At 49.3% G+C, this 47,111-nt stretch carries 42 protein-coding genes; 27 read left to right on the top strand and 15 right to left on the bottom strand.

Annotation, left to right across the window (positions count from 1 at the left end):
* From R3B84_22100 to R3B84_22090, 3 genes are all read left to right on the top strand, one after another.
* On the top strand, positions 1-2,197 hold a 2,197-nt coding region (locus R3B84_22100; GenBank protein MEZ6143268.1), incomplete at its 5' end, for a DUF1549 and DUF1553 domain-containing protein.
* Positions 2,198-2,218: 21 nt separating this feature from the next.
* The gene (locus tag R3B84_22095; GenBank protein ID MEZ6143267.1) at positions 2,219-3,646 is read left to right on the top strand and encodes a DUF1501 domain-containing protein; all 1,428 of its coding nucleotides are present in this window, start codon (positions 2,219-2,221) and stop codon (positions 3,644-3,646) included.
* Between the two features lie 72 nt (positions 3,647-3,718).
* A complete protein-coding gene (locus R3B84_22090) occupies positions 3,719-4,591 on the top strand; it encodes a DUF58 domain-containing protein (GenBank protein MEZ6143266.1) in 873 nt (290 codons plus the stop codon).
* Positions 4,592-4,606: 15 nt separating this feature from the next.
* Here R3B84_22090 and R3B84_22085 read toward each other — a convergent pair whose 3' ends face one another.
* A complete protein-coding gene (locus R3B84_22085; GenBank protein ID MEZ6143265.1) occupies positions 4,607-5,326 on the bottom strand; it encodes a hypothetical protein in 720 nt (239 codons plus the stop codon).
* A 169-nt stretch (positions 5,327-5,495) separates the two neighbouring features.
* Between R3B84_22085 and R3B84_22080 the strand changes: the two genes are divergently transcribed.
* The gene (locus R3B84_22080) at positions 5,496-5,903 is read left to right on the top strand and encodes a cytochrome c (protein MEZ6143264.1); all 408 of its coding nucleotides are present in this window, start codon (positions 5,496-5,498) and stop codon (positions 5,901-5,903) included.
* A 79-nt stretch (positions 5,904-5,982) separates the two neighbouring features.
* Here the strand turns inward: R3B84_22080 and R3B84_22075 are convergent, their stop codons facing one another.
* Positions 5,983-7,125: a cellulase family glycosylhydrolase gene (locus tag R3B84_22075; GenBank protein MEZ6143263.1), complete on the bottom strand. Its 1,143-nt coding sequence runs from the start codon at positions 7,123-7,125 to the stop codon at positions 5,983-5,985.
* A gap of 76 nt (positions 7,126-7,201) precedes the next feature.
* A complete protein-coding gene (locus tag R3B84_22070) occupies positions 7,202-8,353 on the bottom strand; it encodes an acyltransferase (protein MEZ6143262.1) in 1,152 nt (383 codons plus the stop codon).
* A gap of 330 nt (positions 8,354-8,683) precedes the next feature.
* Here R3B84_22070 and R3B84_22065 point away from each other — a divergent pair, with 330 nt between their 5' ends.
* Genes R3B84_22065 through R3B84_22055 form a run of 3 tightly spaced genes read left to right on the top strand, consistent with a single transcriptional unit; the run spans position 8,684 to position 11,004 of the window.
* Entirely contained in the window at positions 8,684-9,112 is a 429-nt protein-coding gene (locus R3B84_22065; GenBank protein MEZ6143261.1) for a hypothetical protein, read from the top strand.
* The gene (locus R3B84_22060) at positions 9,109-10,143 is read left to right on the top strand and encodes a CoA-transferase (GenBank protein ID MEZ6143260.1); all 1,035 of its coding nucleotides are present in this window, start codon (positions 9,109-9,111) and stop codon (positions 10,141-10,143) included. The genes R3B84_22065 and R3B84_22060 overlap by 4 nt, the downstream gene beginning before the upstream one ends.
* Positions 10,144-10,173: 30 nt before the next feature.
* Complete coding sequence (locus tag R3B84_22055) at positions 10,174-11,004, top strand: phytanoyl-CoA dioxygenase family protein (GenBank protein MEZ6143259.1); 831 nt, start codon at positions 10,174-10,176, stop codon at positions 11,002-11,004.
* Positions 11,005-11,026: 22 nt separating this feature from the next.
* On the opposite strand, the gene R3B84_22050 is transcribed toward R3B84_22055, so the two are convergent.
* The 4 genes from R3B84_22050 to R3B84_22035 all read right to left on the bottom strand — a co-directional run bounded on the left by R3B84_22050 (position 11,027) and on the right by R3B84_22035 (position 14,381).
* Positions 11,027-11,410 carry a hypothetical protein gene (locus tag R3B84_22050; protein MEZ6143258.1) on the bottom strand — a complete coding sequence of 128 codons (384 nt, stop codon included), beginning with the start codon at positions 11,408-11,410 and terminating at the stop codon, positions 11,027-11,029.
* 42 nt (positions 11,411-11,452) lie between these two features.
* Positions 11,453-12,748, bottom strand: a complete 1,296-nt coding sequence (locus tag R3B84_22045; protein ID MEZ6143257.1) for an MFS transporter — start codon at positions 12,746-12,748, stop codon at positions 11,453-11,455.
* Positions 12,749-12,861: 113 nt separating this feature from the next.
* Positions 12,862-13,341, bottom strand: coding sequence for a hypothetical protein (locus R3B84_22040; GenBank protein MEZ6143256.1), 480 nt, complete (start codon positions 13,339-13,341; stop codon positions 12,862-12,864).
* Between the two features lie 53 nt (positions 13,342-13,394).
* Complete coding sequence (locus tag R3B84_22035; GenBank protein ID MEZ6143255.1) at positions 13,395-14,381, bottom strand: DUF1559 domain-containing protein; 987 nt, start codon at positions 14,379-14,381, stop codon at positions 13,395-13,397.
* 311 nt (positions 14,382-14,692) lie between these two features.
* Here R3B84_22035 and R3B84_22030 point away from each other — a divergent pair, with 311 nt between their 5' ends.
* The 3 genes from R3B84_22030 to R3B84_22020 all read left to right on the top strand — a co-directional run bounded on the left by R3B84_22030 (position 14,693) and on the right by R3B84_22020 (position 16,439).
* The gene (locus R3B84_22030) at positions 14,693-15,211 is read left to right on the top strand and encodes a type 1 glutamine amidotransferase domain-containing protein (protein MEZ6143254.1); all 519 of its coding nucleotides are present in this window, start codon (positions 14,693-14,695) and stop codon (positions 15,209-15,211) included.
* A gap of 143 nt (positions 15,212-15,354) precedes the next feature.
* Entirely contained in the window at positions 15,355-16,059 is a 705-nt protein-coding gene (locus R3B84_22025; GenBank protein MEZ6143253.1) for a glycosyltransferase family 2 protein, read from the top strand.
* Positions 16,056-16,439 carry a DUF2304 domain-containing protein gene (locus R3B84_22020; protein ID MEZ6143252.1) on the top strand — a complete coding sequence of 128 codons (384 nt, stop codon included), beginning with the start codon at positions 16,056-16,058 and terminating at the stop codon, positions 16,437-16,439. The genes R3B84_22025 and R3B84_22020 overlap by 4 nt, the downstream gene beginning before the upstream one ends.
* Here the strand turns inward: R3B84_22020 and R3B84_22015 are convergent.
* The 3 genes from R3B84_22015 to R3B84_22005 form a co-directional block, all read right to left on the bottom strand.
* Complete coding sequence (locus R3B84_22015; protein MEZ6143251.1) at positions 16,405-17,310, bottom strand: glycosyltransferase family 2 protein; 906 nt, start codon at positions 17,308-17,310, stop codon at positions 16,405-16,407. The two genes, R3B84_22020 and R3B84_22015, sit on opposite strands and share 35 nt — an antisense overlap.
* The gene (locus R3B84_22010; GenBank protein ID MEZ6143250.1) at positions 17,307-18,287 is read right to left on the bottom strand and encodes a class I SAM-dependent methyltransferase; all 981 of its coding nucleotides are present in this window, start codon (positions 18,285-18,287) and stop codon (positions 17,307-17,309) included. The genes R3B84_22015 and R3B84_22010 overlap by 4 nt, the downstream gene beginning before the upstream one ends.
* Positions 18,288-18,410: 123 nt before the next feature.
* On the bottom strand, positions 18,411-19,415 hold the full coding sequence (locus R3B84_22005) for a DUF1559 domain-containing protein (protein MEZ6143249.1): 1,005 nt from the start codon (positions 19,413-19,415) through the stop codon (positions 18,411-18,413).
* A gap of 316 nt (positions 19,416-19,731) precedes the next feature.
* Between R3B84_22005 and R3B84_22000 the strand changes: the two genes are divergently transcribed.
* From R3B84_22000 to R3B84_21985, 4 genes are all read left to right on the top strand, one after another.
* The gene (locus R3B84_22000) at positions 19,732-20,859 is read left to right on the top strand and encodes an ADP-ribosylglycohydrolase family protein (protein ID MEZ6143248.1); all 1,128 of its coding nucleotides are present in this window, start codon (positions 19,732-19,734) and stop codon (positions 20,857-20,859) included.
* A gap of 184 nt (positions 20,860-21,043) precedes the next feature.
* Complete coding sequence (locus tag R3B84_21995; protein ID MEZ6143247.1) at positions 21,044-22,675, top strand: serine/threonine-protein kinase; 1,632 nt, start codon at positions 21,044-21,046, stop codon at positions 22,673-22,675.
* Between the two features lie 26 nt (positions 22,676-22,701).
* Complete coding sequence (locus tag R3B84_21990; GenBank protein ID MEZ6143246.1) at positions 22,702-24,249, top strand: serine/threonine-protein kinase; 1,548 nt, start codon at positions 22,702-22,704, stop codon at positions 24,247-24,249.
* Positions 24,250-24,346: 97 nt separating this feature from the next.
* The gene (locus tag R3B84_21985; GenBank protein ID MEZ6143245.1) at positions 24,347-26,995 is read left to right on the top strand and encodes a bifunctional YncE family protein/alkaline phosphatase family protein; all 2,649 of its coding nucleotides are present in this window, start codon (positions 24,347-24,349) and stop codon (positions 26,993-26,995) included.
* A 9-nt stretch (positions 26,996-27,004) separates the two neighbouring features.
* Here R3B84_21985 and R3B84_21980 read toward each other — a convergent pair whose 3' ends face one another.
* Genes R3B84_21980 through queF form a run of 3 tightly spaced genes read right to left on the bottom strand, consistent with a single transcriptional unit; the run spans position 27,005 to position 29,147 of the window.
* On the bottom strand, positions 27,005-27,640 hold the full coding sequence (locus R3B84_21980) for a hypothetical protein (protein ID MEZ6143244.1): 636 nt from the start codon (positions 27,638-27,640) through the stop codon (positions 27,005-27,007).
* Positions 27,640-28,770 (bottom strand): hypothetical protein, encoded by a 1,131-nt coding sequence (locus R3B84_21975; protein MEZ6143243.1) that lies wholly within the window; start codon positions 28,768-28,770, stop codon positions 27,640-27,642. The genes R3B84_21980 and R3B84_21975 overlap by 1 nt, the downstream gene beginning before the upstream one ends.
* Before the next feature lie 2 nt (positions 28,771-28,772).
* Positions 28,773-29,147 (bottom strand): preQ(1) synthase, encoded by a 375-nt coding sequence (queF, locus tag R3B84_21970; protein MEZ6143242.1) that lies wholly within the window; start codon positions 29,145-29,147, stop codon positions 28,773-28,775.
* Between the two features lie 649 nt (positions 29,148-29,796).
* Here queF and R3B84_21965 point away from each other — a divergent pair.
* From R3B84_21965 to R3B84_21935, 7 genes are all read left to right on the top strand, one after another.
* Entirely contained in the window at positions 29,797-31,164 is a 1,368-nt protein-coding gene (locus tag R3B84_21965) for an ATP-binding protein (protein MEZ6143241.1), read from the top strand.
* Positions 31,161-32,528, top strand: coding sequence for a sigma-54 dependent transcriptional regulator (locus R3B84_21960; protein ID MEZ6143240.1), 1,368 nt, complete (start codon positions 31,161-31,163; stop codon positions 32,526-32,528). Before R3B84_21965 ends, R3B84_21960 begins: the two co-directional genes overlap by 4 nt.
* 113 nt (positions 32,529-32,641) lie before the next feature.
* Positions 32,642-34,072: a DUF1501 domain-containing protein gene (locus R3B84_21955; GenBank protein MEZ6143239.1), complete on the top strand. Its 1,431-nt coding sequence runs from the start codon at positions 32,642-32,644 to the stop codon at positions 34,070-34,072.
* A gap of 46 nt (positions 34,073-34,118) precedes the next feature.
* Positions 34,119-34,634, top strand: a complete 516-nt coding sequence (locus R3B84_21950; protein MEZ6143238.1) for a hypothetical protein — start codon at positions 34,119-34,121, stop codon at positions 34,632-34,634.
* Positions 34,634-36,079, top strand: a complete 1,446-nt coding sequence (locus R3B84_21945) for an IS66 family transposase (GenBank protein ID MEZ6143237.1) — start codon at positions 34,634-34,636, stop codon at positions 36,077-36,079. Before R3B84_21950 ends, R3B84_21945 begins: the two co-directional genes overlap by 1 nt.
* A gap of 51 nt (positions 36,080-36,130) precedes the next feature.
* Positions 36,131-36,640 (top strand): hypothetical protein, encoded by a 510-nt coding sequence (locus tag R3B84_21940; GenBank protein ID MEZ6143236.1) that lies wholly within the window; start codon positions 36,131-36,133, stop codon positions 36,638-36,640.
* A gap of 190 nt (positions 36,641-36,830) precedes the next feature.
* Positions 36,831-37,988, top strand: a complete 1,158-nt coding sequence (locus R3B84_21935; GenBank protein MEZ6143235.1) for a glycosyltransferase family 4 protein — start codon at positions 36,831-36,833, stop codon at positions 37,986-37,988.
* Positions 37,989-38,005: 17 nt separating this feature from the next.
* On the opposite strand, the gene R3B84_21930 is transcribed toward R3B84_21935, so the two are convergent.
* A complete protein-coding gene (locus R3B84_21930) occupies positions 38,006-38,995 on the bottom strand; it encodes a class I SAM-dependent methyltransferase (GenBank protein ID MEZ6143234.1) in 990 nt (329 codons plus the stop codon).
* A 234-nt stretch (positions 38,996-39,229) separates the two neighbouring features.
* On the opposite strand from R3B84_21930, the gene R3B84_21925 reads away from it, so the two are divergent.
* The 5 genes from R3B84_21925 (at position 39,230) to R3B84_21905 (ending at position 43,831) form a co-directional block, all read left to right on the top strand.
* Positions 39,230-40,222, top strand: a complete 993-nt coding sequence (locus R3B84_21925; protein ID MEZ6143233.1) for a DUF1559 domain-containing protein — start codon at positions 39,230-39,232, stop codon at positions 40,220-40,222.
* A gap of 37 nt (positions 40,223-40,259) precedes the next feature.
* Positions 40,260-40,700, top strand: a complete 441-nt coding sequence (locus R3B84_21920) for a carboxypeptidase-like regulatory domain-containing protein (GenBank protein MEZ6143232.1) — start codon at positions 40,260-40,262, stop codon at positions 40,698-40,700.
* A 168-nt stretch (positions 40,701-40,868) separates the two neighbouring features.
* The gene (locus tag R3B84_21915) at positions 40,869-41,699 is read left to right on the top strand and encodes a DUF1559 domain-containing protein (GenBank protein MEZ6143231.1); all 831 of its coding nucleotides are present in this window, start codon (positions 40,869-40,871) and stop codon (positions 41,697-41,699) included.
* Between the two features lie 8 nt (positions 41,700-41,707).
* Positions 41,708-42,361: a DUF2306 domain-containing protein gene (locus R3B84_21910; GenBank protein MEZ6143230.1), complete on the top strand. Its 654-nt coding sequence runs from the start codon at positions 41,708-41,710 to the stop codon at positions 42,359-42,361.
* 120 nt (positions 42,362-42,481) lie between these two features.
* Entirely contained in the window at positions 42,482-43,831 is a 1,350-nt protein-coding gene (locus R3B84_21905; GenBank protein ID MEZ6143229.1) for a PQQ-binding-like beta-propeller repeat protein, read from the top strand.
* 477 nt (positions 43,832-44,308) lie between these two features.
* Here R3B84_21905 and R3B84_21900 read toward each other — a convergent pair whose 3' ends face one another.
* Positions 44,309-45,325: a peptidylprolyl isomerase gene (locus R3B84_21900; protein ID MEZ6143228.1), complete on the bottom strand. Its 1,017-nt coding sequence runs from the start codon at positions 45,323-45,325 to the stop codon at positions 44,309-44,311.
* Positions 45,326-45,499: 174 nt separating this feature from the next.
* On the opposite strand from R3B84_21900, the gene R3B84_21895 reads away from it, so the two are divergent.
* Positions 45,500-46,831, top strand: coding sequence for a sulfatase-like hydrolase/transferase (locus R3B84_21895; protein ID MEZ6143227.1), 1,332 nt, complete (start codon positions 45,500-45,502; stop codon positions 46,829-46,831).
* Positions 46,832-47,111: the final 280 nt, after the last annotated feature.

Raw genomic sequence — 47,111 nt, 5'->3', positions numbered from 1 at the left:
CACAGTGGAAACCTGGATTGCCGAAGGTGCCAAAGGCCCCGCACAGGCCGAAGTGGATACCGCAATTGCGAATCGCAGTAATCACTGGTCATTCCAGCCGATTCGCAATCCCCAGCCGCCGGTGGTTGCCAATGCTCAGTGGGTAAAGAATCCGATTGATCAATTTGTTCTGCACAGGCTGGAACAGGAAAAGATTGCACCGTCGCCCGCAGCAGACAAAGTAACTTTGCTCCGTCGCGTAACGCTGGACCTGACTGGCCTGCCACCGACACCAGAAGAAGTGGCTGCGTTTGTGCAGGACAACAGACCCGATGCGTACCAGCGTGTGGTGGATCGCTTGTTGAAGTCGCCCCACTATGGCGAGATGCAGGCACGCTATTGGCTGGATGCGGCACGCTATGCCGATTCCAATGGCTTTTCGATTGATAGTGCCCGCACGATGTGGAAGTATCGCGATTGGGTGATTGATGCATTCAACCGCGATATGCCATTCAGCCAGTTTACCATCGAACAACTGGCTGGGGACTTATTACCGAATGCAACGCAAAGTCAGTTGATTGCCACCGGTTTTCATCGCAATACTCTTCGCAACGAAGAAGGTGGTGTCGACCAGGAACAGTTTCGCGTGGAAGCAATTGTGGATCGGGTGAACACCACCGGTACTGTCTGGCTGGGGCTGACGATTGGCTGCTGTCAGTGCCACGATCATAAGTTCGATCCGATTTCCCAACGGGAATATTACCAGTTCTATGCATTCTTCAACCAGTGCGATGAACCAAACCTGGCAGTAGAAACCGCGGAAACGCGTGCAGCCAAGAAGAAAATCCAAACTGCTATCCAGGCACTGGAACACGAATTGAAATATCTGGACAGCACCACATTGGATCGCGTGGAACAGTGGCGTGGGGAAATCGCCGACGAAGATCGTGATCGGCTGCCCAAAAACTTAATGCAACTGTTATTACTGCCGCCAAATGGCCGCACACCTAAACAGGAAGCCACCTTACTGGCCAGTTACCGCCAGAACGAACAACTCCGTTACATCCTGGGCAATACCAATGGCTGGTCGGCTTTAACCAATATTTCTCTGCTGCAAATACGCACCAGCATGTATGCGGAACTGGCAAGGCTGGAGAAGTTGAAACCACAGACGATCAACGCCTTGATCATGAAGGAACGTACCACACCAAGAAAGACCACCGTGCTGATTGGTGGGGATTTCACCCGCCCTGGCGTTGAAGTGGGAACTGGTTTTCCGAAAGTGTTGCCCGCTGGGAAAGAGAACAACAATCGCCTCGATCTGGCAAAATGGATTGTCGATCCGGCAAACCCACTGACGGCCCGCGTGGTGGTGAACCGGTACTGGCAGCAATTCTTTGGCCTGGGGCTGGTCGAAACGGAAAACGATTTTGGCACCCAGGGAACATTGCCATCCCACCCGGAACTTCTGGATTGGCTGGCTACCAGCTTTAAGCAGAATAACTGGTCGGTGAAGCAGATTCATCGCTTGATTGTTACTTCAGCCACCTATCAGCAATCCTCTGCAGTGCGGGAAGAACTGGCCACTAAAGATGCCCGCAATCTGTTCCTCGCACGCCAAAACCGCTTGCGTGTACCAGCAGAAACAGTGCGTGATATTGCCCTGGCGAGTGCAGGGTTGCTCAGCCGGGAAATCGGTGGACCCAGTGTCTTTCCCCCACAACCAGAAGGGGTGTATCGTTTTACGCAGGTGAACAAAAACTGGAAAGCAGACATCGGTGCAAAGCGGCATCGACGTGGCATGTATACGTTTTTCTGGCGATCAGCACCACACCCACAGTTAGTGGTGTTTGATGCACCCGAAGGTAACACCACCTGCACCCGACGAAATCGTTCGAACACTCCGTTGCAGGCACTGACCCTGCTGAATGATTCTGCATTTCTGGAATACGCCCAGGCACTTGCCGGGCGGATCAAAAATCACCCGTCTGATCGTTTGGAAGAGAAAATTGATTATGGGTTTCAACTGTGCCTGGCACGCACGCCGAATACGCGGGAACGTGCCCGCCTGATTCAATTTGTGGAAGAGCAACAAGCCTATTACGAAACCCAGGCAGCGGAAGCACAAAAACTATCGCCAGGCGATCCCACGCTGGCACCGTGGATTATGTTAAGCCGCGTGCTGCTGAATCTGGATGAAACCATTACCCGAGAATAATTGCCCACTTAGGAATTGATCATGCTTGATTTATTAAATAATACACGACGCCACTTTTTTCGCGACTGTGGGATTGGCTTGGGCAGTGCAGCACTGGCATCGTTGCTGGAACAATCTGCCGTTGCCGGACCTGCGAATCCACAGGCAGTGAAACCACCCCACCATACACCGAAGGCGAAGGCGGTTATCTTCCTGTTCATGGCAGGTGGGCCAAGCCAGTTTGAACTATTTGATCCTAAGCCAGAACTGCAGAAGTTTCATGGCAAGCCAATCCCGGAATCGTTTGTGAAGGGGAAACGCTTTGCGTTTATGAGCTCGTTTGCAAAAGACCGGCCGAAACTGCTGGGCACCAAACGAAAGTTTCAGAAATATGGCCAGACCGGCTCTTGGGTGTCGGATTGTTTTCCCAACTTCACACGGATTGTGGACGATGTCACATTTGTGCGAAGCATTGCTACCGATGTCTTCAACCACGGTCCTGCAAAACTGTTCTTCAATACTGGCTCCCCACAGTTCGGCCGACCGTCGATGGGTTCGTGGGTCACTTATGGCATCGGCAGCGAATCACAGGATCTGCCAGGCTTCGTGGTGTTGCAATCCGGCCCACGTGGCCCACGTGGAGGTGTGCTGAACTGGGGAAGTGGTTTTCTGCCAACCAGTCATCAGGGAGTGCCCTTCCGTGGTACCGGCGACCCGATCATCAATTTGTCGACCCCCAGCGGCATCAGTGCGAATCGGCAGCAATCGGTGATTGATGCGGTAAAGGATTTGAACAAAGAACGTTTCGATGCAACGAAAGATCCCGAGATTCAAACACGGATTGCTTCGTATGAAATGGCATATCGCATGCAGACCAGTGCACCGGAATTGATTGACCTGAGTAAGGAAAACAAGAAAACACTGGAAGCCTATGGGGCAAAACCAGGTGATTCTTCGTTCGCGAATAATTGTCTGTTGGCACGTCGCCTGGTAGAACGCGGGGTGCGTTTCGTGCAGTTGTACCACACCGACTGGGATCACCACGGTGATGCGGTGAATAATCTGGACAAAGGGTTGGACAAAGTGTGTCGCGATGTCGACCAGCCAATGACCGCACTGGTAGAAGATTTGAAACGCACTGGCCTGCTTGATTCCACTCTCGTCATCTGGGGTGGTGAATTTGGCCGCACGCCAATGGGTGAAGTTCGCAACACCGTGGGCAGAAACCACCACATTGATTCATTTACGATGTGGTTTACTGGTGGTGGCATCAAACGTGGTATCAGCATTGGCGAAACTGATGAGTTTGGTTTCAGCCCCACGGAAGATCGTGTGCACGTGCACGATATTCAAGCCACGGTGCTGCACCTGTTGGGGCTGGATCACAAAAAACTGACGTACCGTTTTCAGGGCAGGGATTTCCGTCTTACCGATGTCCATGGCCACCTGATCAACAAACTCATGGCATAATTCGACGATTTCGCCTACACTCTTATTGGAACCACATCTTCAGCTTCCCTTATTGCAAAGCGTGCAACCCGCATGATGAACAAAGAAGTATTGCAACGCATCCAGAATCTGGAACTTGCCGCCCGAAATACGGTGGAAGGGATGATGATTGGTTCCCACCGCAGCAGGCAACATGGCTTTGCAGTGGAGTTTGCGGAGCACCGCGAATATGTCCCAGGGGATGACATTCGCCATATCGATTGGAAAGTGTATGGCCGTAAGGAACGGTTCTACCTGAAGCAATACGAACTGGAAACCGATCTGGTGTGCTGGTTGCTGGTGGATTCCAGCGAATCGATGAAGTTTGGCAGCACCAGTTTGTCGAAGTATCAGTTGGCAAGCACTGCGGCGGCAGCACTCGGGCTGCTGACTATTCGCCAGACCGATGCGATGGGCCTGGGAACGTTCGACCACCAGTTGCGATCGTTCATCAAATCAGGTTCGCATGTGCCCCACTGGAAAGATTGCCTGCGAGTGCTGGTCGAGCACCCATCGGAATATCATTCCCAGATAGGCCAGGTGCTGCACGAATTTGCCAACCGCCTCTCGCGACGCGGTATTGTTGCTATCTTCAGTGATTTTTTTGATGAACCAGACGATATCTTTCTGGGTTTGAAGCATTTGCAGCACCAACGCCATGAAGTGATTATTTTTCATGTGCTGGATGCAGCGGAAATCGAATTCCCTTACCGCCAGACCACGTTGTTTCAGGGGATGGAGCAAGCGGCAGAACTATTGACCGATCCGTTGAGCATTCGAGAAAGCTACTTGCAGGAGTTTCAACGGTTTACCCGCACACTGCAATCGGGCTGTCGCGACCTGGGGATCGACTATGTGCTGCTACGCACCGATGATGATCTGGGCAAGCAGCTATCGAAATATCTCAGCGGACGTGCGATGCGCTGATTCGATTTTAAGCTGCTATTTTTTGGCAGGAGGATTCCAGATATATTTCATCAGTTCATAAATCTCTGGTTCTGCGGTCATTAATTCAGCACGATTGAATGGGAAAAAATCGTTCGAACCAAAATAGGCTTCGGTCATTTCCGCAAAAAACTCTTTATGGTTGGTCAGTGCGTAGTGCTTCACTTTCTTACCATTGAACAGTAAAGCTGTTTCCCCACGTCCACTTTTGCGGTATTGTTCGTATGCAGCAATAATTCGAGGTTCCTCAAAACTCAGCACCTGATCGTGGTAGGCGTGGGTTAATTCGTGCAGGATCACCCACGGTTGTTCCCGGGTATTCCGCACGGTGTGCAAGTCGGTTGCCCGTGGCAGGTGAACGCACTTTTCCAGATCAGGGGAGTATCCATTCGCTTTCAGCCACTGACGGCTGGGGTGGTATTGCATTGGCCGCAGATTGCCGTGCGACAGATCGAGCACAATGGTCACCTTCTGCATTTTGAGCCGTGCCGCTTCAGGCACCACCAGGATAATGTCTCGGAGTTTGGTTGTTAAAAAATGCTCACATCGCTCACGGAGAGCCTGTTGTTCTTTGGCATACAATCGCTCATCAATGCGAATATTCCACCCTTCGATGGTTACGGTGCGGTGTTTCTCCGGCAGATCAGCAGCCATTACAGCCGACGCCCACAGCAAAGGAAGTGTCACCAGGGCAAAAAAGGAAAAGAACGTTTGCAAGATAAAGTCCTCGAAGTCAGGTGGGTAGCATTCTGAAGAAACTCTCATTCTATCAGGAGCCGCACCAGTAATTTTCTGGTTTTTTCACACGCACGGGCTATAAATTTGCCCCCTAGTCCCGGGGTGCTATAATACGCTAGTGTTTTTAACGTTTTTTGGAGAGAATTGCATGCGGTATTTGTTTGGTTTGCTCGTTGCTGGTGTTGCTTTTACAGCACTGACGTTTTTAAGTGATCGCACCACGGCAGCTGAAAGTGAATCGATTGAATCGGTCATGAAGAAACTTTACAGCAAGAAAGGCATCTTCAAAACCATGAAAGCCAGCGTGGGTGAAGGTGGCAGCGATTGGGCAGTTTATGGCAAACAATCGAAAGACTACGTGAAGTTGGCCGATGCACTTTGCAAGTGCAAGCCGGAATTAGGCACTCAGGCTTCCTGGGACAAATTGACCAAGGAACACCTGGATGCCGCCAAAGCACTGGATCAGGCTTCTACCAAGAAAGACCTGGAAGCAGTGAAAAAGGCGTTAGCCACCCTGCAGGACACCTGCGAAGCTTGCCATGAAAATCACCGATAGGTGATCGACCTCTCCGCACCTCATTTCAGTATTGCCCGTTTCAATTATTGCCGAACGAAACATTGAATTAGGCAAACCTTTACTCTTTTGCTTTTAATTTTTTGCCTTTTTCTTCAAAGTATTCCAGCCACTTTACCATGATCTGGCTTTTTAAGTTCTTTTCCTTGCTGTATTCCTGTGGTGTTTTGCCCCAGTAGAAGCTCACCCAACCAGCGCAGTATTTTTCAGAAGCAACGATAAATGCATCTGTATGTTCCAGCGAACTTTTCAGGGGGAAAATCTCCTCAATAACCAATGGTTTATTAATGGCATACACCTTCAGTGCCGCAATCGATTCTTCCAGACTTTTCTTCTGATCGGGATAAAAGTGGATGCTGACGAAATCGAGATGTTTCGCCACGGGTGGTGCGTAAAAAATTGGCTTGGCCTGAGGGAAAACTGTTGCCCACGGAATGACCCCCACTGTGATCATATGGTGGGGGTCGATTTTGCGGATCGACTGGCAGAGTTTCCCCACCCAGGCTTCAGCAACTTCTTCGCGGGTGCGACCTTTCAGGTCCAGCGAGATGCGCTGCACAAACGATTTACCCGCCAATTCCCCTGTCACCCACTCGCGTTCCTGCTTGGCACCCGGCAGGATTGGTTCGTTCATCAGGTTATAACAAAAAATTGCGTTGCATTTATTGCAGATCTGGGCGATTGTCTGCCAGAACCGCACCTGAACCTCCCACCGATCTTTCTCGTTGAGTGCATCATACCACTTCGGTGTTTCCGCCTTGTGATAGCACGCCAGTCCAGTGATATCGAGGTAAAGCCTGGTTTTTTCAGCCAGTTTCACCAGTTTTTTCAACTGCCCCAGTTCCTTCTGGTTTGCTTCCGTGGCTGAAGACATGAACTTTCCAAGCTGCAGGTGGATGCGTACCAGGTTGATACCAAGCTCTTTCATTTCAGCAAAATCATCTACCACCGTGGTCCATTCCTGATGCCAATAGTCTTCTAACAACCTGCCTTGTTCATCGTGGTCGTAGTTGACGCCCCACACAACAAACTTCTTTTCAGACACTTTGCCAACAAAGTGTTGCTGATTTTGCGAAACCTGGATCAGTTCTAATTCCTGCGGTAATTTCTTTCCCAAAGGCGACTGCTCTTCTGCCAATGTGAATTGAGGTGAACAAATGCAAGAAGACAGAAGAAAAAGTACTTTGTAGGCTCGTTGTGCCATTGGTGAACCTCCTTGATGTGTTTCATGACCAGCCTACCGCACAAGTTGTCGCATTGCTACGGAAATAAATTTCTGGTTATTTATTTGCAACCCGCAAACGCGATCCGAGGCGAATGAACGGCTTTTCCACTGCATAGTACATCAATGCAGAGATGGGGGTAATGGCCACGATCGAAACCACTGCAAGGATCACAGCTACCACCAGAGCAGGCATCCCCTGACTTACCTGTCGGTTCCAGTAATCTGCCTGCATATGTAGAAAAATAAACGTCACCGGGTGCAGCAAATAAAAGCTGTAGGAAATTTTGCCGTAGAAACGAAACAGCTTCCAATCCAACCAGAATGCTACCCGGTCTACCTTGCCGTAAGCCAGCAAACTGACAATGCTGAACGTGGCAATCACTTCGACAAGCACGCTCCACTTCGAACCCATTCCCAAGCTGGTGCGTGCGGTAAAGAAAATTATTGTCCACCAGCAAATTGCCAGCACTGCAACTCTGCTGGAAAGTTTCTCGACTGCTCTTTTGCCAAAGTAGGGCACCGCCATGCCCGCGAGGAAGGCATAAATCGTTCCAATGGTAACAAAACCAGTATCCAGTAGCAGACCATCCCAGGTGGTGGTAAACGAAAGTCCTGCGAGTACAAACAACAGCAACAATAAGATCCACTCCCCAAATTGTCTTGCCAGAAAAAATGTCAGAACAATGACAGGTGTCGCGATCAATTCGAGTTGCAGACTCCACATCACCCCATTCATGCGTGTTTCCAGCAGAGTCATCGTTTTGACGATATTCACCCAGGTATACATTTCATCCGGTGCCCACGGTAATCGCAGGCCCCAGCCAAAATAGAGAACAACAAAGATCAACGTCATGCCGATCACTGCCGGATATAGCCGAATTAGCCTCCTGAGAAAGAAATACCCAATTTTTTTCGAATTGACCGGCTCAGAACGATTGAGAGAGAGGCGTAGCACAAATCCGCTCAACACAAAAAAGAGAATGACCGCACCATGACCGTTTGCCAATGCTCTCCAAAGGTGGGTTAGTACCCATTCAAACTTAGAATCGCGATGTCGATTGATATCTGCCAGGCCATAGGTATAGTTATTTTCAAGAATCCGCATTAACCCAATGTGAAGCAGGGCCACCAGCAATGCTGCTACGCCCCGTAGGGATTCTAATCTTGGCAGGAAAGTGGTCGCTGCTGCAGGTGACTTTTCGGTCATTAATTCTCTGTCCCTTCAGGGGGCTGCCAGTGTTCTTTCCGACGGGTATTCTGTCATAATATCGACCATTTACACGATTCAGTTCAATGAAGCATAGTGGGTCGAAATTTGGCCAATTCATTCACCAAAATCACCCATTTTATCGATTTGACAGCACAAGAGTTCAGTAGCTAAGTGCCAATTTCAAGATGATGGAGTCTCGCGGAACAATCCTGCTCTGCCGGAGGATGTGGCATGCTTTTGCCTTTGCAATTCAACTTCCCAACAGGTATAATAACAACTTGAACCGGACAACAATAACCGTGATTCTGGTTCAACTGAGAAGGTCACATGTCAGACTCCAAACGTCGCAGGACGACATCGTTAACGCCTGAACTTACGCGGATGGCGAATCTTACACAGTTGGATTTCGAGATTGATTTCTACTCAGGGATCCTCGAAAAACAGCCGGACAATCTGGATGTTCTTCGCGCGTATGCCAAAAATCTGGCGCTGGCAAAACGTCATCATGAAGGGGTGCATATTGATCAGCGGATTGCGATGCTGCTGCCGCGTGATGCCATTGTGCATTACAATCTGGCGTGCAGTTATGCCTTGACCAGCCAGATGGATTTTGCGCTGGATGCGTTGCGTCAGGCGATGGAACTGGGCTATCGCGACTTTAAGTTCATTCAGCGGGATGGGGATCTGGATCAACTGCGGAAAGACCCACGATTCTCCGATTTGTTGCGTGAATTTGAGGCACGAGTAAAAAGTTGAGTGGGCAATACCAGCATATGGATGCCGATCAAATCAATCTCGGGCCATTATTTTTACCCCCCGACCTGGGTGGGGCTCGCGAACAGGTGGTACAACGGGATCGTTCTCTGACCAACAAAGTGGTAGATTTACCCCAGATTCTGCGGCAACATCTTACCGATGCCTGCTACCTGGCGGTGGGCGGCTTCAGCAGCAACCGGATTCCCGTCGCCGCACTACACGAAATCCTGCGGATGAATCCGCAGGGGCTTGCATTTTCGGGCCACACCTCCACCCACGATTTTCAGATTCTTTGTGCGGGGAACCTCACCAACCGTGGGCAGTTACTTTCCAAAGTCGATATCGCCTACATTGTGGGCCTTGAAGCACGTGGGCTGTCTCCGCACGCACGCCGGGTTATTGAATCAGGCGAGGTGACCTTGTGCGAATGGACCAACTATTCATTAGCACTTCGTTATAAAGCAGCCGCCATGGGCGTGCCATTCCTGCCGTGCCGCACCATGCTAGGCACGGACACCCTGAAATACAGTGCTGCAAAAGTGATTTCCTGCCCGTTTACGGGTATTCCACTTGTGGTGGTCCCCGCACTGTTTCCCGATGTGGCAATCATCCACGTTCACGAAGCCGATATTTACGGAAATTGTGCCATTTTCGGACCCAGCGTGGCCGACATCGATCTCGCACGTGCAGCAAAAACGGTCATTATTACCTGCGAACGCCTGGTGCCCACCGATACGTTTCGCCAGAACCCCAACCGCACGGTAATTCCTTTTTTCTGTGTTGATGCGGTGTGCGAAGTGCCGTATGGTAGCTACCCTGGGAACATGCCAGGCGAATATTTCTCCGATGAAGACCACCTTCACCTGTGGTTGAAGGCGGAAAAAGATCCTGCTGAGTTTCAAAAATTTCTGGAAGATTACATTCTTGGCAGCACCGATTTTGAAGAATATCTTCGTAAGTGTGGTGGACTGAAAAACTTGCAGCGATTGCGACATCAGGAACTTCGTTTAGATACCGGCACGCCCAATTAACCATCGTGTCAACTAATGACATAACAATCAATGATTAATCAACTAAAAACAATCCCCGATCAGGATGAACTTGCCACGATGGAACGTGATCTGCACTTTCATCCGGTGATCAACCCCACGCCTCAAACCCTGACCGTGGATCAGGTAGAGCAGTTTAACCAATTGGGCTATTTAAAGCCGTTTCGAATATTCGACGACGTAACTATTGGCGAAATAAGAACTTACTTCGATGAATTACTGCAGCAGGAAATCGCACGGGGTGGGAATAGTTATTCGATCAGCACGGCCCACGCGCGTTTTGGCAAAGTCTACGACATCCTGACAAATCCAAAAATCGTGGCACTGGTTGCCGACTTGCTGGGTGAAAATGTGATTGCATGGGGATCGCACTTTTTCTGCAAAATGCCCCACGATGGGAAAATTGTTGCCTGGCACCAGGATGCCAGTTATTGGCCTTTGACACCGAGCAAAGCTGTGACTGTGTGGTTGGCTATTGACGATGCTGACCGTGAAAATGCCTGTATGCAGTATATCCCGGGTAGCCACCATTTTGGTCACTTAACTTATCAACTTAGTGAACATACTGAACTCCAGGTGCTGAACCAGACAGTACAAAATGTTGAACAATACGGCACACCGATTGATGTTGCTTTGCGTGCTGGGGAATGTTCGCTGCATTCCGATTTGTTGCTGCATGCATCCGAGGGAAATCAGTCCCCACGTCGACGGTGCGGGTTAACGTTACGATACTGTTCTGCAGATGTTGTTGCGGGGCTGAACTGGTACGAAAAGGGAATTTGGGTTCGAGGCTGTGCCACACCAAATACCTGGTCAAATCGACCACGTCCGGAAATTGATTAATAAAAACTCATTTTGACATGCTTCAGCCATTCGTGCGTGCACGTCTCGCTGCAATAAACGAGCGGATACACAGCAGTAAAAATAGCAGGCAAAGGCCGATCATCGCCGCACCTGAAATGGCTGACGCTTTTTTGAAGTCAAAGCCGGATCGTTGCAACGGCATAAAGCCACCAGCTGCACCAATCAAGCCCACCAGTGCGGCAAGGTGCATTACATGCTTTCGCAACTTCGGTGCGGCAAGCACAATCAATCCACAGAGAATCAGCACCCCACCGATACCTGCAGGAATCAGAGCAGTTTTCGACAATTTAGTTGGGTCGTTTTCACCCAGTAAATCAGGTTGGTAGTAACCAAGGCAGCCCACAGCAACCAACAAACTACCAATTACAATTGAAATCAACGGCATATGAAAATCTCCTCATTTATTAATAGTCAGCCACTCAGAAAATCAACTGGCAGCTTTTTCTGCCGGAGTGCGTTTGATTTTTGGCAGCATCGCAAATACGGGCAACATCAGCAGGCCCGCAGCGACATAGGGTAGAATGTGGGAAGAGTGTGCCTTGAAAAGGACAATTCCCACTACAGGTCCGAGAATACGGGCCAGAGCCGAAAATGCCTGATTCACACCCAACACCTCGCCTTGACGGTTCGGGTCAGAGCGAATGGAAATCAATGCTTGTACAGATGGCGTTAGAAATGCAAAACCAACCACGCCCACTGCAAGTGCCACAAAAAACAGCAATTGGCGGGCGGGTGCGGCCTGCCACACAGCAACCGTTGCAAGAAACAGTAATCCCACAAACATGAAGACCAGCCCTAGTTGCATCATCCGCACTTCGAACAGTTTTTTCACCATCCGGCGGTACAACAACCCCTGGGTCAACATCAGCACAAAGCCCACATAGGCAAAAATCCAGAAGTTATCGCGGATGTCGTAGCCAAAATCGCCAGTAAGCAGCGCCAATGTACTTTCGAACTTGGCAAAGCCAAATGTGGCAAGGAAGAAAATAAGCACCAAAAGCCCCACGGTGGGGGTTTTCAGTGTGTTGAACATACCTTTGGTATCGATCCAGCCACGTCTTGCAGAATGATTGCCGAATTTTCTTGTTTCCGGCAACATCCGCAATCCCATCAATAACGCAATGAACGACAGGCCCGCAGCAAAATAACCTGTTAACTCCAGATTGTTGGGCATGATTGCCAGCGCGACACCAGCAATGATCGGTCCGATGGTGAAGCCCACACCAAAGGCGATACCAATCATTGCCATACCGTGAGAACGTTTTTCTTTTGGTGTGCAATCTGCAATCACCGCTTGGGCGGTTGAAATTGTGGCTCCGGCAATACCTGCACCAAAGCGGGAAACAAACATTAATATCAGGGCGAGTTGTGGCTTTGTGGCAATCAACGTGCATGCCACACCAAAAAGGATGTAGAAGACGACAGAACCTACCAGACCGATCAGCAACACTGGCCGGCGGCCGATTCGATCCGAAACCTGTCCCCACAACGGGGCGACGAGAAACTGCATCAATGAAAAGACTGAAAGCACCCCGCCGATGATCAGGCCGTGCCACTGTGTAGCAACGGCTGCGGTGGTCAATAACTGTTCCGAAATGCGAGGCAGTAACGGGAGTACAATGCCAAAGCCTAGAAGGTCAATCAAGACCACGAAAAAGACAATGAACATCGCAGAACGGGCTTTTTTCCGGTCGTTATCCGGTGGCTGGGAATCAGAAGTCATAGTTTGTCAAGGATGAATCGTTCGGTAGGCCACGTGAAATAATTACCTATTTGGTATACGAACTATGGCTGGGAACGGATTCTTCAGAACCAAAATTGAGCAAACTGAAAGACTTAAGGATTCACAAAATTGGGATCCACTTTTTTGGTTGGGCCTTTGCTGGCAGAAGCAGGCACATCAAACTTTTTGTCCGAAATGCTTTCTTTTGGCAAATCTTCAGCAATTTCATAACGAGCAAAGAGCACTTTGATGGTCGCTTCGGTAGATTCTTCGCCTGGCTTGGGAGCATCAGGTGGGGCATCGGGATCAAAACCTTCAATGGCGATGATCGTTGGCCCACCGATAAAGCCTGCTCCCCCTTCGGAGCTGGTATCAAACTTCCCATTAATGATGTTGGCGTAGCCAGTAACACCCTCATTTCCTTTCGAGGAATCGGGGATGAAATAAATCTTCCCTTTTGGTACAGGCTTTCCATCAAAGACAACAGTCCCGGATATGCGGTACGTGCCATTGTTGTTACAGCCGTTCGTAGCGGCAAGTAACAGCACAACAGCGAAGATACGCGGACAATAGCTTTTTAAATATTGGTACATCGAGTTACTCTTGATGTCTCCAGTAGAGAGGAAAAGTTTTGGTTAGTCGAGGCCTAGTTATCAAAAGCGAACACTTCGCCCGAGTTAATGCTGGCAGATGCTTTGTAGATGTTCAGCGCAATTGAAGAACGAATGAATCGTACCGAACCATCACCCAAAGCAAAGTTACACCCACCAGTGTGGTGGCTCGCCATACTGATGTGGTTAAAATTGTTTGAACCGTTGTAATTAGTTGAATTAATCGGATAAGTCACGCACTTGGTTGCACCACTGCCACCATTGTTCCCACGAATCCAGCTTCGGTAATCGTTCGTTTGCCCTGTAGGAAGATTAATCGAACGCTCTCCTACCATAATGGTATTTGTCAAGCCATCGGTCACATCAGTTAATCGAATGCGGTATTTTGTTGTAATACTACCTGTGGTATCCCGATATTGTGTCAGCATCCCATGACCGGAAAACGCACCATTGGTTGCACCATTTCCGACTCGGTAGGTGTAAGTTACTCCGTTCACGACATTCGGTGCGTTATCAATCAGATCTCCAGGCCCCATTATCCCATAGTAGTGGGTAGATGGGTTATTTGTTGTGCCAGCATTAGGATCTCTGTACTTTGAAGGATCTGGACCAGAAGGACAGTAGATCGACTTTACAACTTGCATCCCAACTGCAGTTCCGTTTGCAGCGTTGTTATGTGCAAGATCAAAATTGTAAAGCCGATAGATATTATCTTGCTCTATGTAAGGCAAAGTGTGAACTATCCAACTGGTACCTGCAAAAAAACCTGTTGTACAGTTGGAATTGCTGCGCGGACACACCTGTTCTTCAGCACCTGGGGGCAATGCACCATTTGCATCGTGGAATGCATGAAGAGCGATACCCAACTGTTTTAAATTGTTGGTGCACTTGGCACGGTTTGCTGCTTCCCGAACTTTCTGTACGGCGGGCAACAGCAAACCAATCAGAATTGCGATAATCGCAATGACAACTAGCAGCTCAATCAAAGTGAAGGCTGCTCTTTTCCGGAGAGTGGAAAACATAGGAAAGAACTCCCAAAGTTAAATAAGTACATCACACAAAGATGTGTATTTTCTCTTATACACCGTTCTCGTAACCAACTACAAGAGAGTTTTTCCAGAAGTTTCAAAAATGAGAAGAATCGTTGAATTTTTAATGAAACTTTCTCACGCCTTTGGTGTTAGATCCGCGTTCGTTTGACACTCACACCTGGATAAACGATTGCATTCAACTGATCGCCCAATTGAAACCGTTTTATCGGGTTAGTTTCCCGTTTTTGGCAGGTTTCAGGCACCGCAGGGTATACAATAAGGCCTTATCAAGGAGTTAATCAATGAACTTGCAAGGAAAAAGAATTGCAGTTTTTGTGGAGCAGCAATACCAGGAACTGGAAGTATGGTACCCCTACTATCGCCTGAAAGAAGCGGGGGCAACCGTGCACCTGGTGGGGCCGGAATCCGGCACGAATTACCCAAGTAAGCTGGGCTATCCTGCCAAGAGCGAAATTGCTGCAAGTGCTTTATCTGTAAGTGATTACGACGGCCTTGTCATTCCTGGCGGCTTCGCACCCGATTACATCCGCCGCGTCCCAGCGTTAATTCAATTTGTGCAGGGAATGCACGATGCAGGGAAACCGATTGCTGCAATTTGCCACGGTCCATGGGTGCTTTGCAGCACCACTGCCCTGCGTGGAAAAACTGCCACCTGCTTCTTTGCGATCAAAGACGATGTTGTCAATGCAGGTGCCACCTATGTGGATCAGGAAACCGTTGTTGATGGCAATCTGGTGACTGCCAGGAAGCCAGACGATCTCCCCGCGTTCACAGTAGCATTCATGAAATTATTGTCATAATTCGTCATGCATGCTTTTATTTGAGCCTTAATTTTCTCTGGTGGACAAATTTTCCTGTTTTTGGGAATAATCCCCACCAGATCTGGATCATGTTTGAGCCAACTGATGATGGGTGGGGCTTATATATTCAAAAGGTTGTCAGGATGTCTGAGCACGCGAAACCGATGCCGAACAAAGATTTGTGGATTGTCATTGCTGCCTACAACGAATCGAAGCGAATCGGCAATACTATTGCTGGTCTGCAACAGCACGGCTACCGCAACATTGTTGTGGTCGACGACGGCTCGGCTGATGACACCTACTTGAGTGCTAAGTCCTTTGGAATTCATACCTTACGGCATGTGCTCAATTGTGGTCAGGGTGCCGCACTGCAAACTGGGATTCAGTACGCATTGCGGCAAGGTGCCCATTATATCTGCACGTTCGATGCTGATGGCCAGCACGCAGCCAATGAAATCCCCCAGGTGCTTGAGCCGGTGCTGCAAAAACGCGTCGATGTCACACTTGGCTCGCGGTTTTTGGGTGCCACAGAAAACATCCCACTGAGCAGAAAACTGGTTCTGAAAGGTGGGGTGATTTTCACCCGTGTATTTTCTCGTGTGAAGGTTACCGATGCCCACAATGGTTTTCGGGTGCTTTCCCGAAATGCGGCAGAAAAGATCCGAATTCGACAGAATCGCATGGCCCACGCTTCGGAAATCCTGGACGAAATCCGCACACACGACTTACGGTTTGAAGAAGTGCCAGTGACGATTCGTTACAATGCGGACACATTGGCGAAAGGCCAGAGTTCCTGGAATGCGTTTCGGATTGTCGCCCAGTTGGTGATGGGGAGGCTTGTTGGGTGAACCTATTTCAATGGATTGCTTTACCCACTTTAAGTCTGCTGTTCATCTGGGATTGTGTGGCGCTGATACGCAGTGCCCCACGCCTGCGGTTGGACCGAGTGATTCGTTGCCTTATTTGGTTCCTGGCAGCAGTTGCGGTGCGTTCACCTGATATTACTGTGCGACTGGCGAACAGCGTCGGTATCTCTCGAGGAACCGACTTAGTCCTGTATCTGTTCGTGTTTGCTTCGATCGGAACTGCTTTTCACTTTTACGGGCGAATCGTAAAACTGGAACGCCAGATTACAGATCTGATCCGGCACATTGCAATCAATAACGCTGAGAATCAGCCCACTGACCATCTTCCTATCCCAACAAGCCAGAATCCAGAGCATACTTGATTTTCTGCCAGGCGGCCCCCAGCTTGCCACGTGCAGCATCCTGAACCACGCAAAACGCCAAATTCATGAGAATTATTCTCATATGCTCTGCCACGGTGGCAGCATTTTCCATCCCCACCGCTCGTAATTGTGGGATGCGAAGCTTATAAAATCGCACCTCTTCTTCAAATCGTAATAAGCTGGCAGTGTAAATGTTGGTGGCATTCACCTGATGTCGACGATACTGGTAACCCGCGTCTGGAATGCTAACCAGGTGCTTGCCCTGCAACAGCAATCGCGTGGTAAACTCGTGATCCAGCACCATTTTCCATATGGGATCGAAGCGATTACCAGTCAGCATTGACTTACGGTAACAGATTGTGGGGCACATGATAAAATTGCCACGAAACAGTGCTTTTAAGCCAGCCTGACCGGTAAGTTTCCCCACGCGGTTGCGATAAGGCCGCAGCACATATTTGAACAGGTCCGGTGCGGAAAAGCACTTCTGATTTTGATCATTGATGATTTCCGCATTACAGTATAACGCTGCCGCATCGGGATTCCGGTGGGCATATCGACGCATCATGCCCACATAATTGGGCAGCAGGCGGTCATCACCATGCAACAAGGTGACCAATTCCGTTTCCGCCAGGTCGAGGCACCTGCTCCAGTTGCGAGCCATTCCCACGTTCTGTTCGTTGCGGTAATACCGCACCTGGGGATGATTGAGCGCCTCGATTTCTGTTTGAGCAGATTCCGGGCCTGCATCATCAACAATAATCAAATGCCAATCAGAATCTTGCTGCTGTAACACACTGAGCACCGCTTGCAGCAAATAATCCCTACCTTTGTAGTAAGGAATAGCAATTGTCAGGCAGGGTAGTTGACTCATTCCAGTGGTTTCCTGCCGTAAACCATCCCAATAGACGGTTTTTGCCAAATGCGTGATTCTACCCAGCAGTAAGGAATGCCCGCAAACGCTGCCATCGCACCGGCAGCACGTTTTGCAATGGCAGAAAGTTTCCCACCGCTGTGAAAATGGGTGGTTGCCGCACCTGGCACAGCAGACAGACCAAAGCAGCCCGCATTCATCCAGAGCGTATCTGCCTGTAAGTTAATATCTAGAAAGGAGTTACGATGAAGAGCCCCTGTGAGCCCCTTTTGCGAAGCCAGCGACAGGTGCCTGGGGATTTCCGTTGCTGCCACCCAGCGGTTTCCAAACATATGTGCGTTTGCACCATCGATTAAAGGCGTGGTAATCACTGCCCAACCACCGGGGCGAAGCAATAAATGAATGGTTTCTAAGAATTCGTGAATATCAGGCACATGCTCAATCACCTGGAAAGCGGTAATCAGATCAAAACTATTTGGGCGAAAGGAGTTACGAAGCCCTGGGATATCAGTACAGACGGCAGGTATTTTCAAGGTGGATGCCACGTAGTCGACAGCGGACTGCTCAAAATCCATCCCTGTCACCTTTAAACCAAGATTCTGGTACGATTTCAGCCGCAGCCCACTGCCACACCCCACATCAAGCATTGTGGCATCCGGTCGGTAGAGCAATCCGGTCTGGCGTAAAATTGCTCGGGCCTGTCCTTCATATTGCGGAAGAAAAAAGCAGGTGTATTCCAGTTTGGAAAGGAGTTGTCGCAGGGAGCCCTGTTCTGACTTACCGCTGCCAAAAGTATACACAGGCGGGTAAAAACTAGCGATATCTTCTAACTTTGGGAACGGATCCAGCACCCCACTGCCACATTGGGAGCATCGTCGCCAGTTCCAACTGCCTTGCACATGGTTCAGACGATCCTGTAAGTCATTAAGATAGGGCTCTGTTTCCACTGACCCGCAATACAAACACGGCTGCTGCATTTGCCTAAGTTCCATCAGAAAGGGATGTTATAACAAGCAGCTTCCGAACGGGAATGAAAAAAGCCTGCAAACCACATGGATTTACAGGCTGATGTTGAAAAGAGATCGTAACTTTACGCCGAATTATTCGAACGATTGAACTTCGCCACCGTTACGGCTGGCAACTGCGGAGTAGACAACAGGGTTGATGCTGTTGCTGACAAACTTCACAGAACCATCACCCAGTGCAAAGTTAGCACCATTGGTGTGGTAACTGCCGAAGCTGGCATTCGATTCTTCACCTGTTTGCAGGTTCAAGCGGAACGTGGCATCCATAATGCGGAGTTGGTTACCACCAGTTCTAAAGCCGTTACAGCCGCCGTTATCATTCCCGCCAACCCATGCAGGGTAAACACCATCACCGACGTTACTCGTGTGTAAGTTTTGGCTACGGCCAATTTCGCCAACCACCACCGTATTGCTGAGACCGTCGGTAACGTCTGCGAAGCGAACAACCCAGTTGTTTACGTTATCATTCGAATACAGCAGAATCCCGTTTTGCAGAGATCCCTTTGCAGATGCACAACCGTTCCAAGAACCTGTCCAGCCAACTCGGTTTCCTGAGTTACCTGCGTAATCCGACTTTGCGTAACCTCCATTATCCCGTTCGGGCAATGAACTGCTCGGACAAACAAACGAAGAGACTACACGAGAAGGAGCACCAGCAAAGTTGTTAACTTTCCCGTTAATTTCACTTGCTGCGATTCCATCGATGTTTTGACCGGCAAGATTATTGAAAAAGTTGTTAGGAATCCCATCATTGGGAGGATTGTAGAAATTAACAGTATCGGCATTCATCAAATTGAGAATGTTATCTTGCTCCATTTGTGCAAGAATACGCACTCGCCACGACCAACTACGGCCGTCATCATCGGGAGCACCCAGTGGGAAACGTCCGTTAACATCTTGATAGTTGTGCAGTGCCAAGCCGATCTGTTTCAAATTGTTCGAACATTTTGAGCGATTGGCAGCTTCGCGTACTTTCTGTACTGCGGGAAGCAACAAGCCAATCAAAATTGCGATAATCGCAATAACCACCAACAATTCAATCAGGGTAAAACCACCCCGCGTGCGAGAGAGAGGTCGCATCGGTAAAACTCCTCAACAGAAATTGACCGTGATCTAAGCCGTCAACAAGAATAAGAGATGACGATGAAGCGTGATCACTCAACATTATTCTACACTAGTATACCAATTCGATCAACTGAAAAGCACTTGAAATCTTCAAATTGTTCATTAATATACATTAATAAACATCACCAATAGCCGCTCTTGATATTAGCATTCCTTCATTTTGCTTGCGTTTATTCGAATAATTCGCGTCGAATATGATAGAATGGTGAGAAGTATCCATTTTTTGATGGCAATTCGCTCATCAACATGAAAGTGTTTCATTGTTACTACGATGCTGGCAGCTTGGCGCGTTCCTATACCAAGCATGATGAGTAGTGAACAAACACAAACTGATCCAACAACAGATGCCATTGCTGGCTGCCTGATAGGCGCTGCGGTGGCTGATGCGATTGGCCTTCCTTATGAGGGGCTTTCCCCACGTCGTGCAGTTCGGTTGTTCCCAAATTTGGATCGGCACCACTTTTTTCTTGGCCGGGGGATGTTTTCGGACGATACCGAACATGCCATTCTGGTGGGGCAGGCGTTACTTGCGTGCCATGGGGAAATCAAACGCTATCCGTTAGCGTTGGCAACCAGACTCAAACGCTGGTTCTTTGGAATGCCGGCTGGGATAGGTCTGGCAACGCTGAAATCGTGTATCCGTTTGTGGATTGGCTTCAGCCCCAGATCAAGTGGGGTGTTTTCTGCTGGCAACGGTCCCTGCATGCGGGCACCACTGCTGGGCGTTATGTATGGGAATCAACCGGAACTACTGGAACAATTTCTTAAGATCACCACAGAAATTACACACACAGACCCAAAAGCACTGTGGGCAAGTCGTACGATCGCACAAGCTGCATGGCAAAGTTACCTTCATCGCCATAACCAGCTAGATCATAATCACTTACGACAATCTTTCTGCGACGCTGTCCCGCACGAAGGTGCGGAGTTTCGACTGCTTCTGGAACAGGTTTTTGATTCATTAGAAAAAAATGAGACAACAGAAGAGTTTGCACACCGACTGATGCGGGGAAAAGGTGTTTCGGGATACGTTTTCCACACGGTACCGGTGGTGCTGCATGCCTGGCTTCGCTTTCCCAAAGATTTTCTCAGCACCATCACCACACTGATCCGATGTGGGGGCGATGTGGATACCACGTGTGCAATTGCAGGATCCATCGTGGGTTGTGCAGTTGGCCCAAATGGCATCCCAGAGCAGTGGCAGGCAAAAATGGCAGAATGGCCACGTAACATTTTGTGGCTGAAGAAGTTAGCTCACCGTCTGGGGGTAATGCTTACCGATAAAAACTCCCCCACCAGCATGTTAAAAGCCAATCCGTCTGGCATTCTGGCCCGCAACCTGCTCTTCATGTGTGTGGTGCTGTTTCATGGATTTCGAAGAATGTTCCCACCGTACTGAACTGAATTGAGATTTTCGTTTGCAGAATCAGAACTCCGTACAATATTCAGAGATTTTGAAGCGCGAAGAAGCTGCTTGTTGTGGTGATTGTTGGGTTGGAAAATGACCTCCACATTACATCACCATTACGTTATATAACAGATCGCGCTGCGATTCAGTTTCGCATCATCCTGGAGTTGTGGGAATGGAAATTGGGGAACCGATTGGCAACTGGCAGGTGACTGTGGCAGGATACCGCAGCACATACGGCCATGTCTATCGTGTTCAGAACCAAAACCAGCCCACACAAACGGGTTTGTTACTTTATTTGAAGCCAGTAACCGATCGTGAAGACTTTCTGGATTGGTTTCAACAGGAATCGGAAACCTGGCTGCGTTTGCAGCACCCAGGTCTGTTGCCTGTGGTGGACATTGGCACTTGGCAGGATCGTGCGTTCGTGGTGTATCAGGACCCACCTGGGGAATCGCTCGATTCCCGTTTGCGGGCTGGCTGGCGGCCCACATGGCAGGAAGTGTTGCCGATAGCCTACGGATTGGTTCGCACAGTACGCTACCTGCACCACAATTCGCAACTTCATGCAGGCTGGCGTGGGGATAACATTTACATATCTGCCACGGGCGAACTAGTTCTGGCAGAATATGGCCTGCAAAAACTACTGGGCACAACCCCGGTTTACGATGCACGGGCGCTCTGCCAGGCGGCAATGATCTCCCCACAACAGGCGGCAGGAAAATCACCCACCAAAAGGTGCGATTTCTACTCTCTGGGTGTGCTACTCTATACACTCACCACTGGTCGCCCCCCCTTCCGAGCCACAAATCTTGTGGAATTTATCCGCCAGCACGGGTTTGTTTTGCCAGATCGGCCGAATCACTATGTGCCCGATCTGCCCGATGAAGTGGATTACTGGTTGATGCGACTGCTGGCGAAAGATCCACAGCACCGTCCCATCAGTGCCAGTAAACTCTTGCAGGAATTCGACCAGTTATGGGCCAGCCTGGAAGCCAGAAAACTGCTGCCGAAAAAACCAGCCCCCACCAATGAACCAGAAATTGTCACGGACAGTGCCGAGCAGCCCGCTTTGGGCAGTCAGGTCAGTTTTTTACCAGAAAGTGCACGGCCCCCAAAGACATATCGCCCACTATTCTCCCGCCCGTGGGTGGTGATTCCCGCTTTTCTACTAGTAGTGGGACTATTGATTGCAGGTTTTTACCGCAAACGAGTAGGTGCAGAAGAACTTTATCAGGCAGGATTGCCCCTGCTGCAATCCAATCAGCCGGAAGACTGGGAATCCGCCTGGACGCTCTATTTCAGTAAACTGGAAGCCGATTATCCGGGCCGCTATCCCAACGAAGTGGCCGCGGCGAAGCAAAAAGTGCAGCCTCTGCTTGAACTTCGACGTGCTTTGGGTGCTGCCCAACTGAAGAAAAAAAGCAGTAATGAGCCACAGCGATTGTACCGCACCGCCTTAAAGTTGTACGAAGGTGGAAATGTTACTGCTGCACGGGCAACCTGGCAGCGTATCCTATTGCTTTTTGGTAGCATGCCGGAATATTCTGCAGAAATCGAACTTTGCCGACTGGCGTTAGATCGAACGGAAACCCCCACGGTGCCAGCCGGGGAAGGCGTTCGACTGCAACAATTAACGCCAGTTCTGGAGCGAATGCATTTCTTGCGCGGAAAAGGTGAACAGAAAGCCGCCGACGAAATACAATCTGCTTTGGTGGCACTCTATCAGGATGACCCAGATTGGCCGGAAATCCAGAAAAGACTTGCTTTTGTGCCTAATGCCAACCAGAACTTGCCTACACCCTAAACTTTTTTGTTACCATTGGGAATCGAATGTCTGCACCATCGAATACCAAGGATTTTTGTACGTTATTGCTGAAAAGCAAACTTTTTTCTGCCGACGACCTGAAATCGGTGGTGAAGCAGTTCCAATCAGTTGGCAAAGTAGAAGACTTTGATGCGTTCCGCCGTTTTCTTCTCAGCAAAAAAATCTTGACCGATTATCAACTGGCACTCTTATCGAAGGGAATCAGCGATGGCTTTACCATTGGTGATTACAAGGTGCTGGAAAAAATTGGCAAAGGTCGCTTCGCGGGGATCTACCGTGCAGCACATTCCTCTGGCCAGGTTGTCGCCCTGAAGGTACTGCCACAATCGAAAGCAAAAGATGCTGAAGTGCTGGCACGGTTTCAGCGGGAAGCCAAGCTGGTTACCCAGCTTAACCATCCGAATGTGGTGAAAGCCTTTCAGGTTTCCACGGGGGATGGGGTGCATTTTCTAGCACTCGAACACCTTGAAGGCCGCACACTGGAAGAAGTGCTGAACGAACGCAAAAAGCTCCCACCAGTAGAAGCTGTTCGTATTATCGAACAGGCGATGCGTGGGCTGCAGCACCTTTATGAAAAAAAGGTGATCCATCGCGATATTAAGCCCAGCAACATCATGCTGGTACCACCCGCTGGTGAATCGGCAGGTAAAGATACCCTGCGCGATACCGTCAAAATCCTGGATATTGGCCTTGGCAAAAACGTTTTCGATGAGAATGCTAAATCGGCAGTCGATGATCCATCACTGACAGAAGATGGCACGTTATTGGGCACACCCGACTACATGGCGCCCGAACAGGCACGCGATGCCAGCAAGGCGGATATTCGTGCTGATATTTACAGCCTGGGGTGCGTGCTTTACGAGTGCCTCACGGGTCAGACTCCATTTCCTGATAAAAGTGTCCTGAATCAGGTATTACGGCATGCCACGGAGACTCCCAAGCCACTATCAGAATTCATCTCTTCTGTTCCAGATGGATTGCAGCAGGTGATGAATTTTCTGATGGCGAAAGATCCAAATCAGCGGTATGCGACTCCAGAAAAAGCACTGCAAGGGTTGGCGATCTTCTTGCGGAATGTTCCTGAAGTGAAACCCACACCAGCAGCTAACCCGGCATACTCCAGGTGGCTGGAAGGGCAAGATGATGGAACGTCGCGTAAACCAGCCATGGGGAAACTGGATAGCAATCGCGTTGAGAAACCAGTTCCCATCGATTTTGATGTGGAACTGGTCGCCCTGCCACCAGGTGGGGTGATTGCACCCCCACCGGCTGCAACCAGTGAAGAGACAGAACCGCGTACATTCTTTGAATTTGACCGCCGTGACTACACTATGATGGCAGTGGGTGCGTTAATGATTTCTGTTGCTTTGGCAGCAGGCTATGGCCTGTCGCAGGCACTGAAACGTTCGCCAAAACCAGTAAAGACAGAAGAAGAGATAAAGACACCCCTCCCGCAGACACCGATTGTGCCACAAAATCCCACTGTGGGGACACCCACTGGCAGTGGTTCGATGACTCCTGAGCCCAAAAACGAGTCGATGCCTAAGGAATAAGTTTCCCCACCCTATCCTCATCCAATCTTCATTCTTGAATGATTGCATTCCTGCCCTGCCTCGCTTAATCTCTCAGATAGGTGTGACGAGGAAAAAAATGAAAATTGCTTTAATCTGTGCCACCCTGGCACTGTTGTCTGGATGGGGTCTCTGTGAGGAACCGAAAGTCGGGCCTGATGGCCCCGGCATCGTGATCACAACAGGTCAATTAATCCGACCTGCGGGTGATGTGGTCGCATTTCCTGGGAGACCTGTCGATCTGGTTTATAATGCCCCCTTTTCGGAAGTAATTGCCAAAGATAACCGAGGCTTGGTTGTTGTTGATGCCAACACATGGAAATTGAAGCAGGAAATCCCATTTCCGAAAGGGAAAGGCGGGGCTTCAATGCATGGCATCACCATCAGCAAATCCGGGACAACAGTATACGCCACCACATCGAGCAATTTGTTACAAACAGCACTGCGAAAAAATGATGGCACCTGGGTAATGCTGGATAGCTTCGAAGTTTATGTTCCCAGGCCAGAACCAAAGAAATGCGATGAGAAAACACAACAGCCCATACCTAAAAACACTTATCCCACTGGGGTTGTGTTAAACCAGGACGAAACGAAAGCTTATGTGTGCCTGTCTCGTGAAAATGCGATTGCAATCGTCGATTTGAGAATCAAAGAAGTAGTTGGTGCCATCCCGGTGGGTGTGGCGCCGCACTCGATTCTGTTATCTGCCGATGAAAAGACACTGTATGTATCCAATTGGGGTGGCAGGCATCCACGAAAAGGGGAGCGTTCTGCTCCTTCTGCGGGAACCCCCACGCTGATTGATGAACGCGGCATCGCGGTCAGTGGTACCATTGGCATCTGCGATATTGGACAGGCGAAAATGACTACGGAAATTGCAGTGGGTCTGCACCCAGCAGGGTTAGTGTTATCGCCAGATCGACACCGTCTGTGCGTGGCAAATGCCAATTCCGATACGATCAGTGTCATCGATCTGAACAACTCCAAAGTAAGCCATACCCTGACGGTGCGGCCAGATTCCCGCCTGCCTTTCGGCAGTGGGACAAATGCACTTTGTTTTTCGCCCGATGGCAAGCTTTTGTTTGCTGCCAATGGTGGGAATAACGCTGTGGCAATGATTGAAGTTAATTTTGCTCTGCCGGAACCTTTAAAGGTCATGGGCTATATTCCTGCAGGCTGGTTTCCAGGTGCAGTGACAGTATCCGGCAACAATCTGATGATTGCGAATATCAAAGGCGAAGGTTCCCGCACACCGGTCAAGAAAAAAGAAGGCTTTAACAGCCATGGGCACCGTGGGACGCTCTCTCGTGTGCGGATTCCCGATGCGGCTACTTTGGCAAAATATACCAAACAAGTACTGGAAGATGCCCGAATCCCTCAGGCGCTCGCTGCAATGGAAAAAGCCAGGGCAGATATGCCACCCGTACCAGTGCCAGCACGAATTGGCGAACCATCAGTTTTCGAACATATCGTTTATATCATCAAGGAAAATCGCACTTACGACCAGGTGTATGGCGAATTGAAACAAGGCAATGGTGAACCAAAGTTTTGCATTTATGGACGCAACATTACTCCGAACCATCACGCACTGGCAGAACAGTTTGTCTTGTTGGATAACTATTACTGCAACGGTGTGCTTTCTGCAGATGGCCACTCGTGGTTAACGGAAGGAAATGTCACCGATCACCTGGAGAAGGCATTTGGTGGCTTTACCCGCAGTTACACTTACGGCGACGACCCACTGACCTATTCTTCCAGCGGCTTTATCTGGGATAACGCACTGCTGCGTGGCAAAACTGTCCGGAATTATGGGGAATTGGTAGACAGCGTGATTTTGAAAGACAAAGACGCCAAGCAAGCACCAGGATTCAAAGAAATCTACGATGACTTTCAGGCAAAGAAAGGTGCGATTCGTTACAACCACAAGCTGGGGATCGAGCACTTAAAGAAATACACCGCACCCGATTATCCTGGGTGGAATATGAAAATCCCAGATGTGGTGCGGGCTGCAGAATTCATGAAAGAATTCGAAGAATCGAAAAAGAAGAAAGAATGGTACAACCTGGTCATGATCTATCTGCCGCAGGATCATGCGTCTGGTTTATCCCCGGGCATGCCAAAACCGCAGGCACATATGGCCGATAACGATCTTGCCCTGGGCCAGGTGGTTGAGGCAATTACCAAGAGCCCATTCTGGCCGAAAACCTGTATCTTTGTGATTGAAGATGATCCGCAGGATGGCTGGGATCATGTGGATGGTCATCGTTCTGTGTGTATGGTCATCAGCCCTTACACCAAACGTAATGCTGTCGTCAGCAAGTTTTACAACCAGACCTCCGTTATTCATACGATGGAGCGAATGCTGGGCTGCCCACCAATGAACCAGTTTGACAGTTTGTCACCGGTGATGACCGATTGCTTTACGACAAAACCAGATTTTACACCTTATACCTGCTTACCAGTTTCCATCAAACTGGATGATTTGAATCCTCCTCGAAAGAAGAACATGCCAACGCGGCTCCAGGAATTGATTGACCTCAGTCTGAAGCAGGATTTTACTTTACCGGACCGTGTCAATGATGATCAGATGAATCGGATTCTGTGGCACGCGATGAAAGGAATTGAAACACCCTACCCTGCTGATTTTGCGGGTGCCCACGGAAAAGGCTTCAGGAAAGCAGGCTTGCTGCGTGACCCACGTTATCAGGAAGATGATGACGATGAGTAAAGGACCAACTTACTCGGATTGAGGTTTCGGCAGGTCACGCAGCCGCCAGAGATACCAGGCAGCTATGGTGCGATAAGGCTGCCAGGGCTGAGACAATTCTTCCATGTGGGGCAACGTGGGCAGTTCTTCCTGCTCCAGTAGTTGTTTCACACCGTCCCGCACTCCCAGATCGTTGGTGGGCCAGACATCCAGTCGGCCCAGCGAAAAAATCAGAAACATCTGAGCAGTCCAGCGTCCAATCCCTCGCACAGGTAACAGCTCCTGAATTACCTCTTCGTCTGTAAGCTGATTGAGAAAGCGGGTGTAATTTCGCCTGGATTGAAACCGTTCCGTCAACTGGCGAATCGATACTGTTTTGTTGGCAGACACACCCGAATCACGAAGCTGCTGATCGGTTAACTTCGTCAGGTTCGTGGGCTTGAAGCCAGTTTTGCCGCACAGGGTCTGAACTCGGCCAATAATGGTGCGTGCTGCACCACCCGAAATCTGTTGAGAAATGATCGACTTTACCAGCACAGAATAACAGTCTGGGTCGGCTTCCAGCGTGCATGAACCGACAGCACGGAACAGTGGCTTCCAACGTGCTTCTGCTTTGCCTAGATGGCGTTTGGCCTGGGAGGCAATTTTTGGATCAATCGCACCCATCAATTCGCCCTGCGCCAGCGTTGTACACGCTGGTAGATCACGCGGATTTGAAAAATAGCAACCACCAGACCGAAACCAATCACGATGGAAATAATCCAGATCCGTTCTCTACGCTCTGCAAGCAGACGGGCGTTTTCTGCATCGATTTCCGCTTGTTTTTTTGCTTCTTCTTCTTTCCGCTGGGTTTCACGTTCGGCGTAAAGTGACTCCACATGATCCCGCAATACCCTGCGGTGCTGCTTCATCGTATCGTTCAGATAACCAAGAGAGAAGGAACAATCATCCATCATTTTGAGGGCAGTCTCTACCTGACCGTGGGCGTTATACAGTTCTGCCAGCAACCAGCACAGCCGGGGATCGCTGGGATGCCACATCAACATTTGCTGCACAATGGCGATGGCATCAGGTGGCAATTTTGCCATTTCCTGTGGAGCGATCTTACCAGCACTATAGCCGCCATTCTCATCGATAAACTGTACTGGTTCGGTATTCTTCAGTGGGGGAGCAGTAGGAAAGATTGGGTCAATCTGATCCTTAGAGATGTCCCGCAGGCCCGGTGAACGACGCACTTCATCAGCACGATACCCCATCCAGGGCAGATAGTAATCCAGTTCCACCCGCTTCAACCAGGCCAGTTCCTTTTCAGACAGGCGCCCGAACTTTTTAGGAAATGGAAGGGTTTTGGTGATCATCTGGTGTCGATAGGCGTGGATCAGTTCATCGGCACCCCGCATATAAAACGCGTGGGCCATATGGTTATAAACCAGGTAATCACCTTTGCGTGGGTCTCTACTGATCACCTGCAATTTGCTGAGCACTTCATTTGGGCGGTTCAGGCGCAACAGGCTGGCAGTCAGTTCTGCCAGTTCATCCGAGGTCAGTTTACTGATTGGTTCCCGAGATAATTCCTGCACACGCTGTGTATATTTCTGATTCAGTGGGCTTCCTGGGCGCATGATATCCCGAAGCTCTTTGTAGATACCATCGAAACCGTTGTTGAACTGAATCGGTGTGGCATATCCCTGGTCGTTTAATTCGAAATCAAAGCCTTGGCTGGGTTGGTAAATTCCAGCACGACTGCCGGAAACCCACAGCAACACAATTCCAAGTGCAATCATTCGAATGGCCAAGTTCAAACTCCCGTTGGGCGGGCGTAATCACAGGTAATCGTGGAATTCATCCCCCCACGTGGGGTCCATTTGCTCACCACTGTGGCACGCAAAGGGCTACAAGCCTGGACGAAATCATCCAGGATTTGATTCGTTACCGCTTCGTAAAAAATCCCGATGTTGCGGAATCGCTGCAGGTAAAGTTTCAGCGATTTCAGTTCCACGCAGGTTTTATCCGGCACATAGGTAAACACAATTGTGCCGAAATCTGGCTGGCCCGTCTTGGGGCAGACACTGGTAAATTCCGGGCACACATGTTCAATCAGATATTCCCGCCCTGGCACCGGATTCGGAAACGTCTCCAACTGTTCCACGCTGGGAACCACTAATTGATCCATAAATATTCTCACACTCCGTTGAACTTTTTTTAGGTAGTTCGGTAATGGATGACAAAACCAGATTCGAGATTTCCTACCAAGTGGGGGAAAAATCCCATTCGATGTGCTGAAAGAATAAAAAATATCGAATCTGGAAGGCCAGTTGGAGCAGATTTGGCATTCTCACCACATAGAAAAAACTCGAGTTATCAAAGATCAGCACAAAGCATGAAATAATTTCCATGCATATAATATATCCACTTGGATGGATAGCGATGCCCGAAACTGGCCAATTTCAAGGCGAATTAGCGATCAATATCCGATGTAAGTTATTACAAATTAATCACTTAAAAAATTCATAAAATTCTGAACATTTTTTCCAAAATAGCGATCACTTCATCGATTGATATAGTGTACAGATAAGTGAATTGACAGTTGTTATTCTGAATGAATGAAATGTGATCCAGGATAAATTCAACGCAGAAGAAATTATGAAAATCAGATGAGAGAACGTCGATCGCTCACCATTTTGGTGCCTGTTTCAGCCACTTCGATCCGCCATTTCCAGCTTTTTTCCGCCATTTTGCAATTTTGTGCAAAATAGTGTTCATTTCGCCTCGCCAGAAGGAAATATTAACTATGTAGTGCGGTTGGGAGTTCGTGGTGCCATATGGATTCTAAGGTAGCTGCACTTGTTTCGGAAGGAGAGTTTATGTTTACTGCGGTGCCTGTTACCAGCATGCCCAGATGGGATCTTGCTGCGGAAGCGATTGCCCTTCGCATCCGCTGGTTCGGGTTGTTTTTGGGCTTTCTCTATGTCAATTTTGGCATCAAGGTGGAAGATCGCCTCGTGCTGGATGCCATTCTGGCACTGGGGCTCATCTACACCATCATGGACAGCATCTGGCACCTACGCGGGAAGGTATTCTTTGGTGAATACCCCCTGGTGGTATCTGCCATGGAGGCACTTTTCATCGGCATTCTCTGTTTCTTTGAACAGGACGCAGACAGCCCGTTCCGTTTTTACTATCTGTTGTCGCTGATCTGCTGCGCAATCCGCCATCCATTGCCCACTACATATGTGACCTGTCTGTTCCACTGCTTCAGTTATGCGGTGCTGAATCTGGCCCTGCCAGAGGGCTCTTCGAATGCATTTCTGGTGCTATTGATGACAATTGTGCTGGTCTGGCTGACGTGGGCTGCTTCCGGGTTCGTCAATCTGACAAAGCAGATCGAATCCCACCTGCGGAATCTGAATAACGAACTGCAGGAACAACAGGAAGAGCTGGAACAACGAATTGAAGACCGAACGCGGCAACTGCAGGAAACCCAGGCACAGTTACTGCACCAGGAAAAAATGGCTGGCTTTGGATTGCTGGCAGCAGGCATCGCCCATGAAGTGGGCAATCCGCTCATGGCGATTTCCACGATTATGCAAATGTTGCAACGACGAGATCCGGAGCCTTACACCAAAGACAAATTACAGTTGGTGGGCACGCAATTATCTCGTATTCAGGGGATTTTGCGGGAGTTGATGAACTTCAGCAGACCAGCCACCGTGGAACGTACGCAGTTTACCATACGGGATGTGGTGGATGAAGCCCTGGGGATTGCCAAGTATTATCGTGGCATCAACAATCGCAATGTGGAAGCGACGATTGCACCCAACCTGCCCGTAATTTCCGGACAGCGGGACCAATTTGTACAGGTCATTTTCAACCTGGTGCTGAATGCCATTGATGCTACTCCGAATGGTGGAAACATTGGCCTGACAGCGAACCTGGCAGGCGAAAACATACAATTAACTGTAAGTGATAATGGGTGTGGTATTCCGCTGGAAGAACAGCACCGTTTGTTTCAGCCGTACTTTACCACCAAAAAACAGGGGACAGGGTTGGGACTGTTTATTTGTCGCAAAATTATGCAGGAGCACGGTGGTACCATTCAGGTAACATCGACACCAGGTGAAGGCACCCGTTTTGAATTAACCATTCCTGCGGTTGCTATTGTTGTGCCGGAAACCGAGGAACGAAAATGAGCAGGAATCCAAAGCGAGCAGCTATCCTTATTGTTGATGATGAACAACTGATTCGCGAGAATCTGGCAGAATTTCTCAGTCAGGAAGGTTTTTCCGTCCAGACTGCTGGTTCTGGCGAAGAAGCAGTGGAGCATGCCCAGAAGCGATTGTTCGATCTGGTACTGTGCGATGTCAACCTGCCAGGAATTGATGGCGTGCAAACGCTGGAACGGATCACCAAGATCAGCCCGGAAACATTTGTAATCCTGATTACAGCCTATGCCACTGTGGAAAGTGCGGTAGAAGCATTCCACCGTGGGGCCCAGGATTATCTGATGAAACCGATCCTGCTGGATGAGGTGCTGAATAAAATCAAGCGATTGTTGCATTTGCAGGACCTGCACCGTGAAAATCAGTTTTTACGCAGAGAACTGCACCGAGTGGAAACCGATCAGGCAGATGCTGTGATTGGCAAAAGCCCGGATATGCGAAAAGTGTTCGAACTGGCAGCAAAAGTCGCCCGCACACCTTCAACGGTGCTCATTCAGGGGGAAAGTGGGTCTGGCAAGGAAGTCCTGGCACGTTACATTCACCGCGAATCAGGTCTGGACCGCTTTCTGGCAGTGAACTGTGCTGCAATTCCCAATGACCTGCTGGAAAATCAGCTTTTTGGGCACCGCAAAGGCTCCTTCACTGGTGCCGATCGTGATCAACTGGGCGTGTTTGTGCATGCGGGTGAAGGCACAGTTTTTCTGGATGAAATTGGCGACTTGCCATTAGCCACCCAGGGGAAATTGTTGCGGGCAATTGAACTGAAGGAAATCCTCCCGGTAGGTGCAAATGAACCAGTTCGAGTTGAAGCACGGATCATTGCTGCCACCAATAAGAATTTGGCCAAAGCAGTCGAGGAAAAGAAGTTTCGCGAAGATCTGTACTATCGCCTGAACGTGGTAACTCTCAGCCTGCCCCCTCTGCGGGATCGTCAGGAAGATATTCCGGAACTGGTGGAGTTTTTGATTGCCAAGCACAATCGCGCTTTGGGTAAACGCTTTAATGGTGTCAGCCACGAAGCGATGCGGTTGTTGATTTCCTGTGCGTGGAAAGGAAACGTGCGGGAACTGGATAATGCCATCCAGCGTGCGATCATCCTGGGCGATGGTCCGTTCATCATTCCAGAAGACCTCCCACCAGATCTGGCACCGATGACCGACGATCCCAACTCCGTAGATGATTTAAGCATGGCAGTGAAGCGATTTGAACGCCGCCACATCGAACGGATTTTGCGTCAGGCGGGAGAGAAAAAAGAAGCTGCCAAACGAATGAATATCAGCCTCAGCTCGCTTTACCGCAAAATGGATGAATTGGAAATTGTAGGCACAGATTGAAGAAAATTGCAACAATCAAATCGTTGTGTAATTGGATTAGGCCCCGCTTTTCCTTGTGCATTTTTGTTTCCTCTGTGTTAAAATGACCAACAATTCGAATAGGGGTAATCATCATGTTCTCGCGGCGGCACTTTCTACAGTCTTCCGGTGCGGGCTTTGGCTCGCTGGTGTTGCCATTTCTGCTGCAGGCGGAAGATCGAAAAGTAGTCAACCATCATCCCGCCAAAGCCAAGCGTGTGGTTCAACTATTTATGGCAGGTGCTGCCAGCCATGTCGACCTGTTCGACTACAAGCCAGAGCTGGAAAAACACCACGGTAAACCATGGAATCCGGGTGAAAAAGTGGAGCTGTTTCAAAGCACCCCCGGGTCTACGTTCGCTTCACCCTGGAAGTTCCGCCAGTATGGCAAATCAGGCAAGTGGCTGTCGGAAATTGCAGCACCGTTAGGCGATGTGGTGGATGAGATGGCCTTCATCCACAATCTGGTGGGCAAAACGGGTGTGCACAGTCAGGGCACATTCCTGCAGGCTACCGGTTTTCAATCTCCTGGCTTTCCGGGCATGGGTTGCTGGATCAGCTATGGGCTGGGTTCGCTGAATCAGCAATTGCCCACATTCGTGGTGTTGCCCGACCACCGTGGCTTTGCATCGAACGGCAGCAAGAACTGGGATGCTGCCTTCTTACCTGCAGAACATCAAGGCACCATTATCCGACCGGGCAACCGCGTGCCAATTGATAACATTCAACCAGCCGATACGGGTAAGTTTGTTACCCCCGCTGCCAACACGGCGGGGATTGATCTGTTGAGTAAATTGAATGCGGAACATGCCAAAACCCGCACAGAAGACAGTCGGCTGGAATCGCGAATTGCTTCTTATGAACTGGCTGCACAGATGCAGTTGGCGGCACCCGAAGCACTGGATTTAACGCGAGAGCCGAAATCAACCTGGAAGCACTACGGCATCGAAGAAACCCCACCTGCGTGGCCCGCAGAGATTAACACAGCTGAAGAAACCGACCATTTGGCCCGCAAATGCATTACTGCACGACGGCTACTGGAACGTGGGGTGCGGTTTGTGCAGATCTGGTCTGGGTGCGACAACGGTTTCCCACGTCGGAACTGGGATTCGCATGAAGATATCGCACGCGACCACGGCCCACTGGGGCTGGGGATGGCACGCGCGGTGCGGTCGTTCATACAGGATCTGAAACGCACCGGACTGCTGGAAGAAACCATCGTGCTATGGACCACCGAATTTGGCCGCATGCCCTGTGCTCAGGGTGGCAAAGGGCGAGATCACAACCCGTTCTGTTTCACCAACTGGCTGTGCGGTGGGGGAATCAAAGGCGGCACCACATTTGGCGAAAGCGATGTCTGGGGCTTCAAGCCAGCGGAGCCGAAAAAGGCCACCCAAGTTTATGATGTGCACGCCACGATTCTGCATTTGCTTGGCATCGACCATACCCGCTTCACCGTGCGGCAAAATGGAATTGATCGTCGCCTGACCGATGTTCATGGCCACGTGGTGAAAGATTTACTTTAATGGAAAACATAAGAGTATGTAATTCAGACCATCTGAGGCTTTCGCCATGGGACTTGAGAAAACGGATCGTATTTTAACGATCCTTGCATCGATAGCTACGATCATCGGTGCCGTATTTGGGATTTATTTCCTCTTTCTGAAAGAGAAGTCCCCTGCTAATCCAACGGTTACTTCCAGTGGCTCAACCACGCAACAAGTTGCGGAATCGAAAACACAGCAGATTGTTGTGTCGAAAACCACAACCGGCCTGGTCACTGGAAACTCTGGTAGCAACGTAAATACCACAACCAGCCAAACCATCACGAAAGCCCCTCCCAAAAACAATGTCTACTTTGAAGACTTCAGTACCGTGAAAGAAGGTAACTTACCAGTGGACTGGGAAGGCGATGATTCAATTGTGGTGATGAAGTCGGGTGATCGCCCACGGCTTGTTACCAATGCCACAAAGGGTACCCGGCCAGTAACCATGAAACGATTTGCCCCCACCAAGAACTTTTGTAACCGTTCACCGGTTCGGGAATTGGCCTTTCGCAAATTTCAGCCATTTTCTATAATCCGGTGATGGAAATCGAGTCGTTCAATTCCGAATGTCCTGGGTGCCAGCAATTGCTCAAGCAGGTTCATTTGCTGCAACAACAGCTGATGGATCAGCAACAAATTATTCAGCAACAACAAAAGACAATACTGGCGCTGGAAGCTCGCATTCGTGATCTGGAAGACAAGCTGAAACCGCCTAACAAGCAAGAACCTGCAGAAAAAGAAAAATTAGCTTCCCAAAAGCCGACTGGTCGCAAACGCGGGGCACAACATGGTCACAAGGCAAATCTGCGAAAACCCTTGCCTCCTGAAAGTGTGGACTCCTTTATCAAGTTCGTGCCAGAAACCTGTTCTCGCTGCCACAAATCACTTGTTGGCTGTCCGAATCTACCTGAACCCAGGATTCATCAGCAAGTTGAACTGCCACAGCAGCCTTTAATCGTAACACAATATGAAGGTCATTCCCGGAAATGTGCTGATTGTGGACACACAACGGCGATGACCATTCCTGCCGAGTACCGCAACCATTGCACCGGTCCTCGATTGACAGCTGCTCTGCTATGTATGGTGGGTCAGGATGGATTGAGTAAACGGTCAATCGAACGAACTTGCAAAACGATTTTTGGCATAGACATATCCTTGGGAACCATCAGCAATCTGGAAGCCGAGGCAATTCCGGCATTGGACGCACCTTATGAGGAAGCTCGTGAGAAAGTTAAAAACGCTGATGTAAAGGGGTTTGATGAAACGGGCTGGAAAGAGGCGGGCCACAAACGCTGGTTATGGACAGCGATTGCGGCAAAGATTCATATCGTAGTATTTCTCATTCATGCACGTCGCAATATTGATGCATTGAAAACGTTTATGGGTGAAGCACTCCCTGGATTTGTCAGTACGGATCGCTGGAAGGTATATGTGAAGAACCTTCCTGAAGATAGCCATCAATTATGTTGGGCACATTTGAAACGCAACTGGGAGGCATTGTCCAAACGAAGTAAGCGAGCGACAAAACTCGTGGATCACTGGCTTGAATTACACAAGGAAATATTTGAGCTATGGCATATTTTTACGAGAGATCATCAGATAAGTCGCCAAACATTGCAACAGCGGATGAAACCGTTGAAGGAACGCGTACGCACGCTGCTGAAACAGGGGCAAGGTAGTAAGGACCAAACAGTTGCAGGGTTTTGCGAGAGGGTGGCCAAAGTAGAAAGGCGTTTATGGCTGTTTGTCGACCATGAGCATGTTCCGCCAACGAATAATGATGCGGAGCGTGTACAACGTCGCGCTGTGTTGTGGCGGCGACGCAGCTTTGGTTCTCAAAGTGCTCGTGGCTGTCGGTTCGCAGAGCGAATCCTGACGGTATGTGAAACATTGAAACTACAGGGGAGAAACGTATTAGATTATCTGGAAGAAGCGATCAACGCACACCGGAAAGGCAAACCTGCACCGAAACTTGCAACAACATAAGTGAACGGTTACCGTTTTCCTTTCTTTTGTCAATTGGTAAGAGCGATCAATATGCGTTTTCCAGTATTTGTTTCAACTCCGAATTGTCTATCAGAGAAGCAGCAAAATGTTTACAAGTTCATCCTTGAACAACTAGGAAAACTTAGTTTGGAACCTTATACTCTAGGTCAAAATCATCGGCCAACCCAAAGCCCTTTGCATGAAGTTATGGTGATGGCACATCATGTATGTGGAGGTGTCATACTTGGTTTTGAACAATTGTGTGTTACTGGCGGCTGGAACAAACCAGGAACCTCACAAGAAACTGAAGTTAAAACCCCTGTGTTTTTCCCAACCCCTTGGAATCAACTAGAAGCAGGCATTCTTTATACACTCGGTGTGCCACTTTTGATATTAAAAGAACATTCCATTACTGGAGGTATCTTTGACAACGGTGTATCACGCTGGTTTACTCACACTCTTCCTAAGGCAGAAGACCTTGAACATGAAAAAGAGGCAATAACCTCGATTATTACTGAATGGCGTGTGAAAGTAAGCGAACGGTTCTATTCGATCGTATAAATTTTCACTCTGTCAAATCCGCTAATAATCCCCTTTTTCTTGCCATAGCAGATTACGGGACAGTTAGCTTCAATTCGCCTAAAAATGAATTAACTCTCATTTTTATTCTCCTCTAACCACTTTATCAAAGATTCTCCCCACTATTTGTGGTGGGCGTATTCTATACTGCATCTTTCCCCCGGAGCGGTGCGTGGGTACGAAACGGATTTTACTGTTCAGCGAGATTTTCCCACCCAAAACCGGTGGCAGTGGGCGCTGGTTCTGGGAAATCTATTCCCGATTTTCTCCCGATCAAATTGTGGTGCTCACCAGCACCGATGCCAGTGCTGAAACATTTGATCCGCATCAGAAAATGAAAATTATTCGCCTGCCGATGGAGATGCCCTCCCGTGGGATTAGAAATCGGGCAAATTTTCGCGTTTACTGGCGTTTAATGGGTCAACTGAAACACATCGCCAAAGACAACCAAATCGATGTGGTGCATTGCGCCCGCAACCTGCCCGAAGGATTTATTGCCTGGGGTGCCAAAAAATTTAGTGGCATGCCGTATTTTTGTTACGTTCATGGCGAAGATATCGGCATCTCTTCGACCAGCCGCGAACTGACCTGGATGACAAATCGCGTTTTTGGTAGTGCCAGGAAAATAATTGCCAACAGTCAGAATAGCCAGAAACTGTTACAGAACGATTGGGCAGTGCCATCGGAAAAGGTTCATTTGCTCTATCCCGGTGTGGATGCCTGCAAGTTTGTGCCTGCTCCACCTGATCTGGCGTGGCGGCAACAGCACCATTGGGCTGGCCGCACCGTCCTGCTGACGGTGGGGCGATTGCAAAAACGGAAAGGCCACGACCATTTATTGCGGGCGATCGCACTGTTGAAGCCCCGTTTCCCACAGATTCTGGCAGTGATCGCTGGGTCAGGCGAAGAATTACCCACCTTACAAGTGTTGGTGCGTGAACTGGAATTGGCAAATCACGTGCGGTTTCTGGGCGAGGTTCCGGATACCGACCTCCTGAAGTGCTACCAGCAATGTGATCTGTTTGTTTTACCTAACCGCTCTATTGGTAAGGACTTCGAAGGATTCGGCATGGTGCTCCTGGAAGCACAGGCGTGCGGCAAGCCAGTCCTGGCCGGTGCCAGCGGGGGCACTCGCGAAACGATGCAAGTGGGAGAATCTGGCGACCTGGTTGATTGTGAACAACCTGAGTTACTGGCTGAGAAACTCACCGAACTGCTCGAACAGCCGGAAAAACTCATTAAAATGGGCCAGTTGGGACGCACCTGGGTTGAAAATCGATTTGATTGGAAGACATTACATCGGCACGCAGAACAGTTATTTTACACGTAAGATAATGATGCGTAAGATTATTTCCCGCCTTTGATCATTCGACTGATCGCCCTAAGTGGCGCTGTCAGTTTCCAACTGGTGGAGTTCTTCATCCCAGCCAGATCCGATTCGAGATCCCGAATTCGCTTTTGATAGTTTTCAACGCCGGGAACATCGCCATTTTCTGTTTCTGCTGGTAAGGAATACTGAAAAACAGCTTTCTTTTGGGCGTAGTTTTCAAGGTTTCCTGTTGTGTCCCGCTTAATCAGGTCAAACCAGTTGAATTCACTTCGGTGGAACTCGAAGTAGAGCACGATATCAAACTGAAATGGCTCCAGCAGTCGATTAATCTTGGACAGATCTTTCCATTCTACCCAGGGTGCGGTTCCATCGGTGCGGTCGCCCCAGTCTTCAAAACTCATTTTTCCTTCATTTAGCCACCGTTGTTCCGGGTAACCCAATTCAATCCAACGACCACCAATTTTCAAGTGGTCAGCCAGAATCTGACATTCGTTGCGGGTGAATTGAAATGGCGAATGAATCATAGAGCCACAGCACCAGACAACATCATAACGATCGTTCAACTGTTTTAGCGAAGAAAGCTCTTCAAGATAAATTGTGGTGATCTGATTTTGCAGCCCGCGATGTTCTGCTAATCGTTTAATAACCTTCAGGTTATTTTCAACCACATCAATGCAAGTCACGTGGGCACCATGGCTTGCAAAAGTGATCGCATCGAACCCTAAACCCGATCCATAATCGATTATTTTCTTTCCAGACATGAATTGGTGGTAGAGTTCGTAATACCAGCCGCGCACATCGTAATTCATCCCAAGTCGTTGTTCATCAAGTGCTTTTTGCCAAAGTTGATTCAACTGTTCTGCGGGAATTTCCAGCAATTGTCTGGAATACATTCGGTCCATTGAGTGAAACGGCACTTCATGCCATTTACTGCGGAGTAAATCGAACCCCTGCCTGCCGGTGCCATTTGGTTCCGTCCAACCTTGTTCATTGAAGGGATTCGCCACCAGAAACTCCTAAAAAACTATGAATAAATTCTCATTTTAAGCGGTAAGTCGCTTTCATCATCGATTGACATCTTTTTACCAACTGCGAAGAATTTTTCATTTCTCTTCGCACATACAGCGATGATGCAATGTGGCAAAGCTTGTTACAATTTTTTGCTTGACAACAGTTTTCGACTACTGATAAGCTTTAACCATCTCTCCACTTTACCTTTTTCACTTTTTAATGAGAAAATCATGCGTCCAGTTCATTATCGGCATCGGTACGGGTTTACCCTGATCGAATTACTTGTTGTCATCGCAATTATTGCAATTCTGATTGGTTTGCTGCTTCCGGCGGTACAAAAAGTGCGGGAAGCTGCCAATCGATCGTCCTGCATGAACAATTTGAAACAATTGGGGCTGGCACTGCACAATTATGAAAGCGCCAACGGTCGGTTCCCTTACGCGGGGCGTGGCTATGGCTGGTGCGTCGATGGAGCGGCACCGTATAACGGGGACACCGAAGTTTACAACGAAAACGGTTTAGTTCGTTTGTTGCCTTATATCGAACAGGAAAACCTGTTTAACAGTCTGAACATCAACCAGGCAATGAGCCCACAGAAGACAGGCTATTGCTGCAGTTATGTGGGAAATACCACAGGAACATTACTGGGAGACCCCACCACCAATGGCAATGCAGCACGGATGAATCAGGCTATTAAGACACTCTCATGCCCATCTGATAGTGGCGATCCGCTGAATGGTGCCAGTGCCGCCTATGGTGCAGGTGGGTCTTTTGCGGGCCGAAAAACTAATTACGATTTCATTACCCGTGCCACCCTGACCTGCAACCACTGGCGTGGGGTTGCGTCGAACACGCGGCCGATGTTTGGAGAAAACAGCAATACCACAATGGCCTCGGTTACTGATGGACTCAGCAATACTGTTGCGATGGGCGAAACCACCTACAACGTGTACAACGGCCGCACCGCCAGTTGGGGATATCGCGGGTGGGTAATGACTGGAATCGATCTCAATGCAGGGATCAACGTCTGGTACTACAACGCCACCATTCCTGTCATTCGTGGGCGGCTTGGCAGTTGGGGGCGGGCAGGTAGTCTGCACACGGGCGGTGCTAACTTTGTTTTTGGCGATGGTTCTGTCCGCTTTGTCCGTGAAAGCACTCCCACCGCCACCTTGTTGAACATGATGTATATGGCAGATGGCAACACCTACACCCTGGATTAATCACGTCCATTCAAATTCCCATACGATGAAAATTCTTATGAACAGGACTTTATTAAACACCTGTTGTCTGCTGGCATTCTGTTTCCTGCTTGGTTGCAGTGGATCGAGCAACAGCAACAAGTTAACAGGCAAAATAACAATGGATGGCAGCCCGCTGGCGAATGCCACCATTGAACTAATTCCTTTGGGCACCACAGAAGGTGTGGGTGCATTTGGTAACAGCGATGAAAATGGCGTTTTCTACCTGACAACCAAACAGGGAAAGGATGATATCCCACCTGGCGAGTACAAAGTGACGGTAAGCCGATTATTAAATCCGGATGGCAGCCTGCCAGACCCAAATGTCCCACCAATTGAATCGCAGGCAAAAGAAACGATTCCAGCACACTACCTTGATCCGGAAAAAACCAGACTGAGATTGACGATTACGCCTGAGAAAAAACAGTACGAGATTGCGCTGGAAAAAGTGAAGAAGTAAAAATTACCCATCCGAAAGTCTGCCCCACCGAATGTGGATTCGCCGGAGTCTTTTCACACAACATTACACCCAGGGCCTCCAACATTTTCCTTGCGGTATGGTGATGTCCTGCTACGATACAAAGTGTACCCATCGGAATTGCTTCACCTATCTTCTGGGGAACTTTGTATGTTACGCACTGTCAATTCATCGCACTCTTCCCGCGGCGGATATACCTTCGTCAAAGTCCTGTTGATCATTGCCATTTTCGTCATGCTGATTGGGCTACTATTACCCTCAGTGCGAAGAGTGCGAGAACCTGCTGAACGCTCAAAGTGCATGAATAATTTGAAACAGCTGATGTTTGCACAACATTTTTACAGCGACAGACCAGACGGAATGAACAATGGTGAGGCTGGTGCGATTCCTTCATCCTTTCCCACTGGGTGTATGCGGCCAGGAGTTGTTCCAGAAGATCGACTCAGTTGGCTGGTTGCGTTGTTACCCTATCTGGAACAGGATCACCTGCATAAGCAATTCGACTTTAATAAAGGGTGGCATGGAAATTTGCGTCCCGGTTCCACGGTCCTAACGACGCTTCTTTGCCCCACGGCAAAGGCGAAGGCACCCAATGATAGGGTGACACACTATGTCGCCATGGCCGGGATTGGGAACGACGCTGCACTTCAACCCGCAGGCACCCCTGGTAATGGCTTTATGGGCTACGACCGACTCACCAATTATACGCTGATGAAAGATGGCTCATCCAATACGATTGCGTTAATGGAAACAAACTTCAATCCTGGGCCTTGGGCACGTGGCGGCAATTCCACTGTTCGTGGATTTGACCCAGCCACTGTTATAATGGCTGCCGAGCATCAATCATTCGGTATCCATACGGGTGTGATTCAAGTGGCAATGGTAGACGCTTCGACTCGAGCCATCAAGACATCAATTGATCCAAAAGTTCTGGCTGCTGCCATCACCATCGCTGGGAATGAATCGGAAAATCTGGATTGAGTACCACAATGAGGCACCCAATTCTTGAAACAATTCTGCGCTGGCTGACAGTGGTGCTGATTGTTCGAGTTCTCATCACAATCGTAGCGAATTACGTCGATTATTTCCCACCGAACTTTGAATCGCTTTTTTTGCAAGGTCGAGAAGCCACATTCGCAGGCGCCTATCGCAGCGCATTTTACATTCATATTTTTTCTGGTCCGGTGGTGCTGCTTAACGGCTTGATCCTGTTGAGTGCTGCCTTTCGACGCCGAAAGCCAGGCCTGCATCGGATATTGGGCAGAATTCAGGTGATTATTTTGCTGGTATTGATGCTGCCTTCGGCAATGGTTATGTCTCAGCATGCCTTTGGCGGGTGGGGAGCCGGCCTGAGTTTTCTGATACTGTCGCTGAACACTGGAATCTGCGCAGCCATTGGTGTTTTGCAGGCGAGGTGGCACCGATACGATTTACACCGTTGCTGGATGCTGCGTACATTTGTCCTGATCTGTTCTGCAGTAGTACTTCGGTTGATTTCCGGTGCAGCAAGCGTGATTGGCGTGGAATATCCAGAAACCGCCTATATCATCGCCGCATGGTGCAGTTGGCTGCTACCGCTTGCTACATTGGAAATTGTGCTGCGTGTGCCATATTTTCGCACAACGCAATCAGAAGCCAAATGATCGAGACCTTTCATTGTGGTGGTGCATACCCCCATCGCGAAACTTGCGGCAAGGTTTTATCCGTGGCGTTCGCTTGGTAAGATAAACATTACGAACCCACGCTTTTCAAAGAGTTTACGAATGATCCACAATTTATCGCAGGCGATATCTACCACCGGCCGTTGTCTGTGGCTGACGCTCATCGCTGCAGCACTACCCACAACAGTACAAGCCACCGACTGGCCACAGTTTCGTGGGCCGGGAGGGACGGGGGTGATTACCGATTCCGTTGTGCCACCATCTACCTGGACTGAGAAAGAGAACATTGCCTGGAGATTTGAGGTTCCTGGCCACGGCTGGTCGTGCCCGATCGTGGTAGGGAACAACGTGTTTGTCACCAGTTGTGTGACTGATGCCAAAGTGGCTGCCCCGAAAACGGGCTACTATGCACCGCTGGATACGAAGACCCACGACGGTGAACACCGCTGGACTCTGTTCTGCCTGGATGCCACCACAGGCAAGGTGTTGTGGGAACAGGTTGCCCACAAGGGTAAGCCAAAACACCCCATCCATGTGAAAGCCAGCTACGCCTCCGAAACCCCGGTTTCTGACGGTGAGAGGGTCTATGCCTACTTCGGCAACGTGGGCATTTTTTGCTACGACCTGAAAGGCCAAATGCTCTGGACGCGGACATGGGATGTCGTGCCCACGCAATTGAACTGGGGTACGGGTGCATCGCCGGTGCTGCATGAAGACCAGATCATCATTGTGAACGACAACGAAAAAGCATCATTTATCGTCTCCCTCGATAAGCGCACCGGCAAGGTGCTGTGGAAGACGGACCGCAACGAAAAAAGCAACTGGGCAACGCCCTTTATCTGGAAGCACGCAAAGCGGACCGAAATCGTAACGTGCGGCAAAGGAAAGGTGCGGTCATACGACCTGGACGGCAAATTACTTTGGGAATTCGGTGGGATGTCGTCAATTTGTGTCCCATCTCCCGTTGTGGCGGGCGACTTGTTGATCATCAGTTCCGGTTATGAATTTGGCAGGCCACGGCCCGTTTTTGCAGTGAAACCAGGGGCCACTGGCGACATCACCTTGAAGAAAGGTGAGACTAACAACGAGTTCATCGTCTGGTACAAAGAACCAGCCGGAGCATATCACCCCACACCGCTTGTTCTGGGCGATTATCTCTACGTTTTGTACTCAACTGGATTCATTTCGTGCTTCGAGGCACAAACTGGCAAAACAGTTTATGAGCGAGAACGATTAGGTGGCAGTTTCACTGCATCGCCATGGAGCTATCAGGGGAAAGTTTTCTGTTTGGGAGAAGATGGAACCACTTACGTGGTAAAGGCGGGCAAGGAGTTCGAATTAGTTGGTAAGAATGTGCTGAATGAGGTTTCACTCGCCACGCCCGCAATCGCCAACGGCCGATTATTCCTTCGCACAAGGGAAGCATTGTACTGCATCAGCACGCCGAAATAGCTACAATTTGGTTCTGATGGCTCTGAAAGCGCAGTTCGAAATGGATCTGTTCTGACTAAAATTGCTTACCTTCATCACTTAATTAGTCAACGGCCCCTTCAGGGCCGAAGATTTTTTGTATCAGTTACCCAGGGCTCGCTTCGCTCACCCTGCGCTGACAGAATGGCCCCTTCAGGGCCAATGACAACTTGATATCAAGCCGGTTCAATTGATGGAATTCATATCGCGATCAACAGCATTTAGTATTTGTCTCCAATAGAAAATCAGTCGAATTGAATCCAAAATATTGAAACCCGTTCAAGCCTTATTGCTCGTAAATTGGGTCTCTCGGATCGCCCGTGCTACGATTACACTCAAGCTTTATTGCTCGTAAAATGGGGGGACTCGTACTTGGTGTACTTTCACAGGCGGGTCGTCCGTGCTGTGATTACGCCCAACACATCAAAGGTAAAATTCTGTCGAGATGCGAGACAGTGCTTATTTCTGCTCGGTTTTCAGCAATCGTTTCGTCTGATCTTCCATTTCAGCCCGAGTGATGTCGGGTGGGGAAAATACGAACAGTGGGTGGGCTTCCTGGCTGATTTCCGCAAACTTTTTCGGAATCAACTGTTCCAGTTGTCGTTCGGTCGCTTCACGTGCCAGGTGGGGCTTGGCCTGCTCAAAAGTAACCTGACCATTCGGCTTGTGGTGCTTCACATTCTTAATAATCATCAAAGCAGTAGGGATTTCGATAATCTCGCTGATTTCGCCTTCTTTTAATGAGAATGCGATTTCTTCAATTTTTGCGGTGGCGGGCCCACTGTTACGGCCAATCGGGTCGACAATTCCCTTCGTGGCGGCCAGTTGGCTGTTAAACTGCCCACGTGCCTCTTCATCAAACTTCACCGGATTCTTCCGCAGTTCATCGTAAATGCGGGTGACATATTGCCGTTGTTCTTTGGTAAACATGATTACCTGACACTGAATCCGCTCGCCGTAGAAGTTTTCGTAGATTTTCTTCAGCTCTTCATCGTCCAGTTTCAGTTCTTCCCGACACAGGTGGGTCAGAATCAAGCGTGGTTTTACCACGTCATACCGCCATTCATCAATACTCTTGCCGTAACGGTCTTTCAGCACTTTTTCCACAAAATCTTTCTTGGGAACGCCGATTTTGCTGCACGTTTGCTCAATATCAGCTTCGATTTCTGCTTCCGTCACCACAATGTTGTGCTTTTTGGCAATCCCATCAATGACTTTCATATTCACAAAGGGACGGATGCGTTCTTTGCCGTAACGTGCGATGAGATATTCACCGAACTCCTGACGGGATAACGGTTTATCGCCATAAAGGTAGGCTACCACGCGGTCGTCTGCGACCACTTTTTCCGCAGACGCGGGAGTAACGGTACCCGGTTGGGCCCGCAGCAAATCGGTATCCGATTGCCCCCAAAAGTAGCCAACACCCAGTAAAAGCATCCCTGCAACATACGGAACGGTGCATCGAAGGTTCTTCATCTTTCTGTCCAAACGTGCCTAAATACGCTTTTTGAAATACCCCCACCTGCCAGGATACGCAAGGTCAACTCTGGTAAGTGGGAGTTTCCCGCAAACCCACCTTGATGATTGCAAAAGGTGCAGCGACAGGTTACTGTGGCACGGAAATGAAATCTTTTTCACGTGGGAAAGCCGATGCACCGCACCGTAATGTTGTTGATGTTGTTAATCACTACTGGCTTAGTAGGGAAAGAACCACCGAATGTGCTGGTGATTTATTCTGACGATCAAGGGACTATTGATCTGAATTGCTATGGTGCGATAGACCTTGCCACACCAAATTTGGATAAACTGGCAAAAAGTGGAGTGAGATTCACCCAGATGTACGCACCTTCGGCGATCTGTTCTGCCTCGCGTGCGGGCCTGATGACTGGTCGTCTTCCCGTGCGGGCAGGTGTGCCCAACAATGTTTCTTCGGAACTGGGCAAGCCAGGAATGCCTACTACGGAAGTAACCATTGCTGAAATGCTGCGTACAGGTGGGTATCGAACTGCCCACGTGGGGAAATGGCACCTGGGATTCACGCCCGAAACGATGCCACTGGGACAGGGTTTTGATTCCAGTTTCGGCCACATGGGTGGGTGCATCGACAATTATTCTCATTTCTTCTACTGGCAGGGACCAAACCGGCACGATCTGTGGCAGAATGGGAAGGAAATCTGGCGTGACGGTCAGTATTTCCCCACGTTGATGGTGGAACAGGTGAAATCTTTCCTGAAGGAACCACAAAAAAAGCCTTTTTTCATTTATTGGGCGATCAATATGCCCCACTACCCGATGCAGGGAACGGAAAAATGGCGAAAACACTATGCAAAACTACCCAGCCCACGTCGCCAGTATGCAGAGTTTGTGTCCACCATGGATGAACTGGTGGGGGAAGTTTTAGACGAACTGGATCGCCTGGGCCTGAAAGATAACACGTTGATTATATTTCAATCGGATCATGGACACTCCACTGAGGAACGAGCCTTCTTTGGTGGAGGCAATGCCGGGCCCCACCGAGGTGCAAAAGGCTGTTTGTTTGAAGGTGGGTTGCGTGTCCCTTCGATTGCCTCGTTGCCGGGACAGATTCCAGCAGGTGAAACCCGAACCCAACTTGCCGTCGGGTGCGACTGGCTACCCACGATTGCAGAATATTGCAACGTAGCAATTCCCAAGGTGAAACTGGACGGTCGCAGCTTGAAAACAGTGATTTCGGATGGGAAAGCACCTACGCCACACGCCAATTTTTATTGGCAGCTTGGGCAAGGCAAAGCCCCACAGTGGGTTGTGCGGCAGGGCGACTGGAAATTGCTGGGCAACCCACGTGATACCAGTGGCAAAGGGACGAACATCCCACTGGGGGGACGAATGTTGGTGAATTTGAATGATGACCCGGGAGAAAAGATTAATTTGCTGGAAAAGGAACCCGAAGTTGCAGCACGGTTGGAAAAAATCCGCCAGGAATGGCTGAAAGATCTGCCTTGAACAGAAAATGAGCTGTTAGAATTAAGCTAGTGATTGCAATGGAATTGCTGGTCTCACAGCCCACGCAATCTCTCAACGTTCAGGTTCCGGGCTGATTTCGTTGACTGAATCTGGTGGGCCATCGACCATCCTGCTTGTTCTGGTCGCTCAATCCACCAACACTGCAGCTATATGTTTATGGAACGAATTCAGCAACACCTTGAATCCAGGTTGAATTAACCAGCATTTTCAAACTACCACAGCCTTTCAGGAAACGAGATTCGTTTTTCAGAACATCTCC

Origin of the sequence: Zavarzinella sp. (assembly GCA_041399155.1) — a bacterium.
Taxonomy (GTDB): domain Bacteria; phylum Planctomycetota; class Planctomycetia; order Gemmatales; family Gemmataceae; genus JAWKTI01.
This window is presented reverse-complemented; position numbering and strand designations above follow the sequence as displayed.

Excerpts from the sequence above, each read along its gene's own strand:
- R3B84_21980 (MEZ6143244.1), bottom strand. The coding sequence starts at position 27,640 with ATGGGTGCGATTGATCCAAAAATTGCCTCCCAGGCCAAACGCCATCTA.
- R3B84_21985 (MEZ6143245.1), top strand. The coding sequence starts at position 24,347 with ATGAAAATTGCTTTAATCTGTGCCACCCTGGCACTGTTGTCTGGATGG.
- R3B84_22055 (MEZ6143259.1), top strand. The coding sequence starts at position 10,174 with ATGATTAATCAACTAAAAACAATCCCCGATCAGGATGAACTTGCCACG.
- R3B84_22095 (MEZ6143267.1), top strand. The coding sequence starts at position 2,219 with ATGCTTGATTTATTAAATAATACACGACGCCACTTTTTTCGCGACTGT.
- R3B84_21910 (MEZ6143230.1), top strand. The coding sequence starts at position 41,708 with ATGAGGCACCCAATTCTTGAAACAATTCTGCGCTGGCTGACAGTGGTG.
- R3B84_21940 (MEZ6143236.1), top strand. The coding sequence starts at position 36,131 with ATGCGTTTTCCAGTATTTGTTTCAACTCCGAATTGTCTATCAGAGAAG.
- R3B84_21960 (MEZ6143240.1), top strand. The coding sequence starts at position 31,161 with ATGAGCAGGAATCCAAAGCGAGCAGCTATCCTTATTGTTGATGATGAA.
- R3B84_21950 (MEZ6143238.1), top strand. The coding sequence starts at position 34,119 with ATGGGACTTGAGAAAACGGATCGTATTTTAACGATCCTTGCATCGATA.
- R3B84_21955 (MEZ6143239.1), top strand. The coding sequence starts at position 32,642 with ATGTTCTCGCGGCGGCACTTTCTACAGTCTTCCGGTGCGGGCTTTGGC.
- R3B84_22005 (MEZ6143249.1), bottom strand. The coding sequence starts at position 19,415 with ATGCGACCTCTCTCTCGCACGCGGGGTGGTTTTACCCTGATTGAATTG.
- R3B84_22030 (MEZ6143254.1), top strand. The coding sequence starts at position 14,693 with ATGAACTTGCAAGGAAAAAGAATTGCAGTTTTTGTGGAGCAGCAATAC.
- R3B84_21895 (MEZ6143227.1), top strand. The coding sequence starts at position 45,500 with ATGCACCGCACCGTAATGTTGTTGATGTTGTTAATCACTACTGGCTTA.
- R3B84_21925 (MEZ6143233.1), top strand. The coding sequence starts at position 39,230 with ATGCGTCCAGTTCATTATCGGCATCGGTACGGGTTTACCCTGATCGAA.
- R3B84_22040 (MEZ6143256.1), bottom strand. The coding sequence starts at position 13,341 with ATGTACCAATATTTAAAAAGCTATTGTCCGCGTATCTTCGCTGTTGTG.
- R3B84_22090 (MEZ6143266.1), top strand. The coding sequence starts at position 3,719 with ATGATGAACAAAGAAGTATTGCAACGCATCCAGAATCTGGAACTTGCC.
- R3B84_21915 (MEZ6143231.1), top strand. The coding sequence starts at position 40,869 with ATGTTACGCACTGTCAATTCATCGCACTCTTCCCGCGGCGGATATACC.
- R3B84_22045 (MEZ6143257.1), bottom strand. The coding sequence starts at position 12,748 with ATGACTTCTGATTCCCAGCCACCGGATAACGACCGGAAAAAAGCCCGT.
- R3B84_22025 (MEZ6143253.1), top strand. The coding sequence starts at position 15,355 with ATGTCTGAGCACGCGAAACCGATGCCGAACAAAGATTTGTGGATTGTC.
- R3B84_21995 (MEZ6143247.1), top strand. The coding sequence starts at position 21,044 with ATGGAAATTGGGGAACCGATTGGCAACTGGCAGGTGACTGTGGCAGGA.
- R3B84_22075 (MEZ6143263.1), bottom strand. The coding sequence starts at position 7,125 with ATGGCACAACGAGCCTACAAAGTACTTTTTCTTCTGTCTTCTTGCATT.
- R3B84_22000 (MEZ6143248.1), top strand. The coding sequence starts at position 19,732 with ATGCTGGCAGCTTGGCGCGTTCCTATACCAAGCATGATGAGTAGTGAA.
- R3B84_21920 (MEZ6143232.1), top strand. The coding sequence starts at position 40,260 with ATGAACAGGACTTTATTAAACACCTGTTGTCTGCTGGCATTCTGTTTC.
- R3B84_22080 (MEZ6143264.1), top strand. The coding sequence starts at position 5,496 with ATGCGGTATTTGTTTGGTTTGCTCGTTGCTGGTGTTGCTTTTACAGCA.
- R3B84_22015 (MEZ6143251.1), bottom strand. The coding sequence starts at position 17,310 with ATGAGTCAACTACCCTGCCTGACAATTGCTATTCCTTACTACAAAGGT.
- R3B84_22035 (MEZ6143255.1), bottom strand. The coding sequence starts at position 14,381 with ATGTTTTCCACTCTCCGGAAAAGAGCAGCCTTCACTTTGATTGAGCTG.
- R3B84_22050 (MEZ6143258.1), bottom strand. The coding sequence starts at position 11,410 with ATGCCGTTGATTTCAATTGTAATTGGTAGTTTGTTGGTTGCTGTGGGC.
- R3B84_22065 (MEZ6143261.1), top strand. The coding sequence starts at position 8,684 with ATGTCAGACTCCAAACGTCGCAGGACGACATCGTTAACGCCTGAACTT.
- queF (MEZ6143242.1), bottom strand. The coding sequence starts at position 29,147 with ATGGATCAATTAGTGGTTCCCAGCGTGGAACAGTTGGAGACGTTTCCG.
- R3B84_22010 (MEZ6143250.1), bottom strand. The coding sequence starts at position 18,287 with ATGCAGCAGCCGTGTTTGTATTGCGGGTCAGTGGAAACAGAGCCCTAT.
- R3B84_21965 (MEZ6143241.1), top strand. The coding sequence starts at position 29,797 with ATGGATTCTAAGGTAGCTGCACTTGTTTCGGAAGGAGAGTTTATGTTT.
- R3B84_21905 (MEZ6143229.1), top strand. The coding sequence starts at position 42,482 with ATGATCCACAATTTATCGCAGGCGATATCTACCACCGGCCGTTGTCTG.
- R3B84_21990 (MEZ6143246.1), top strand. The coding sequence starts at position 22,702 with ATGTCTGCACCATCGAATACCAAGGATTTTTGTACGTTATTGCTGAAA.
- R3B84_22070 (MEZ6143262.1), bottom strand. The coding sequence starts at position 8,353 with ATGACCGAAAAGTCACCTGCAGCAGCGACCACTTTCCTGCCAAGATTA.
- R3B84_21900 (MEZ6143228.1), bottom strand. The coding sequence starts at position 45,325 with ATGAAGAACCTTCGATGCACCGTTCCGTATGTTGCAGGGATGCTTTTA.
- R3B84_21945 (MEZ6143237.1), top strand. The coding sequence starts at position 34,634 with ATGGAAATCGAGTCGTTCAATTCCGAATGTCCTGGGTGCCAGCAATTG.